Here is a 52,033-nt window from a genome sequence, read left to right on the forward strand (position 1 = left end):
CGGATGGCGGTGTTGAGTTCGGCGGCCTGGTCGCGGGTGTCCACCACCACGGCCACCCGGCGGCCGGCGGCATATGACGCGGCGGCGGTGGCGGCCAGCGTGTCCTGCCGCGCGGCGGCGTCGAGGAACAGCTGGATCTGGCCGCGGGCGAGGAGGGCGTCGAAGACGGCGCCGGGGTCGGAGCCGGTGCGCATGGCCAGGGTCAGCGCGGCGTAGGTGGTGTCGGGTGTGGTGCGGCCCTGCTCGTCGGTTTGGGTGAAGCGGTGCACCGCGTCGAGGGTCAGGGTTGCCGCGGGGTCGACCCTGTCGATGGCGAGGTCCAGGATGCCGCCGCGGCCGACCGCGGAGAGCTGGTGCCGGTCGCCGAGCAGCGCCACGCGGACCTGGCACTCGTCGGCGACGGTGAGCAGGGCGCGGGCGGTGTCCTGGTCGAGCATGCCGGCCTCGTCGACCACCAGCAGGTCCCCCGGCCGCAGCCGCGCTCCCTCCGTCGGGCCGGCATAGGCACGGCCGGTGGCTGGGTCGCTCTCCCCGGGCGCGAGCCGGATCCAGGCGCCGTCGGCGTTCCAGCGCCAGCCGTGCCCGAAGGCCAGGGACGCCGCCGACCCGGCGGCCGCACCCAGCTCACCGGCGGCCACCTTGGCCGCCTTGCGGGTGGGGGTGACCACCATGAGCCGGCGGCCCCGCGCCTCGAGCAGGCCCCGGGTGGCGGCCAGTGTGGTGGTCTTGCCCGCGCCGGCGGCGCCCTCCACCACTATGAGCGGTCGGTCGCCCGCCATGGCGGCGACCGCTCCTGCCTGGCCGGCATCCAGCCGCCCGGCACAAGCCTCGGGTCCAAGGGGCAGTGTCAGGTCGAGATGAGGCCCGTCGGTCGCGGCGCGGGCGGCGAGGCGGGTGGTCAGGTCGGCCTCGACCTCGAGGACCGTCTGCGAGGTCCACGCGCGGATGTGCTCCGGCACGCCGTCGCGGTCCAGCAACGGCAGGCATTGCTGCAGGGCGCGGGCGGTGAGGTCTTCGGCCAGCTCGATGCGCACCGGCGCGTCGGCCACGACGCCTGCGGCGGCGATCAGCCGTTCGGCCTCGCCGCGGATGTCGGCGGCGTTCCACGCCGACCGCCCGGCCGCCAGCCGGGTCAGCGCGCGCTGTACCAGCGCGTCGCGATCGAGGGCCCCGATCGGGGTGGGGGCCAGGTCGACCGGGCCGGCCGGGGCGCGGTAGCCGAGGGCGGACAGGTCGGCCCGCCAGCGTTCCTCCAGCCCGACCCCGGGCTGGGCAGTGACCTTGTCCGGGCGGCCGTCGGCCCATGCCCGGGCGTCCCACGCGCGGCGCAACGCCGGGCCGGGGGATTCGCCGGGGTGCGCGGCGGTCCAAACACGCTCGTAGCGGTCCACATTCCGGGCGATCTGCGCGTGCCGCGCGCTGAACGGGCCCACGTAGTCGGTGAGCTCCCGTAGTTCTCCAGTACCGTCCTTCCGGTAGCCGTGCGCGGCGAAGGCGGCGTTCAATGCCGGGTCACACGCCATCGCCGCATGCCCGATCCCGTTGATCGCGCCCAGGAAGTCGCGAACCCCGACGGTGTGCAGACCGCGCCATTTCCCGGCCGCGAACACCCGGGACAGCAGCTGCAAGTGCAGATGCCAGTGCGGGTCGTTCGCCCGGGAGGTGTAGTGCCGCACCGTCGCCGCCTCCAGTACCTCGACCGGGACCTGCACCTGACCGCCGCGCGGCCCGATCCTGGTGGTGGCGTGCTCCGAGAGCCAGGCGATGATCTGCCCTGCGGCGCGGTCCTGCGCCGCCTCGTACGCCCTCGCGATCTCCGGGTGCAAGGCGGCGGCCAGCGACCAGCTCTTCGGGCCGTTCACCACCACCTCGGCGAACCGAACGGCGTGTTCGTCGCCGCGCAGCTGCCCCCGCGGCTCGCCCGTGGCCGGGTCGCGGCCGGCGACCCAGGTCTCGTAGCTGTCGCCGGCCAGCGGCCCCAGCTCGGTCACGCGACCGTCGGTGGCGGTGAAGCGGCGGGCGATCCCGGTGCCCTCGGTGAGGTAGTAGTCATCCGCCCGGCCGCGGTCGGCCTCCACGTAGTGCCGGGCAGCCGCCGGCGCGCCGGCGTAGATCTTCATTCCGCCGTGCATTCTCAACGCCACCCAACAATGGCCAACAAGTCACCCCTAGAAACGGCGATGGGCCCCGCGAAGCGGGGCCCGAGCTACCTCCGAAGGTAGCATTCGTGCCGCTGCTTTGGGTGGTGTTCGAGGCGGCGGGACGCGTCTTCTTCAGATGTTAGCGAGGCGTGTCGATCTTCGTCCCATTTGAGGTGCTGATAGCCGTTGATAGTCCGAGTTGAAAAGAGAGGTTAAGCCCGGGCTTGCTGAAGCTGCGCCACGGTTGGACTGTCGGCGCCTCCTGCGAGCTCGGCGAATGACCGACGCGGACGAGGGCGGCGGCGACGCCGTACGCGAGACGTTCGACGCTGCTGCCGACGCGTTCGGGAGCGTGGTCGGCGCCATGGCGGGTTTGGTGAGTGGCGACCCTGGCGCAGCCCTCCTCGGGGCGATAGCTGGGCCCTGTGCAGCCGAGGCGCGGCGGCCGTGCGTTTCACCGTGGCCACCCCTCGTCGCCAAGGCCAGCACGGGTCTCGGCGGCGCCACTTGCAGAGCCGCGAAACGACAGTCGGACTCATGTCGTCGACCGTCGCCAAGACTTGCCGCCAACCGGGCCTCGCGCGGCAGAGCAGCGAACGTACGCGACTACTGTGCCCACCATGGATGGGGTCATGAAGGCTGACTCCAAACTCGGAATCAGCCTGGAGCGCGCCTCAGCTCAGGTTCCTGACGACGGTCGCTATCACGTCGTTGTGGATGGCGAGATCGTCTTCTCCTCGCGCGTAGAGGTCGCTGCTGTGGCTGAGTACGAGGAGGTTCGTGATGCTCGCAGAGGACCAGCGCGTGAACGGCAACGGCGTGAGCAAGCTGTCGCGGATCTCCGGGCGCACCGAGCCTCCAGTTGGTCTGCAAAGCAGACTCGGGATGCGAAGAAGGGTGGCCGCGGAGTTGGCAGATAACCCGCGGTGGATGGCAACCCGACGGCGCTGGCCGCTCGTCTCCAGTTGGCGCTCAAGGCCGCGTCTGGCACTGGGGCCGGACTTCCCCCGGCCCATGAGCAGCCACTCATTCAGCAACGACTCATGAGATCGCCTGTCGCGCCTGAGATGCTGGCTCGGCTGGGACCGCTCGATGTTGCCGAGAGCGTCGCGGCCGCGAGGCTGCGCTGCCACCAGGCGTGGTACCGCAGCGAGGTCTTGCAGCTTTCCCGCTTCGGGCGACTGCCGTTGCCCAGTGGCCGGCCGGTGGGCAGCGTGCTGCATCCCGAGGACGCCGTCCGCGGCGCCAACTTCACCTCGCCGGCGGCCCGGTCGCTGTACCAGCGTCGTCGTGCCGAAGGGTGGGGCGTCGACCCGCAGAGGTGCACGACAGTGATGACGTCAAGCCAGGCGCTGACGATCAACCTTATGGCTCCGTTGTTCAACGACTTGCGATGGGCGGGAGCCGTATTCGGCCAGATTCTCGGAATTGCCGGCTGCGTTGTTGACGATATCTGGCTGGAGTATGCGCCGGCGCGCCGCAGTCTCTTTCTGCAGGACTCCACTCGTATGGATGTGCTCGTCGCGCTGCGCTATGGAGCCGAGAGCCGCTACGTCGCTATCGAAGTGAAGCTGGTCGATCGGTTTATAAGTCGGGTCTTGCCAATCGGTGAGGCCTATCAGCAACTCTTCTCCGATATCCCCTTGTGGCGGTCGAACATCCATGAGCATCTTGATCGATCGACCAATCAACTCCTGCGCGTGCATGCTCTCGCTGCGGCGATCGGCCGTGTCCGGGGCGCGACCAAGCTAGCAGGTCTTCTGCTGCTGACACATCCGCTACTCGGTGACGCGACATCGGTGGCGCGGGCCTACCGACAGCAGCTCAATGACGCCAGCGACCTGACCCATGCCACGCTCGCGGCCCTTTTGGCGGTCATGCACGACACCGCCGGAAGCATCGAGGACCGACAGTACTGCGTGGCCCTCCGAGAGCGGTACATCGATCTGGAACCGAGTGAAGCCGTCTGGGTCGCGTCTCAAGCCGACCGATCGTCAGGGAGAACTGTCCTCAGTTGAGTCCGCTTGGGCATAGAGCGCGTCGTAGGTCTGCGTGAACAACGCCTCCCCGCCGATGACCAATCGGTAGAGACGCTGCCAGTCTGCCCTCGTGATCACCTGACGGTGAGCGGCCGGGACCCGGAACGCCGTGTTCATCCGCCGCCACGCTGGGATCAGTCCAGCGACGGCAGTCGGATCGATGCCGGCGCTCAGCATGTGAGTTTGCACGTCACGGGGGAGTTGGGATCCCCTGCCGCGGCAGGCCAGCTCGATCGCGTCCAGGGCCGCGCCGAGTGTGCGCGTCTGACGCTGCCAATTGTGGTTCCCGCTGGTGACGGGCGTGATGACTGCTGCGTGCAGGAGATGCTCGACGGCCGCGCACATCCCAATAACGGGGCCCGAAAAATCGGCGGCAGGATCGAGCTGGTGGCCGACCAGATCGGCCGTCGCCATCATCACCTGGACGTCCTCGCTGAGGACGTGCCAGCGCTCCTCGCCAACGAGCGTGGCGAGCCGCTCGCGACTCGGTCCAATCTCGGCGAGATGGCTGCGACCCCAGGCAGTCAACGACGACCGTGCCGCGTCGATGACGCCTTCGGTCCGCTCGGCGTCGCCCTGGTCAGCGTCCGACCCGCTCAGTGCCGCGCCGACAGACTGATACTCGATCAACTTGAGAACGACCGTGACGACCGACTCAAGGGCGGCGTCCACGACCTCGGACGGCGCTGCCGGGTTGAGTGCCACCGACATTAAGGTGCCGCCGGCGCCATCTGTGAAGACGTCAGGCTCGATGGCATTGCTGCTTGTCGTGTAAATCAGCACCACCCCGACTGGCGGCTGCACGCCGAAGTTCTGCAGGTATCCAAGGATCTTGTAGAGCTCTTCCGAAGGCAGCCGCTGGCGCTGTCGCAGCTTCGGGTCGATCACCGCATACCGGCGGTTACCCGCGGTCGGGTGTGCTCGCACCACGATGTCCGGGATGCCGCCCAAGCGCCGGCCATTCTCGCGCCTCCACGTCGCGGCGTGGCCGGCGTCGACCGACGACAGGCTGCGCTGGAAGAAGAGGTCGAGGCGGCCGGCGAAGACCTCGAATTGGTAGGCCGCGCCCGTACGGCGCCAGGCCGAACCGATCCTCGGTTCCGGCAGGTTGAGAGCCCGAGCCAGCGCTCGTCCGAGTGCCCCGAGGCACCAGAGTTCATACAGCTTGCTGTCGAAGCTGTCGCCGTACACCGACAGGTCTACCGCCCCGGGGTCGACGGTGGGGACGCCTGCCAAGCACTCATCGATCCACTCGACGAGCTGCCGGTATGGGCCAGGATGGGCGATCTCCCGTCGCTGGAGTCGGCGGCGGACTTGGCTGATTAGCCGCTCAATGGCTACGCGGGTACGGATGGTCTGCGCGTCCTGCCGGCAGTCCGCCAGCGCCGGTATCCGCTGCGCGCGCTCCAGTCGCTCGCGTAGTCGGCGTACTGCTCGATACTCGACCGCCTCGACCGATGCCGTACTGGCCCGGAAGCTGTCCCGTAGTTCGCGGGTGAGCCATTGTGTGGCGTAGCTGGCCAACGTGTTTTCGGGCGTCCGGGAGCCGCGCCGCACCTCGCTGACGGGGAACGACAGGTCCTGATCGCCGCCGCGTTGCCGGGTGACCCAGCGATTGATGTCCAGGGCCCCGCCGAGCGAGCCGACCTGTTCGGTGCTGACGAGCTGGTAGCGGAAGGTTGGCCGCCTGGCCATGTTCTCGAGGAACGTCAGTAGCCGGCGCCCTGCCGCGAGCGCCACGCGCAGCCGCAAGCCGGCGAGAAGTTCTTCCAGCTCGGAAGCGGCGGCCGTCCGGGAGGCCGCCGAACGTTCGGACAGGTCCTGATCGCCGCTTGAGAAGTAGACGCCGAGCAGCGGCAACGAGGCCTCGACCGCCGCCTGACGTCCGAGCTCGCTCAGAGCGCCGCCGGGCGCTTCCTCGATCAGGCGTGCATCGGTCTCCGGAGGCTCACCGAACCACTCGGCGTCTGGTGCAGTCATACGCCGTGGGGGTTGACGAGGTGCTGTAGAGCCGCTTGCGCTTTGGGCAGGGCCGCGAACAGCTCGCTGGCGCGCTGCAACTGCAGGTCATCGAGCTGCCCCATCTGCGGCACCACCCGGTCGGCGATCGCCCAGTCGAGCGCCTCGGCGGGCGCGATGCCACTCGCCGTCTGCAGCAGGATGACGCGAAAGACATCGACCAGCTGGGCGGTTCCGATCGGCCAACCGGCGACCGATTCGCTCGTCCGCCGCAGATCCGCCACAATCCGCTGCAGCAGCGCGATCTCTGCGCCGATGCGCCCACGGACCGCCTCCAGCGAGTCCACAGCCAAGGCAGCGCCATAGGTCGAGCTGAGCCAGTCGTACGCCGTCTGCAGGCTGCTCTCAGTCTCCTCGTTCGTTCCAGCGTGGGAAAGTTCAGCAACCGGCGTTCCCACAGTGATGAACTGGAACCGTCGAGTCAGGCCCTGTGAGATCGGGTTGACGAAACTGGTGTCGAGGTCATTCATGGCCGCGATGATCCGGAAGCGGGCAGGCACCCACAGCTGTTGTCGGCCCTCCGTCTCGAACCAGAGGTCGATCGGGCTGCGCTCCAGGTTGGCGGGGTCGCACGACGACAGCACCGTGTAGAGAGAACCGATTGCCTTGTCGATGTCAGCGCGGTTGAACTCGTCGATCAGCAGCCACGTTCCTTGCCAGCGCCGTGCCTGCTCGCCCGACGACGTGTCGTCGCCTTGGTCTTCGGCGGTCACCTCATCGCGAACCTGGATTGCACATTTCAGCGCGGCATCGGCGACCTTGCCGTAGGAAGGCTGGAGCGACCCGTCTGCGGCCGGCCGGAGGCCGCCAACTACGTGAAAAGGGGACCACTCACTCGTCGCTGTCGATGCCAATAGGCGTACGTCGAAGGCATCTGCCAGGATGCGGGCCAACGTGGTCTTCCCAGTTCCGGGAGGCCCTTGCAGCACGAGATGTCCGACCAGGAGCGCCGTCACGCAACGGGTTACCAGCGCCTCGGCGTCCGGCAGCGTGATGCGGCTCGTGGCCAGGTCGGCAAGAACGCGCTGGCGGAGGCGTTGTACGTCAGCGTCGCGCAGCGGATGCGCGCAGAAGTCACGCGTCCACCGGAGATCGTCGTCTGCCTCCACGCCGCTCGCGGACACCGGCTCGGCAGTTCCCGTTGAGGTCGGCGAGGTGGATGGCAGGGCGAGAACGGCTTCCCGGTCGCTAATCGGCGGGAGGGCCTCAAGGATGTCTTCGTTCGACGGTTGGTCGGTCCACAGCATCGACTGCATGGCACTCGGTACGGCGTACCTAGGCATGGCTCTCGGATAGAAGTCCTGCAAGTCTGTGCTCGCCAGCGGGTACTCGTCGTCAAACCAGTCGAGGTAGTCGTCGAGGGTGGCGAGGTCCTGGTCGCGCCCAAGCCAGACGGCCAAGCTGAGCCGGTTGATGCGCTTGACGTTGTTCCGTGTCAGCGCGGGGCCGGCAGTGGGGCGAAGTGCCGTACCGATCCGGACCCGCTTTCCACGGGCATCCTGGCCCCACGCGATGTCGAAAAGCTCTTGCCCAAGCCGGTCCTGGGTACGGAGCCGTTGCAGAGTGGAACCGGGATAGTCATAGCGAATGAAGGATGGTTGGTCCTGCCATACGGCCAGGTAGGGGCTTGCGGACTCCTCGCGCAGGCGGAACGACTCCAAAACAGGCCGTTCCTGCGTGGTACCGAACCGCGGGATGGTCGGCAGCGGCCCCAAGTCATGGAAAAGTTCATCCGCGCCGGGCCCAGCAGCATGAAGAAGGGCTGGGATCGTGACGACAGTCAGCGGATGGCTACCAGCTAGGTCGTCGGCTGCGACGGCCAGGAGCTGGGGTGAGGGGTACGGCACACAGGAACCGTACTGGCTCGCAGTGACACCTCAGCCCGCGCTGTTGTCGCTGTCCGCCTCCAGCACGCTCATGACGTGCTTGCAGAAGTCGGGGTTCAGTTCCAGCCCCACCGCGTCGCGCCCTTTCTCGAGTGCTACCGACATCGTCGTGCCGCCCCCAAGGAAGGGATCGAGCACCGTCCCGCCCTCGGGACAGCCGATGTCGATGCACCGCCGGACCAGCTCACGTGGGTATGGCGCGTAATGAGTTCCGCGGGCCAGGGAGTTGCGCTCAGGCTCGATGAACCAGACGTCTTCCTCCCCGGCAAGCGCCTCGCGGTCGAAGTAGTACTTGGTCGACTGCGTAAACATGAAAATGTGTTCGTACTTGCGCCATGGGCGGTCTTTGGCGGTCGGCTCGGGAATGCTGGTGTTACGCATCCAAATAATGTCGCTTCGCAGCGTCCAGCCCGCAGCCTGCATCGCCAGCGCGACGCGCCAGGGGATGCCGATGAGGGACTTTCGCGGCAACCCGAGACCTGGCCCGTCGACCGCACGCAGCACCGACATGCGACGGCTCCGGTGTTTCGCATCCGTGCCGTGCGGCCGGCCCTTGGCGTTGTAGTAGGTGTCGCCCAGATTCAGAAATAGGGTGCCGGTCGGCTTGAGTGCCTGCCGCAAGCCATCCATTGCGCGGACGATATTGTCGACGTAGCCCTGAATGCTGACTTCCATGCCGATTTGACCCTCGACATCGTAGTCGCGCTGCCAGTAGTATGGCGGACTTGTCACGACACAATCGATCGAGTTCTGTTCAAGCAATGCCGCCTCTTCGCGGCAATCGCCTTGGATCAGGGTCCAGGAGTGGCCCGAGCGCTTGCCCGCGGCCACAACGTTCGGACCCTCGGTAGATCGAGCCGGCTCACTCAACGGTCCTCCAACCCTTACTTGGCTATGCATGGACAAGTGTAAGAGATCTCCGTCGGTTGGGGAAGGCGGCGCGCCAGAGCGTCTCTGCCCGCATCGGTCACTACCGTGGAGACGTGGAGGACGCCCGGTACCTTGCCGGACCGCACGAGATTGCAACTGTGCTTGGAGTTCAAGCCAACACCGTGAACGTCTGGCAACAGCGAGAACTGGATCACGCCTTCCCCGAACCGGTCGTGGCGCTGGCCGGTGGCAAGATCTGGGACATTCGCGACGTGATCGCCTGGGCCGATGCCACCCGTAGGACGGTCCACGAGCGCACATACACCGCTCCGGGGTGGCGTCCGACGAGGGACACGTAGCGGTCGGTCTCTCACGTCCGGGCACGCTACGGCCCCCTACCGACAAAGCAGTGGGACTGCTGCTTGCTCTGTGCCGACCACGGCCCGCCTCGAACGTGTGACGGCGCATGCGCCCGGGCTCGCCGCGGGGTTTCCGTCGGTGGCACCCTGTAGACACGTGGGTGTGGACGTCCTTGTGGATGAACGAGTGAATGAAGGAGGGGTGACCATGTCGATCGCAGAGAGCAGCGCGTCTGTCGAGGTCAGTGAACTCACCCCCCAGGAGGCCGCCGCGGCCTTCGACCGAGTCGCCCGCACTGCCTTGGACTTGAGCGGGGAAGAGTTCCTCGCGGCCCTCGACGAGGGCAAGTACGACGACGTCGACCCCGATGCCAACCCGGGGCTGCTCGACGTGCTCATGGCGCTGCCTCTCGTACGCTGACGCCTCGTGCCGGGAGCGTCGCCGTATCAAGCGGTCGCAGCGTTCCTGGCACCTCTCGAACGAGCGGTGGCCTGCCTCGGCACGGGCAAGATCGTCGTCTCACCCGGCGGTCGCGCGACCACGGACAAGACCCACGTCTGGACCCTGAACGGCGGCGACGGCCTCGTACTGCGCGGAGACGCGGCCGGCAGCCGGTTTCTGGCGTCCATGCACTACCGGATCATCCCGACCGACCCCGAGAAGTACGACGTTCATGAGGGGCGCTGGCGGGTCACCACGTCGGCCTACCTCTATGAGTTCCGGGCGCCCGACAACGCGAAGGTGTGGGCGATGCACTGGCATCCGGCCGGCAAGAGCCACGCGACCTTCCCGCACCTCCACCTCTACACCGTCCGCCCTGACGGGCACTTCCCCACTCCGCGGCAGACCCTCGAGTCTGCGGTGCAGTGGTGCATCGAGATGGGCGCGGAGCCGCAGAACGCCCAGTGGCGGACCGTGCTGGCCGAGTCCGAGGGAATCCACCAGCTGTACCGATCCTGGTCCGAGGACCCGTCACCGCCGACAGGTGGCCGGTGACGCCGGGCCCCACCGCGTCGAGGCAGAATGCGGGCGGTCAGCCGGGACCCCACCCCGCTTCCCCACAACCAGCTCCCCTCCGACTGCGCAGCGCCGGGGGAAGGGTGGGCCGTAGGCCCATCCCGCAGGGACGCGCAGCGCCCTTCCGGCGGCCGGCGCAGTCGGAGAGGCTCCTGCGGGTGTGGGGGCGGGTGCCGTCGTCGGGGCAGTGTCCGAGGCGACTGCCGCAGCGGCCCCAGTCCGCACCCAGTCCGCAGATGGTCCGCAAAACGCTCAGAAACGGCCAACACCGCCCGACAGGGACCAACGGTAAATGCGCTGGTCAGCCACCGTTTTCAGTCACAGCCCACCGCGCCAAACCACTCCGCGGTCGATTTTGCAAGGCGGGGGTTAGGGGTTCGATTCCCCTCGTCTCCACAGCCCGGCCCGTCCCGGCCGCGGGTGCCCTCCCCCGGCGCCCGTCGGTGGCGGAGTGGGAGAGTGGTGCCCGTGACTGACCAGACCTCCGCCGCACGGCGTGCCGTCCTGCACACCAACCACGGCGACATCACCGTCGACCTGTTCCCCGACCACGCGCCGAAGACGGTCGCGAACTTCGCCGACCTCGCCGAGGGCGCCCGCGAGTGGACCCACCCGGAGACCCGGGAGAAGACCACCGCCAAGCTCTACGACGGGACGATCTTCCACCGGGTCATCGGTGGCTTCATGATCCAGGGCGGCGACCCGCTCGGGCAGGGCATCGGCGGCCCCGGTTACAAGTTCGGCGACGAGTTCCACCCCGACCTGTCCTTCGACCGCCCCTACCTGCTGGCCATGGCCAACGCCGGCCCGGGCACCAACGGATCGCAGTTCTTCATCACCGTCGGCAAGACCCCGCACCTGAACCGGAAGCACACGATCTTCGGCGAGGTCGCCGACGACGCCGGTCGCCAGGTCGTGGACGCCATCGCCGCGGTCCCCACCGCGCGCGGCGACCGTCCCCTGGAGGACGTGGTGATCACCTCGGTCGAGGTGCAGCGCAGCTGACCACCCCCGACGCTCCCGGGGGCGCCGGCGCGGGAGATCCGCAGCCGGCGCCCCCGCCGGCGACCTGCTACCGGCACCCCGGCCGGCCGACCGGGATCTCCTGCGTCCGCTGCGGGCGGCCGATCTGTCCCGACTGCATGCAGCCTGCCTCGGTCGGCTTCCAGTGCCCGGAATGCGTGGCCGCCGGGAACGCCGGTGTCCGCCGGCCCCGCCGCGGCAGCGCGGTGCGCAGCGCCGGGCGCCGGTTCGGCCCGATCACCCTGATCCTCATCGCGCTCAACGTCGCCGTCGCCCTGGCCACCGCGGTCTCCGCGGTCGTGGTCGGGGTCGACCCGTTGCGCAGCTTCGCCTCGCCGCTGCAGAACGCCTTCGCGGTCAGCCCGGCCGCGGTCGACGCCGGCGAGTGGTGGCGGGTGGCCACCGCCGCGTTCACCCACGTCAGCCCGATCCACCTGGGCCTGAACATGCTGGCGCTGCTGCTGTTCGGCTCCGAGCTGGAGCGGCAGCTGGGCCGCGCCCGCTACCTCACGATCTACCTCGTCTCCGCCCTCGGCGGGGCGGTGGCCCTGCAGCTGCTCGGCGCCTACTTCCAGGGCGCGGTGGGCGCCTCGGCGGCCATCTACGGCCTGCTGGGCGCGTTCGGCGTCGTCCTGGTCCAGCAGCGGCAGGACCTGCGCGGCCTGCTGACCCTGCTGGTGATCAACCTGGCGATCAGCTTCCTGCCCGGGATCTCACTCCTCGGGCACCTCGGGGGCCTGGTCGTCGGCGCAGCGGTGGCCGCCGTCCTGGTGCTCGGCCGGCGTCGCCGGCCGGTCGCCGTCGGCGGCACGGTGGTCCTGGTCCTCGTGCTGCTAGCCCTGCTGTTCGGTGGCCTGCGCTAGCCGATCGTGGCCGGGCCGGTCCGGTGGAGTGCCGCCGCGACGAGCTCCGGATCGGTGCCCAGGTCGCGCCGGCCCAGCACCAGCAGGACGGCGTCGTCCCGGCTGTCCTCGAGTTCCAGCGTGCGGGTGCGGGTTCCCAGCCGGCGGGTGGCCCGCACCCGGACGCGCAACGCCGGCCACGGGACGGTGCGGCTGCCCCCGACCGTCCGCACCGTCACGCCGACGGCGTCGGTGCGCAGCCGGGGCCGTAGCACCAGGTCCCGGGCCACCACGACCAGCAGCACCCCGGCCGCCACGCCGACCAGCAGCCGGCCCACCGGGTCCACCAGCACCGCGGTGAGCGCCAGGACGGCGGCGGCCGCTGCTGCCACGGCGGTCTCGCCGCTCCGGGTGGACCACTGCACGCCATCCAGCTTGTCAGCCGCGCCGGACCGTCGGACCGGCGTCCTACGATCGCGGCTGGGACGTGCTCGGCGTTCCGCGAGCGGCCCCGCACCGGGGCTGCCGAGGCGGGAGGAGTGGTCCATGCGGGACGCGGTCATCTGTGCGGCGGTGCGCACGCCGGTCGGCAGGCGTGGCGGAGGGCTGTCCGGGGTGCACCCGGCCGACCTGTCGGCGGGCGTGCTGCGCGCGCTCGTCGAGCGCACCGGGCTCGACCCGGCCACGGTGGACGACGTCTTCTGGGGCTGCGTCAGCCAGGTGGGCGAGCAGACCTACAACATCGGCCGGGTGGCGGCGCTGGCGGCCGGCTGGCCCGAGTCGGTGCCGGGCACGACGATCGACCGCCAGTGCGGCTCCTCGCAGCAGGCGGTGGCCTTCGCCGCCGCCACGGTGGTCAGCGGTCAGGCCGACGTGGTCGTGGCCGGCGGGGTCGAGTCGATGAGCCGGGTGCCGATGGGCAGCTCGGTGGGCGACGGGACGACCGGCAGCCCGCTGGGGCCGGAGTTCCTGGCCCGCTACGACGGCGTCGCCCCCAACCAGGGCGTCGGCGCCGAGATGATCGCCGCCCGCTGGGGGTTCTCCCGGGCCCAGCTCGACGAGTTCGCGCTGCGCTCGCACGACCTGGCGGCCAAGGCCCGGGCCGGCGGCGCGTTCGACGAGCAGATCGTCCCGGTCACCGTCCCCGACGGGACCGTGGTGCGCGCCGACGAGGGCATCCGGCCCGGCGGCACGCTGGAGAAGCTGGCCGGTCTGAAGACGCCGTTCCAGTCCGACGGTGTGGTCAGCGCCGGCAACGCCAGCCAGATCTCCGACGGCGCGGCCGCCCTGCTGGTCACCACCTCGGAGCAGGCCCGCCGGCTCGGGCTGACGCCGCTCGTGCGGGTGCACACCACGGTGGTGGCCGGCGACGACCCGGTCATCATGCTCACCGCACCCATCCCGGCGACCCGCAAGGTGCTGGACCGGTCCGGCCTGACCCTGGCCGACATCGGGGTCTTCGAGGTCAACGAGGCCTTCGCGCCGGTACCGCTGGCCTGGCTGGCCGAGACGGGGGCGGACACCGAGCGGGTCAACCCCCTCGGTGGTGCCATCGCCCTGGGGCACCCGCTGGGTGCCTCCGGTGCCCGGATCATGACCACGCTCGTGCACCACATGCAGGCGACCGGCACGCGGTACGGCCTGCAGACGATGTGCGAGGGCGGCGGAATGGCGAACGCCACCGTGCTGGAGCTGATCGGCGGCTGACCGTTCCGCCGCGGCGGACCCCGTGTCCCCGCACCGTGTCCCCGCGCCGTGTCCCCGCACCGTGTCCCCGCAGCCCCCGGTCGCCGTGTCGACCGGGGGCTGCGGCGTCCCGGGACGGTCATCCTCCTGCGTCGAGTCGACTTCTCCACAAGTGTGTGCACAGCTGGGGATGGACTTGCACGCGTGTAGTTACCGCTGTGCCGTTTCTGCCCCACTGGTCACACGGCCGGTGTCCGTGCAGGTCAGGCACGTGCTCGCGGGTCGCCGCCGCCCACATCCGGTGGACAGGTCCGTGGACGGGGCGGGTGGCACGCTGTGGATTCCGACGTTCGCTGTGCACAGACTTCGCCGGTGAGCGCGGACCGGCGCCGCACCGCACCGTCTGTCCACACAGTGACGGGATGTCCACACAGAGGCATCGGAAGGCATCGGATCGTCCCGGTCGCGGGGCCGGGAAACGCAGAGGCCCTCGTCCCGAATCGGGACGAGGGCCTTCGCGGAGGGTGGCAGGGGGCGGGTCAGCGCCAGCGCATCGACATCACCAGGCCGGCCACCATGGCACCGAACCCGATGGCGAAGTTCCACGAGTTCAGCGAGGCCATGAACGGGATCTGCTCGCCGGCCACGTAGAAGACGACGATCCACAGCAGGCCCAGCACCATGAGCCCGACCATCACCCCGGCGTACCAGCGCGGGCTCGGCTCGGCGGCCTTGGCGCGGGCTGCCCGGCTGGGCAGGACGCCCTCGGGCGGGGTGTACACGGACTTCTTGCGCACCTTGGACTTGGGCACCCTGCCGACTCCTCCTCCGGCCGGCGGCCTGGCGCCCCGGCGACTCTGCCGTCCAGCCTAAGCTGCGAGGGGGCAGCGAGGTCCCCAGCGGGCCGTCCCCGGCAGGTCGCGTCGCCGACGCGGACACCCTCGCCGTCCCCAGCGAGGAGGTGCACGATGTCCCGTCGACCCGGCAGCCGCGGGCTGTGGACGGCCCTGGTGCCGGTGGTCGCGCTGCTCGCCGGCCTGCTGTTCGCCACCTCCGGCAAGACGGCCCTGGGTACCGACCTGCGGGCCGGGGACAGCATCGAGCTCTCCAGCCTCATCGAGCAGCGCAACGAGGCCGTCGCCCGGCAGCAGCAGGAGCTGGCCCGGTTGCAGGAGCGGATCCAGCGGCTCACCGACCAGGCCGCGTTGCGCAACGGTGCGGTCGCCGAGGCCCAGGTCGGCCAGGCCGGCCTGGTCTCCGCCGGCCTCACCGCGCTCAGCGGCCCGGGCGTCCGGATCACCCTGGACGACGCGCCGCGGTCGCCGGGCGGGGTCCTCCCGGTCGGCGCCACCGGCGACGACGTGGTCATCCACCAGTCCGACGTCCAGGCGGTGGTGAACGCCCTCTGGGCGGCCGGCGCGGACGGCGTGGCCATCATGGGCCAGCGGCTGATCGCCACCAGCGCCGTGCGCTGCGTGGGCAACACCCTGTTGCTGCAGGGCCGCACGTACTCCCCGCCCTTCGTCGTCACCGCGGTCGGGGACGCCGATGAGATGCAGGAGGAGCTGGCCGCCGCCGACGGGGTGGAGCTGCTCCAGCAGGCGGTCGACGACTTCGGGCTGACGTTCGACGTGCAGGAGGCCAGATCGATCGATCTGGCCGCCTACGATGGCGGCCTGGACATGCAGTACGCCGACGCCGGCTGATCTCCGGCCGCCGACTCGGAGGACCCGTGGGCAGCGCAGTACAGACCGGATGGCCGGCGTCCAGCGGACCGGTCCGGTACGGCCGGCCGCGGCGGCAGCGCGGTGACCTCGCGCGCACCGTCGCCCGTGGCATCGGGCAGACCCTGGTCACCGCCGGGCTGGTGGTCCTGCTGTTCGTCGTCTACCAGCTCTGGGTCACCGACCTGCTCACCGCCCAGCGGCAGGGCGAGCTGAGCGACGAGCTCGCGGAGCAGTGGGGTGACCCCACCGTCGCGGCACCCGGTGGCACCTTCCTCGGCGGGCCGATCGACGTGGCGATCGGGGACCCGTTCGCCGTGCTGCACGTGCCCCGGCTCGGCGAGGACTGGTCCCGGGTGGTCGTCGAGGGCACCGGGACCCAGGAGCTGGAAGAGGGTCCCGGTCACTACGTGGACACCGCGATGCCCGGTGAGCAGGGCAACCTGTCGATCGCCGGGCACCGGGTCGGCCGCGGCTCACCCTTCCTCGACCTCGACCAGATGCGACCGGGCGACCCGATCGTCGTCGAGACCGCGGAGGGCTGGTTCACCTACCGCGTGCTGGGCGACCCGGCGACCGGCGAGTTCGCCGACCCCAGCGGGATCCCCGGCCAGCACATCGTGTCGCCGGCGGAGGTCGCCGTCATCGCCCCCACCCCGAACGCCGCCCCCGGCACGCCCCCGACCGGCGCGTACCTCACGCTGACCACCTGCCACCCGAAGTACTCGGCCCAGCAGCGGTTGATCATCCACGCCGAGCTGGCCGACGCCCAGAGCCGGGCCGACGCGCCCGACGGCCCGGCCGCCCTGCGCGCGGACTGAGCTGGGAGGCTGGCGGGCGGAATCGGCCGAGGGAAGGAATGGCGCACGTGTACACCTGGATCTGGCGGCACCTGCCCGGCGGGACCGCCAGCAGGGCGCTGCAGTCGCTGCTGCTGGCCCTGATCGTGGGTGCGCTGCTGCTGTTCGTCGTCTTCCCGTGGGTGGAGCCGATGCTGCCCTTCACCGACGTGACGGTGGACCAGTGAGCGCAGGTCGCACCGCCGCCCCCGCCGTCCGGCCGGTGCTGGTCGTCGACAACTTCGACAGCTTCGTCTACAACCTCGTGCAGTACCTGGGCCAGCTGGGCGTGCCCAGCGTGGTCCGGCGCAACGACGCCGTCACGACCGCCGAGCTCGCCGACCTGGACGTGGCCGGCGTGCTGCTGTCCCCCGGGCCGGGCACGCCGGTCGATGCGGGGGTGACCGTTCCGATGGTCCGGGCGGCCGCCGCGGCCGGCCTGCCGGTGCTCGGGGTGTGCCTCGGGCACCAGGCCATCGCCGAGGCCTTCGGTGGGGTCGTCGTCCGGGCACCGGAGCTGCTGCACGGCAAGACCAGCGAGGTGCTGCACGACGGCGCGGGCGTGCTGGCCGGCCTGCCGTCGCCCTTCACCGCTACCCGGTACCACTCCCTCGCCGTGGAGTCGGCCTCGGTGCCCGACGAGCTCGAGGTCACCGGCCGCACGCCGTCGGGCATCGTGATGGCGCTGCGGCACCGCGAGCTGCCGATCGAGGGCGTGCAGTTCCACCCCGAGTCGGTGCTCACCGAGGGCGGGCACCGGCTGCTGGCCACCTGGCTGGCCACCTGCGGCGTGGTGCCCGACCCGGAGCTCGTCGAGGCCGCCGAGGCCACCGCGCGCCGGCTGACGGTCGCCACCGTCTGAGCGCACACCCCCCGATCGTCAGTCGGCCGGGGGGACCACCGGCGGGATCACGGGCGGCACCGGGTCGGGGTCGGGGTCCGGATCCGGTGCCGGACCCGTGGGCGCCGAGCTCTGTGTGGGCGTCGTCGGCTCCACCGGCTCCGGCACGGCCACCAGCACGGTGAGCTCGTCGTTGGCCGCCAGCTGGGCGTTGGGCCCGGGCTCGGTGCCGAACACGGTGCCCTCGGGGACGTCGCTGCGCTCGCCGGTGGCCACCGTGACGTTGGTGAAGCCGGCCTCCTCGAGCTGGTCGACGGCCTGCTGCTGGGGCAGCCCGGTGACGTCGGGTACCGGTGCGGTGCCCTGGGACACCTGCAGGGTGATCACCGCGTCGGGGGCCACCGCGGCGCCCTCCGTCGGGTCGATGGCGATGACCTGCCCCTCGGGGGCGAGGTCGGGGACGTTGTCGATGGTCACGTTGGTGAAGCCGGCGGTGGTGAGGTTCCCCCGGGCGCTCTGCACCGGGAGGCCCACCACACCGGGGACGGTGATCGTGTCCGGACCGGAGCCGACCACCAGGGCCACGGACGTCTCCGGGTCCACCTGGGTGCCCGGCCTGGGGTCGGAGCTGAGCACCCGGCCCTCGTCCTCGGCGCTGCTGGCCCCGGTGGTGACGGTCCCGACGCGCAGGTCGGCCGCGGTGAGCGCCGTCCGGGCGTCGGCCTCCAGCTCGCCGACCAGCTGCGGCACCTCGACCCGGGTGACCGGTGGGGGGGCCTCCTCGCCGCTGTTGAGGGCGACGACCAGCGCGATGACGCCCACCAGGACCAGGACACCGGCGACGACCGCGGCGACGACGTTCCGCCGCTTGCGCCGGTCGGCGTCCTCGTCGTCCCAGTCGCCGTAGTCGGCCACGCCACCGGCGATGATCGTGGTCTTCTCGGCATCGCTCATCACCGGTGTCGCCTCGACCCGCTGCCCGGCGACGGCGCGCAGCAGGTCCGCGCGCATGTCGGCGGCCGACTGGTACCGGTTGGCCGGGTTCTTGCTCATCGCCTTGAGCAGGACGGAGTCCAGCTCCGGTGGGATGCCGGGGTTGATCGACGACGGCGTCCGCGGGTCCTCGCGCACGTGCTGGTAGGCGACCGCGACGGGGGAGTCGCCGGTGAACGGCGGGGTGCCGGTGGCGAGCTCGTAGAGCAGGCAGCCGGCCGAGTAGACGTCGGAACGGGCGTCGACGCCCTCACCGCGGGCCTGCTCGGGGGAGAGGTACTGGGCGGTGCCGATGACCGCGGCGGTGGAGGTCATCGTCGCCGCGGAGTCGGACACCGCGCGGGCGATGCCGAAGTCCATCACCTTGACGGTGCCCTGCGGCGTGATCATCACGTTCCCGGGCTTCACGTCCCGGTGCACGATGCCGTTGCGGTGGCTGAAGTCCAGCGCCGCGCAGATGTCCGCGGTGAGCGACATGGCTCGCTCGGGGGAGAGCCGGCCCTCCCGGCGGAGGACGTCGCGCAGGGTCTCGCCCTCGACGTACTCCATGACGATGTAGGGCGTGGCGCCGGTGGCGGTGCGGTCCTCACCGGTGTCGTAGACGGCCACGATGGCCGGGTGGTTCAGCGAGGCGGCGGCCTGCGCCTCTCGCCGGAAACGCACCTGGGACGACGGGTCGCGGGCGAGGTCGTTGCGCAGCACCTTGACCGCCACCTCGCGCCCCAGCCGCAGATCGCGGCCACGGTGCACCTCCGCCATGCCGCCGCGGCCGAGCACCCCGCCGATCTCGTAGCGCTCACCGAGCACCTGGGGGGTGGTCATCGGGGGTCCTCTCGGGCGGTGTGGTGCGACGCCGGGAGCGCCTGGGGAAGGCCGGGGAGCGGCCCGGCGGGCAGCCTAACCGCCGGGAATCCCCGGTCAGCGGCGACGCGAGCAGCGCGTGACTGATGGGTCACGGGATGTCTCCCTCGTCGAAACGGGCGCCCTCCGCCGTCGTCGTCGGCGCGGGAGGCTCCGTCGTGGTCGGCGCGGGAGCCTCCGTCGTGGTCGGCGCGGGAGCCTCCGTCGTGGTGGGAGCCGGGGCCCGGGTCGTGGTGGGAGCCGGGGCCCGGGTCGTGGTGGGAGCGGGAGCCCGGGTGGTGGTGGTGGTGGGCGCGGGCGCCGGCGGCTCCGCGGGCTCCTCCAGCGGCCAGCCGTCCTCGGCCACGAAGAGGGTCACCTCGCTCTCCGCGGGCACCTCCTGGTTGGCGGGGTTGCTCCCGGCGACCGTTCCCTCGCCCAGCTCCACGCCCAGCTGGCCGAGTAGCGCCGTGCTCGCCTCCTCGGTCACCACGTCCAGGCCGGCGCCCTCGAGCAGCTCCTCGATCTCGTCGGCGGGGCGGCCGATGTAGTCGTCGGTGGCGACCAGGACACCCGCCGCGGGCGGGGCGTCGGTGACCGGCGCCGAACTCGTCGTCGCGCTCGGGGTGGCGGTGGTGCCGCGGCCGGCGTCGCCCGCGCCGCGGGTCAGCACGTAGGCCCCCGCGCCGAGCAGCAGCAGCAGGGCCAGCCCGGCGACCAGCCACGGCCACCGCGGGCGGCTCCTCGGTGAGGGCTCGTCCGGGTGGAGCCGGTCGTAGCGGTCGTCTTCGCCCGTCGCCGGGCCCTGCAGCGGCGGCATGGTGCGCGGCGCGGTACGGGGTCCCATCGATCGGGGACCCATGGAGCGGGGGCCCATGGTGCGGGGCCCGCCGGTCGGGGGGTCGGCTGCCGGCAGCACCGTGGTCGGGTCACCGGCGCCGGGAACCACCTGCGTGGCGGCGGTGGCCGGCGCCCAGCCACCGGCCGCGACGGTGCGGACGGCGGCGGCGAAGTCCGCGCCGTCGGCGAACCGGTCGGCCGGGTCCTTGGCGAGCGCACGCTCGACGAGCTGCCGGACCGGCGGGGGCACGTCCGGCGGCAGCGGCGGGGGCGGCCGGTTGATCTGGGCCAGGGCGATGGCTACCTGGGACTCACCGTCGAAGGGCCGGCTGCCCGCCAGGCACTCGTAGGCCAGCACGCCGAGGGAGTAGACGTCGGAGGCGGCGGTGACCGGCAGCCCCTGGGCCTGCTCGGGGGAGAGGTACTGGGCCGTGCCGACCACCATGCCGGTGCGGGTCAGCGGCGCCGCGTCGCGGGCGCGGGCGATGCCGAAGTCGGTCAGCTTCACCACGCCGTCGGGCCGCACGATGAGGTTGCCCGGCTTGATGTCGCGGTGGACCATCCCGGCCGCGTGCGCGGCGGACAGCCCGTCGCCGGCCTGCCGCAGGACGTCGAGCGTCTGCTGGGTGGGCAGCCGGCCGCGCTCGGCGAGCACGGTCACCAGGGGATGGCCCTCGACGAACTCCATCACCAGGTAGGCGACGCGCTGGCCGGGGTACGGCCCGTCGGTCGTCACCGTCTCGCCGTAGTCGTAGACCGAGGCGATGTTGGGGTGGGACAGCGCCGCGGTGTGCCGGGCCTCGTTCCGGAACCGGATCAGGAAGTTCGGGTCGCTGGTGTACTCGCTGCGCAGCACCTTGGCCGCCACGATGCGCCCGAGGGTCCGGTCGCGGGCCTGCCACACCTCGCCCATGCCGCCGCTGGCGATGGGCGCGACGATCTCGTAGCGCTCCGCGAGCACGCTGCCGACGTGGAGGGCCATCAGCCGCCGCCCTGCGCCGCGAGGTGGGCCTCGATGACCTGCCGGGCGATGGGTGCGGAGGTGTCGCCGCCGGTCCCGCCGCCGTTGGCGACGAAGACCGCCACCGCGATGGTGGGGTCCTCGGCGGGGGCGAAGCCGATGAACCAGTTGTGGTCGTCCACGCCCTCGGAGACCTGCGCCGTCCCGGTCTTGCCGGCGACCTGGACGCCGCTGATCCCGGCCCGCCGGCCGCTGCCCTCCGCCACGACGCTGGTCATCATCTCGGTGAGCTGCCCGGCCACGTCGGAGGAGATCGGCTCGGCCAGCTGCTCGGGCTCGGTCTGGTCGATCACGCGGAGGTCCGGGGCCTGGACGGAGTCGACCAGGTACGGGCGCATCAGCGTGCCGTCGTTCGCCACCGTCGCGGCGATCATCGCCGCCTGCATGGGGGTCATCGCCACGTTGAACTGGCCGATCGACGTCTGCCCCAGCTGGGCGTCGTTCTCGATGTCGCCGATCGTGCTGCCGGCGACGTCGAGCGGGATCTCCAGGCCCTCGTCGTCCATGCCGAAGGCCTCGGCCATGTCCCGGATGCGCTCCTCACCGAGATCGATGCCGAGCTGGGCGAACGCGGTGTTGCAGGAGACGGTGAGCGCGTCGATCAGCGACTGGTCCGCGCCGCCGTTGCAGCTGGAGTTCCCGTAGTTCCTCAGCGTGGTGCTGGTCCCGGGCAGGGTCAGCACGTCGGGGGCCGGGATGGTGGTCGCGGGGGTGTAGTCGCCGGTGGCCAGGGCAGCGGCGGCGACGATCACCTTGAAGATGGAGCCCGCCTGGTACCGGTCGCTGATCGCGTGGTTGCGCAGCTCCGCCTCACCGAGCTGGGAGCGGTACTCGCGGATCGCGGCGGGATCGTGGCTGGACAGCTTCTCCGGGTCGTAGCTGGGGGTGCTGGCCAGGGCCAGCACGGCGCCGGTGCGCGGATCGAGCGCGACGACGGCGCCGGTGACGCCGGCCAGGCCCTCCATGGCGGCCTGCTGGGCCGCGGGCTCCAGGGTCAGCTGGATGTTGCCGCCGGCCGGATCGCGGCCGGTGAACAGGTCGCCGAGCCGGAACAGGGTCAGCCGGGGGTCGGACCCGCTGAGGATGGCGTTCGCCTCCCGCTCCAGGCCGGTGTTGCCGTAGACCAGCGGCGAGTAGTAGCCGGTCACGGGGGCGTAGAGCTCGCCCTGCGGGTACTGGCGCAGGTACCGGAGGCGGCCGTCGGTCGGCACCGACAGGGCGATCTCGTTGCCGTCGACGACGATCGAGCCGCGCTCGCGGTCGAACTGGTCGGCCAGCACCCGGGTGTTGCGGGGGTTGTCCCGCAGGTCGCCGGCCCGGACCACCTGGATGATGTTCACGTTGACGATGAGCAGCGTGAACAGCACGAGGACGCTGATCGCGACCCGGCGCAGCGGTGCGTTCACGGGCGGACCACCTCCGTGGGCGCGTCGACCAGCTTGGGCGGGGGTGCGGGCGGCGGGGCCGAGGGGCGCCGGGCGGCGTCGCTGATCCGCACCAGCAGCGCGACGAGGCCGAAGTTCGCGACCAGCGACGACCCGCCGTAGGCCAGGAACGGCGTGGTGAGCCCGGTGAGGGGCAGCAGGCCGGTGACGCCGCCGAGGACGACGAAGACCTGCCAGGCGACGGCGAAGGACAGCCCGGCGGCGAGCAGCTTGCCGAAGCCGTCCCGCACGATCAGCGAGGTGCGCAGGCCGCGCTCGACCAGGATCAGGTACAGCACGATGACCGCGACCAGGCCGAAGAGACCGAGCTCCTCACCGATGGCCGCGGCGATGAAGTCGCTCTTGGCGACCGGCACCTGGTCGGGCCGTCCGCCGCCCAGGCCGGCGCCGAACAGGCCACCGGTGCCCAGGCCGAACAGCGACTGGACGATCTGGTAGCCGCCCTCGTCGGCGTAGGCGAACGGGTCCAGCCAGGTGTCGACCCGGACCCGCACGTGGCCGAACAGCTGGTAGGCCAGGAAGGCGCCGCCGGCGAACAGCAGCAGGCCGATGACCAGCCAGCTGGCCCGCTCGGTGGCCACGTAGAGCATCACCACGAAGATCCCGAACAGCAGCAGCGAGCTGCCCAGGTCGCGCTCGAAGACCAGGACCAGGATCGAGACGACCCAGGCGGCGAGCACCGGGCCGAGGTCGCGGCCGCGAGGGAGCTCGAGCCGCAGCACCCGGCGGCTGGCCAGTGCCAGCACGTCGCGCTTCTCGACCAGGTAGGCGGCGAAGAAGACGATCAGGCAGATCTTGGCGAACTCACCGGGCTGGATCGAGAAGCCGCCGACCCGGATCCACAGCTTCGCCCCGTTGACCTCCGAGATCGAGGAGGGCAGCGCCGCCGGGATGGCCAGCAGCACCAGCCCGAGCAGCGCCAGGGTGTAGGCCAGCCGGGCCAGCATCCGGTGGTCGCGGACGATCAGCAGGACGGCGACGAACAGCGCCAGGCCGATGGTGGCCCACAGCAGCTGGACGGGGGCGTCCTCGCCGGTGGACTCACCGCCCACCTGGGACGCGGCGATGTCCAGCCGGTGGATCATCGTCAGCCCCAGCCCGACCAGCACCGCCACGCAGGGCAGCAGCAGCGGATCGGCATAGGCCGCCCAGCGGCGGACGACGAGGTGCGCCACCACCCACAGGGCGGTGTACCAGAGGCTGAAGGTGGCGATCTCCGGGCTCAGCGAGCCGGTGACGGTGATGTCGACGATGCACTGGGCGGTGATCGTCAGGACCACCGCGAAACCCAGCAGGGCCAGCTCGGTGTTCCGCCGGGTGGGCGTGGATGTGCCGGCGGCGCTCGCCCGGGGGTCGGTGCCGGGGCCGCTCATGTCGCGCTGCCCGTCCGCGGGCCGGCGAGCCGGCGCACTAGTCGTCCGCCCGGCAGTCCACCCCCGGCTCGCCCGTCCGGGAGGGCGAGCCGGTCGTGGAGGGGCTGCTGCTCGGAGCGGGCTCCGTGGTGGTGGGCTCCGCCGGGGGCGTGGTGTCCTCGCCGGCCGGGCCGGAGGTGACCGACGCCGTCCGGGGGGAACCGGTGCGGCACAGCGGCAGCCGCTGGTCGCGGAGGTCGGCCAGGATCCGCTGGGCGTCGTCCCGGTCGCCGGCGGTGATGCCGGCCCGCACCCGGCTGCGCGCGGCCTGGGTCAGGTCGGAGGACGCCATTCCCGTGGCGGAGTCCAGCCGGTACAGGTCGACGCCGACGACGGAGGCGTCCAGGCCCTGGAAGACGGCGACCTCCTGGCCGTCGGCGGTGTCGTGGACGCCGACGAACCACTGCCGCATGACGAAGACGTAGCCACCGGCCGCGACCGCACCGAGCACCAGGACGGTGGCCAGCGCGATCAGGGCGGTGCGCAGCGGACGGCGGCGCCGGGCCGGGGCGGTACTGCCGGCGGCCGCCGAGGCCGGCGGAGCTGCGGGCGGGTCGGCGAGGGCGGCCCGGCCGGCGGCCGACCGCGGGTCGACCTCCCGCTGGCCGCGGTTGTCACCGGCGGCTCCGTCGATCACGGGCTCGATCAACGCGGTGCGCCCGTCGTCCTCGACGACGTCGGCCACGATGCAGGTGATGTTGTCCGGGCCGCCGCTGCGCAGCGCGAGCTCGATCAGCCGGTCGGCGCAGGCCTGCGGGTCGGGGTCCTGCAGCGCCTGCGCCATCGTCTCGTGGCTGACCACGCCGGACAGGCCGTCGGAGCAGAGCAGGTAGCGGTCGCCGGCGCGGGCGTCGCGCATCGACAGGTCGGGCTCGACGTCCTGGCCGTTGAGCGCGCGCAGCAGCAGGGAGCGCTGCGGGTGGCTGTTGGCCTCCTCGGCGGTGATCCGGCCGTCGTCGATGAGCGTCTGGACGAACGTGTCGTCGTGGGTGATCTGGCCCAGCACACCGTCGCGCAGGAGGTACGCGCGGGAGTCGCCGACGTGGCACAGGCCCAGCCGGCCACCGGCGAACAGGACGGCGGTGAGCGTCGTCCCCATGCCCTCCAGCTGCGGCGACTCCCGGATCACCTCGCGCAGGTGCTCGCTGCCGTCGAACACGGCCTGGCGCAGCGACTGCAGCAGGTCACCGGAGGGGGCGTCGTCGTCGAGGTGCTCGAGGGCGGCGATGACCACCTTGCTGGCGACGTCGCCGGCCGCGTGCCCGCCCATGCCGTCGGCGACGGCCAGCAGCCGGGGCCCGGCGTAGACGGAATCCTGATTGGTGCCGCGGATGAGCCCGCGGTCGGAGCGCGCGGCGTACCGCAGGACCAGGCTCATGAACGCAGCTCCAGCACGGTCTGGCCGATCCGGATCGGCTGGCCCGGCGCCACCAGCAGCGGGCCCTGCACGCGCTGCTGGTCGAGGTAGGTGCCATTGGTGGACCCGAGGTCCTCGACGTACCACTGACCGCCGCGATTGGTGAGCCGCGCGTGCCGGGAGCTGGCGAAGTCGTCGGTGAGGACCAGGGTGGAGTCGTCGGCGCGGCCGATGAGGATGGCCTGCTCGCCGAGGGTGATGCGGGTGCCCGACAGCGGGCCGGCGGTGACGACGAGGTGGCGGGGGCCGCGGCCACCGCGCTTGCGGGCAGCCGCCGCGCGCGGCGGGACGGAGGCGACCCGGCCGGCACGACCGCCGAAGAGGTCGGCCCGGACCACCCGGAAGGCGGCGAAGATGAACAGCCAGAGCAGGAGCAGGAAGCCGAATCGGAAGGCCTGCAGCACGATCTCCGCGGTCATGGGGTGGACCCCCTCACGAGCCGTCCTGCCGGTAGACCAGCACCGAGTGTCCGATGCGGATCACGTCGCCGTCGGCGAGCTCCTGCCGGCCGACCCGCCGGCCGTTGACGAGGGTTCCGTTGGTGGAGCCGAGGTCCTCGACCGCGACGGTGCCACCGTCGAGCTGGACGTCGACGTGCTTGCGGCTGACCCCGGTGTCGGGCAGCCGGATGTCGGCGTCGGTGCCCCGCCCCAGCACGTTGCTGCCCTGCTCCAGGACATGCCGCGTGCCGGGGCCGTCGACCACCAGCACGTGACTGAGGCCCGGCCGCTGGCCGGGGTGCCCCACCACCGGTGCACCCCCGCCGGTGTCGGTGGCCGAGCCGGGGTGCCCGCCGGACAGCGGCGGGAGCGGGGGAACCCCGGGCGGCGCCGGGACCGAGGTGGAGGGACGTGGCGGGTGGGTGCCGTCGCCGACGTGGGAGGCGACCTCGAAGACGCCGGTGTGCAGGTTCTCGTCGCGCTCGAGCCGGACCTCGATGTCGCCGAAGGTCTGGTAGCCCTCCGACTCGACGTGCTCGGCGACCATGTCCGCGAGCTCGGAGGCGAGCTGCTCCGACCAGTCGGAGAGGTTCTCGAAGTCGACCTTGCCGAGGGTCACGACGTAGACGTTGGGCGCGAGCACCCGGCCACCGCCGAGGATCGAGCGTTGCTCGGTGGCCTCGCGCTGGAGGGCGTGCGCGATCTCGGCGGGGTGCACCTTGCCCTTGAACATGCGGGCGAAGGCGAGCCCGACCATGCCCTCGAGGCGTCGCTCGAAGCGCTGCAGAACACCCACAGTCGCTCCCTTGCGCTCGGCTGGCCTCCTACTGTCCTGAGCGCGATCGTAACCGGGCCGGGGACACCGGACCGGTCGGCGAGCGCAGGACACCCCGGACGATCTCGTCCCCGAGGAGCACGACGAGGTCCTGTCTACCAGGGCGGACCGACGTCGGCGGGCCGCCGCGCCCGGGGGGTCTCGCGGGAGCACGCGGCGGGGCTGCTACTGTCCTTCCTCGCCAGGGCAAGTGGCGGAATGGCAGACGCGCACGGTTCAGGTCCGTGTGTCCGAGAGGACGTGGGGGTTCAACTCCCCCCTTGCCCACCCCAGCACCACCTGCAGCAGTACCACCGACAGGGCCCCCTCGGGGGCCCTGTCGTCGTTCCGGCCCGGCGGTGCCGCTCGCGCCCGTGCGCCCGACGCTCAGTGCCGCCGGCCCCTGCCGGCCGACTGCGGACGCGCCGGCCCGGTGCCCGGGTGGCCGGTGTGCTCCCGGCCGGAGGTGCCACCCAGCGGCAGCGACTGGAAGAGCAGCACCGCTCCCCACGGGCCGATGACCCAGATCGGCCACGGGTAGATCCACTCGGTGCTGGCCACCGAGGTGAACAGCCAGATGCTGATCACGATGGCCGCCGTCGTCGCCCAGCTCGCCCATGCCGCCCGGAGGCCACCGCCACCGTGCCAGGGGGAACAGGACGACGTGCCGTGCGTCCCGGATTGGACCGGCGTCCGGCCGGGGTCGTGCGCGCCGCTCGGGCCGGCCGGCCGGACGGCAGCGGAGGGGGCGGTGGCCGGCAGGTCACTGGTGAGCTCGCCGAGCTGGCCGTAGGTGCGGGCCGCGTAGGCCCGGGTGAGGCGCTCGTCGTACTCCGCGACGGTCAGGCGCCCGGCGGACATGTGCGCGCCGAGCACCTCCGCGACGGCGGCCCGGTCGGCGTCGGAGGCGCGCAGGTGCGGTTCGGGCATTCCGGACTCCTCGTGTCGGGTGCGGTGCCCAGTCTGGTGGGCCGGGGCCCGGCCGGGCCACTGACGTCTGTCACCAGTTCGACGGGCCCGGAGCAGCGGACGGCGCCCACCTGCCTCCGTGCGCAGCACCTGGTCGGAGTTCCATCCGAGTTCCACGTGGAACAGCTCGCCGCCCCCGGCACCGACGATCCGGCGTCCGTCGGCCGTATGTGGTGAGCTGGCCGCTGCCCGCCCCGGCCAGGAGGAATCGCATGCCGCTCGATCACCAGCTCCGGCAGTTCGCCGACGCCGCCCAGGCCGGCGGCGAGCCGTCCGTCACCGCAGACCCCGTCGCCGACCGGGCGCGCTTCCGGGAGCTCGCGCTCGCCCGGCAGGCCGGCCTCGACCCCGAGCCGGTCCTCGACGTGGAGGACCGGAGCATCTCCGGTCCGGACGGCGAGCTGCCGGTGCGCCTGTACCGCGCCGGGTGGCGAGGGCCGGCGGAGGCGCGGCCGGTGGTGGTCTGGCTGCACGGCGGCGGCTGGCGGGTCGGCGACCTGGACACCGCCGACCCGGTCTGCCGGCGGGTGGCCAACGCGCTGCGTGCGGTCGTCGTCTCGGTCGACTACCGGCTCGCGCCGGAGCACCCCCATCCCGCGCCCCTGGAGGACGCGATGACCGCGCTCCGCTGGGCGGCGGAGCGCTGGCCGGACGCCCCGCTGGTCGTGGGCGGCGACAGCGCCGGAGGCGGGCTGGCGGCGAGCGCCGCGCTGCGGGCCCGCGACGGGGGTGGGCCGCGGCTGGCGGCGCAGTTGCTGGTCTACCCGGCGCTCGACCCGGCCCAGGGCCTGCCCTCGAACACGGAGAACGCCGCGGGGCCCTTCGTCACCACCGCCGACATGGCCGCCTTCTACGCCGCGTACCTGCCCGGCAGCGTCCAGGACGCCGATCCGGTCGTCGCGCCGCTGGGCCGGGACCTGGCCGGTCTGCCCCCGGCGGTCGTGACGACGGCGGAGTACGACCCGCTGCGCGACGAGGGCGACGGGTACGCCACGCAGTTGGCGGCGGCCGGCGTGCCCACCACGCACCTGCCCGGGCCCGGGTTGGCGCACGGCTGGTTCTCCATGGGTGGGGTGTCGGCGGCGGCCGCGAGCCGCCGGGACGAGGTGCTCAGCGCCCTCGCCGACCTGCTCGCCGGGCCGGCGGGCGCCCGGCGAGCCGATCCGGACGGGCGGTGGCCGGCCACCGAGCCACGCGGCACCTGGGTCCAGCGCGGAGCGGCTCGGCTCGCCGTCGACCTGCGCGGTGGCGGGCTCCGCCGGCTCGTCGTCGGCAGCTGGGACGTGCTCGACGGCTATCCCGCCGGCACGGTGCCGGCCGGTCGACGTGGTGGCGTCCTGCTGCCCTGGCCCAACCGGCTGCGCGGTGGCGCGTGGCGGTGGCGGGGGCGCGACCTCCAGCTCGACGTGGTCAGCCCCGCGTCCCCCAACGCCATCCACGGGCTGGTCTCGGCCCAGCCGTGGGACGTGCTGGACCAGCGGTCGGGCGGCGTCTCGGTCGGCACGGTGCTCGAGCCGCGCGCGGGCTACCCCTTCCGCCTGGCGGCGGCGATCGACTACGAGCTCACCCCGGACCAGCTCGCCGTCACCGTGCGGGTGCGCAACGCCGGGGACGACGACGCCCCGTTCGGCGTCGGCATGCACCCCTATCTGCACGTGGGCGCCGACGACGACGGCGGCATCAGCGCGGGCGAGCTCACCGTGCCCGCTCGCACCGCCCTGGAGCTGGACGGTGGCCTGCCCACGGGTGGCCGGCGGGGCTTCGACGGAGCCATCGGACGGATCGGGGACCGCGCCCTGGACGACGCGGTGACCGACCTGGTGCGCGACGACGACGGCTGGGCGCGGGTGCGGGTCGGGGGCCCGGCGGGGAGCCTGGAGCTCGCGGTCGACCGGTCCTGGCCGTGGCTCCAGGTCTACTCGGGCGACACCCTGCCCCCCGGGCAGCGGCGGCGCAGCCTCGCCGTGGAACCGATGACGTGCCCGCCGAACGCCCTCGCCGACGGCGCGGACCTGGTCGTCCTGCCACCCGGAGGCACGTGGTCGGGCACGTGGACGCTGCGGTGGACACCGCGGGCCGGCGGTTCCGGCTCGTGACCAGCGAGGATGAGGCGGTGCGCACCATTGAGCTCCGTCCGGGTGAGGACACCATCCGGCTCGGTCAGCTGCTGAAGCTGGTCGACGCCGTGCCCACCGGCGCGCAGGTGAAGGACGTGCTGGCCGGCGGCGACGTCGCGGTGAACGGGGAACCCGAGGAGCGCCGCGGGCGTCAGCTGCACCGGGGCGACGTGGTGTCGGTCGCCGGCATGGCGGACGTCCGGATCGGCTGATCCGAGCGGGATGTCGCTCTGGGTGGCCAGCGACGAACCGAGCGTCAGGCCGCGCCGAGCGGCAATGAGTTCACCTGCCTGTCACAGACTTCATGTGCATGACGTGGGTGTGCGGGGCAGTGCGGAAGAGCCCGGGCGGCGGTGGTGCGGAACCCGCCGCCCGGGGATCTACTCCTCCCCGTCGGGTAGCACCAGTTCGACGATCAGCGCCCGGTGGTCACTGCGCGGCACCGGGAGCAGCGTCAGCGATGCCACGCCCACCCGTGGGTCGACGAGCACGTGGTCCAGGGTCAGCCGGGGCTGGGGCAGCCGTTGCGGCGTCCAGGTGGCCGACAGCGCCCGCCCGGCCGCCAGTGCCGCATCGCGGTAGCCGGAGGCGACCACCCGGCGCAGCGCCGCATGGTCCAGCGTCGCGTTGAAGTCACCGGCCAGCATCCGCAGCACCCCTGGGCCGGGCGCGGGGAGGTCCGCCAGGTCCGCCGCCCACTGCCGCACCGACCGCGGCGACGTCGACGGCGGCATCGTGTGCACCGCGGTCACCTCGACGTCCGGTGCGCCGGGTACCGCGATCCGCGCCGCCGGCTGCTCGAAGTGACCGGGCACGGCGAACCGCTCCAGCAACGGCCATCGCGACCACAGCGCACCCCCGGCCGCCGGCGGCGCCCCGTCCCGCGCCCCGAGCACGTGCGCGTGCGGCAGATGGTCACCGATCCCCGCGGCGCGCAGGGCCATCGCCGCCGGCGGGGTCACCTCCTGCAGCACCAGCACGTCCACCCGGTGCGCCGCCACCAGTGCCACCACGGCCTGCGGATCGGCCTGCCCCAGTCGCAGGCTCACCGTGGCCACCCGCAGCCGCCGGGCCCCCTCCTCCCACGGCGTCGGCCGGCGCCCTGCCCGGGCCAGCACGGCGCCGGCGAGCACGATCCCCGCCGTCGCCGCCACCGCGGCGGCAGCCCGTGACCGGGCGCGCACCGCCACGGCCAGCGGCACGGCGCTCGTCGCCGCGGCGTACGGGGTGAACGCCAGCGCCGGCACCAGCGGGTACCCCCGCTCCGTGCCGGTGGCCCGCAGCAGCGCCCACACCGCCCAGGGTGTCGTGACCGCCGCCGCCCACCGGTGCCGCTGACGCTGGGTCCGGCCGGGGGTCATCCCGCGCACGGTAACCGCCGGCCCCGCCGCTGGTGCACTGTTCACCCTGGTGCGGTAGTACTCGGCCGGTCCGGCGCGGGCCGCAGGCACTGGCGACGGTGGAGCAGAGGAGTGGTGTCGGTGGCACGGGAACAGCTGGAGATCGAGCGGAAGTTCGACGTCGAGGAGGCGTTCGTGCTGCCCGACCTCTCCGGCGTGCCCGGCGTCTCCTCGGCCGGCGAGCCGGTCGAGCACACCCTCGAGGCCATCTACCACGACACCGCCGACCTGCGGCTCGCCCGCGCGAAGGTCACCCTGCGCCGGCGCACCGGCGGCACCGACGCCGGCTGGCACGTCAAGCTGCCCGCCGCCGCGGGCGCCCGCCGGGAGCTGCACAGCCCGCTGGGCCGCGCCAGGAAGACCGTGCCCACGGCCGTGCTGGCCCCCGCACTCGGCATCGTGCGGCACGCGCCGGTCACCCAGGTGGCCGGCCTGCGCACCCGCCGGCTGGTCACCGAGCTGTACGGCGAGGACGGCCGCGTCCTCGCCGAGGTCGCCGACGACCACGTCACCGGCACCGCGTTCCCCGCCGAACCCGGGGAGGCCGCCGTCGTCAGCTCGTGGCGGGAGGTCGAGGTCGAGCTCGTCGACGGCGACGAGCAGGTGCTGTCCGCCGTCGGCGAGGCGCTGGTCGCCGCGGGCGCGCAGCCTTCCCCGTCGGCCTCCAAGCTGATCCGGGTCCTCGGGAACCGGCTCCCCGCCGTTGATCCGGCGGCCGGCCGGCCGGCCGCTGCCGTCGCTCCGGAGCCGCACGAGGCAGCGGACGGCTCCGGCGGTGAGGGCAGGAGGTCCGGGAAGGGCGGCAAGAAGGCGCGTCGCCGCCACGCCGCGGCCCGGGCGGCGGCCCCCTCGACCGCCGCGGACCTCGTCCGCGCCGCGCTGGCCGATCTGGTGGCCGGCCTGCAGGACGCCGATCTGATGGTGCGCACCGACACCCCCGACGGGATCCACCAGGTCCGGGTCTCCTGCCGGCGGCTGCGCAGCGTCCTGGCCGCGTTCCGGCCCGTCCTCGACCGGGAGCGCACCGATCCGCTGCGGGCTGAGCTGCAGTGGGCCGGTGGCGAGCTGTCCGGCAGCCGGGACGCCGAGGTCGCTCTCGGCCACCTGCGGGAGCTGGTCGCCGCCCAGCCACCGGAGCTCGTGCTGGGCCCGGTGGCCGCGCGCCTGCAGCAGGAGGAGCTGCGCGACGGGCTCGCGAGCGGCGACGAGGCCCGCACGCTGCTCGGCACCCGCCGCTACCTGGACCTGCTCGACGCCCTCGCCGACCTGGTCGCCGACCCGCCGTTCACCGAGCGGGCCGCGCAGCCCGCCGCCCCGGTCGTCCGGGCCGTGCTGGCGCGCACCGTCACGCGGTTGACGAACGCCGTCGACCTCGCCGACGGGGCCGTCGATCCGGAAGCGCTGCACGGCGTCCGGAAGGCCGCCAAGCGGCTGCGGTACACCGCCGACGTGGCCGTCCCGGTGCTCGGCGACCCCGCCCGCGACCTGGTCGACGGCCTCAAGGACGTCCAGGAGGTCCTCGGCCGGCGCCAGGACACCTTCGTCACCCGCGAGCTGTGCACCCGGCTGGGTGCGCAGTCCTTCGCCGCCGGGGGTAACCCCTGGACGTTCGGGCGGCTGCACGGCCTGGAGCAGTCCCGCGGGGAGCAGGCCGCACGCGAGTTCTGGACGCAGTGGCCCCGGCTGCGCCCCGTCCTGAGGGCCGCCACCCGGTGACCGCCGGTCACCCGGCCGGCACCGGAGCGTGCCGGTGTCGCTGATCGCCCTGGTCGGCTTCGGCACCGTCGTCCTGCTCGCGATGTCCCTGCTGCACGGCTACGTGTGGTGGCGCTACGTCCGCAGCACCACCCGCCCCGGGCGGGTGCGGCGCCGGCTGACGGTGCTCACCGTCGTCCTGGCGCTGCTACCGGGCTCCGCCGTCCTGTTCGGCGACGAGCTGCCGCAGCCGGCCGGCACGCTCCTGGCCTGGGTCGGTTTCACGTGGCTCGGACTGCTGTTCTACCTGTTCCTGACGAGCCTCCTCACTGAGCCGGTGCGGGTGATCGCGAGGCTGCGCCGGCGGCCGGACGGACGGACGGAACCCGCCGAGTCCGGCCCGAGTGGGGCCCGGAGGGTCCCGCGCAGCGACGGCTCAGCGGCTCCGCGAGACGGGGGGACGGCACCTGGCCGCGATGCGATCCGTCAGGATCGCCATGTCACAGCTCGCCGCCTCTTCCTCGCCCGCTCCCTGGCGGTCGGGGCCGGGGCCCTCGCGGTCGGGACGGCGGGCACCGGCGCCGTCATCGCCAACTCCGCGCCCGTCGTCCGGCGGGTGCCCATCCGCATCCCCGGCCTGGACCCCGGCCTGGCCGGCCTGCGGATCGTCACCTTCTCCGACGGCCACCTCTCCGCCACCTACGGTGGGCGGCGGTTCGAGCGGCTGGTCGAGACGGTGAACGCGCAGCGCCCGGACGTCGTGGCCATCGTCGGCGACCTGGTGGACGGCGACGTGCGCGAACTCCGGGAGGACGCCGCCCCGCTGGCCGACCTGGTCAGCGAGCAGGGCGCCTACTTCGTCACCGGCAACCACGAGTACTTCGTCGACACCGAGGCCTGGATGCGCCACCTGCCGACCCTCGGCGTCGACGTCCTCCGCAACGAGCGCGTGGTCGTCCGCGGGCGCGGCGACGCGACCCTCGACCTGGCCGGCATCGACGACCGCACCGCGGCCGCGTCCGGCCTGCCCGGCCACGGCGCCGACCTGGACGCCGCGCTCGATGGCCGGGACGACGACGTCCCGCTGATCCTGCTCGCACACCAGCCGGTCATGGTCGGGCAGGCGCGCGCCGCGGGGGTCGACCTGCAGCTGTCCGGGCACACCCACGGCGGCCAGCTGTGGCCCTTCGACTACGCGATCCGGCTCGACCAGCCGGTGGTCGAGGGCTGGTCGCAGCAGGGGCCCACCCAGCTCTACGTCACCGCCGGCGCCGGCTACTGGGGTCCGCCGATGCGGGTCGGTGCCCGGCCGGAGGTCACCGTGATCGAGCTGCAGCCGGGGGAGCCGGCCGCGCCGCCGCGTTAGGACGGCGGACGCGGATGTCGGATCCGCACCACGGGGTCAGGGTGGTGCGGCACGGCAGTCACGAGCCCCCGCGCCTCGCGGCTGCCGCGAGGCGTTGGTACACATGCGACGTGGCCGCGACGTGGCCGCGCATGCCCGCGGGGGTGGCGATGGAGCCGGAACTCGGCGTGCGGCTGGCGGCCCAGCGCCTCACGGCGCTGCTCGTCGCGCCGCCCTACCGCCGCCGCTGGCAGATCCACAGCACGGTGCGGCGCGCCGAGCTGTCCCGTGCGGCGGTCGCCGCCGTCCTCGCCGAGCATCTGTACGAGACCGGCGAGGTGGGCGACGGGCACCGCGCCCGCAGCCTGGAGAACCGGGTCGGCCGGGCGCTCAACGGTCGCCGGATGTCCGACCGCACCCTCGAGCTGTTCATCACGGCGTTCGGTCTGAGCTCCGAGCACGCCGAGGAGCTCCGGGACCTGCTCCGGGGGCGCAGCGGCCGCAGCCAGCTGGTGGTCGCCGGCGCGCTGTCCGCGGAGCGGGAGATGCCCCCGCGGACCTGGCGGTCGCTGCAGCTGGCCGAGGAGCACACCGTCGGCCCCGATCGCGCGCCGCGGCAGCACGTCACGCGGCAGCTGCTGGAGGCCGTGGCGGAGACACGGCGGTACTACTACGCCTTCGACACCGCCCACGCCGCCGTCACGGTGCTCACCGGCGGCGCGCCGACGGGGGCCTTCCGGGTGCCCGGCACGCCCATCCACGTGGTGGAGATCGAGCTGTTCCGGCCGCTGCTGCCCGGCCAGACCCTCCACCTGGAGTACCGCACGGTGTTCAGCTACCCGGAACCGCCGGAGCCGGTGTTCCGCCGGGGCATCTCCGAGTCGGTGCGGCATGTCGCCGTCACCGTCCGCTTCGACCCCGCCGCCACGCCACGCCGGGTGCGGCGCGGCCGGTGGGAGTCGGCCGCGGCCACCGAGCCCGCCGAGGTGGGCCCGGTCGAACTGGTCGGCGGGCAGGCGTCGCTGGAGCTGGTCCCCGACGGCCGGTGCGTCATCGGCTACACCTGGGAGTGGTGATGGGGTAGCTCACCGGCCGCTCTGGCCGGGTGGTCACGTCGCGGGGGCCGGAGGCTCCCCGACGTGGACACGGGAAGCGGCTCAGCGCACGAGGGGACGGCCGTGACCGCGGTGTCGTCCGGAGGACGACGGTGTGCACAGCCTTCAGCCGGTGAAGGCCGCCGTCTCCGCCAGCCGGCTGGGTGGGACGGTCTTCAGCCGGGCGACCGCCTTCTCCAGGGGCACCAGGCCGATCTCGGTGCCGTGCAGGGCCACCATCTGCCCGGTGTGCCCCTCGTGCGCGGCGATCGTGGCGTGCAGCCCGAACCGGGTGGCCAGCACCCGGTCGAACGACGTCGGCGTGCCGCCGCGCTGCACGTGGCCGAGCACGGTGGTGCGCACTTCCTTGCCGGTGCGCCGCTCCAGCTCGTCGCCCAGTTGCTGGGCCACCCCGGTGAACCGCCGGTGGCCGAACTCGTCGAGGCCGCCGTCGCGCAGCTGCATGCTCCCCGGCTTGGGCATCGCGCCCTCGGAGACCACCACGATCACGTGCGAGTCGCCGCGCTCGAACCGGTTGGTGACCAGCTCGCAGACCTCGGTCACGTCGAACGGCTGCTCGGGGACCAGGGTCAGGTGCGCCCCGGAGGCCAGCCCGGCGTGCAGGGCGATCCAGCCGGCGTGCCGGCCCATCACCTCGACCAGCAGCACCCGCTGGTGCGACTCGGCCGTCGTGTGCAGCCGGTCGATCATCTCGGTGGCGATGCTGACCGCGGTGTCGAAGCCGAAGGTCAGGTCGGTGCCGTCGATGTCGTTGTCGATGGTCTTCGGGATGCCGACCACCGGCACCCCCTCCCGGGACAGCAGTGCGGCCGCCGTCAGCGTGCCCTCACCGCCGATGGGCACCAGGACGTCGACGGCGTGGGCGGCCAGCACCTCGCGCATCCGCTCCAGCCCGCCGTGCAGCCGCTCGGGAGCGACCCGGGCCGAGCCCAGCGTCGTCCCGCCGCGGGTCAGCAGGCCGTCCACCCGGGCGATGTCCAGCGGCATCGACTCGTCCTCCAGCAGGCCGCGCCAGCCGTTGCGGAAGCCGACGACGTCGCTGCCGTAGTGGGTCACCGCGGTCCGCACGACCGATCGGATCACCGCGTTCAGGCCGGGGCAGTCGCCTCCGCCGGTCAGGACTCCGATGCGCACGGGCACTCCTTCGTTGGGGGTGGGCGGTGCAACTGAAACGGTACGTCATGACGTCTAGACGTCTCGTCGTGCAGTACCTTTCAGGGCGTGTCGAGTTCCGAGGCGGGGCCGAAGTACCTCGCCGTCCGCGAGGCGTTGCGCCGGCGGGCCTCCGCACTGCCCGAGCACACTGTGCTCCCCCCGGAACCGGTGCTCTGCGCCGAGTACGGGGTCAGCCGGATCACCCTGCGCCGGGCGGTCGACGGGCTGGTCGCCGACGGCCACCTGGTGCGCGAGCAGGGGCGCGGGACCTTCGTGAGCCGACCGGGCATCCGGCACGAGTACCGCGAGAGCTTCGTGCACCGGATCGCCGGCTTCCACTCGGTCATGACCGAGCAGGGTGCCCAGGTCGGCACCACGGTGCTGACCCAGCGCATCGTCCCGGCGGCGCCGCCGATCGCCGCCGAGCTGTCGGTCGGCACCGCCGAGGACGTCGTCGAACTGGTCCGGCTGCGCAGCGTCGACGGGCTGCCCAACCACGTCGTCCGCAGCTTCCTGCCGGCCACGACCTACCCCAGGGCCGCGACCGAGGACTTCGGTCACGGCTCCCTCTACGAGTTCCTGCGCCGCGAGTACGCGGCCGACCTGGCGCACGCCCGGATCGTCGTCGACGTCGGGACGGCGGGCACCGACGAGGCCGACCTGCTCCAGATCATCGCCGGCTCGCCGCTGCTGGTCGTGCGCACCACGGTCCGCGACAGCGCCGGACACCCCCTGGTGCACTCCTTCTCCCGGCTGCGCCCCGATGTGAGCCAGGTGGAGTTCGAGGTCTCGGTCGGCGGCCGGTGAGCCGGCTCTAGTTCGTCAGGCGCTGCCGGGCGGCGGCGAGCAGCACCCGGTCCAGGCCGTGCCCGATGTGCCGGGCGAGGTCGGCCACGACGGCGCGCACCGCGGGATCGAGGTCGCGGCGCCCGGCCCAGCTGACCATCAGCGCGCCGGTGGAGGCGTGCTGGCCGAGCAGCACCGGGACGGCGAGCGACGTCTCGTGGCCGGCGTCCGGCAGCTCCCGGGCGGTCGGGAACAGGGTTTCGCCCTCCTCCCGGGTCGGGACCGCCACCAGCCGCCGCTCGCGGACGGCGGTGGCCAGCGGGTGGTCGTCGTCCAGGCAGAGCGTCGCCGAGGGCTCCGGGTACCAGCGGTAGGACGAGGTGTTCCAGGCCCGCACCACCGTGCTGCCCGCCTCGGTCACCGCGAGCACCGCCGCGGCCGCGCCGAGCGGGGAGCGCACCAGGCGGTCGACCATGCGCAGCACGTCGGCGAGCGTCTGCGCCCCGAGCAGCCCGGAGCTCAGCCGGGCGACCACCCGGGCCCGGTCGGCCTCCGCCTCGGCCTCCTCGAAGGCCACCTGTGCCGCGGCGGCGGCCGTGCGGGCGGCCGCCTCGTCACGCTCCGCCGCGGCCCGGGCCTCCCGCTCGGCCAGCCCGAGGGCCTGGGCCTGCAGCAGCCGGGAGCACTCGTCGGCCAGCGCGACCAGCTCGCCGATCTCGGCCGGGGTCCAGTCGCGCGGAACGTCATCGCCGGCCACCAGCACCCCGATCGGCCGGCCCTGGACGTCGACCAGGGGCGCACCGGCGTACGCCACCACCCCCAGTTCCCGCACCGCGATGGCGTCGCGCAGCCTCGGGTGCTGCCGCGCGTCGGGGAGCACCAGGACGTCGCCCGAGACGACCACCTCCTGGCTCAGCGAGTGGCTCAGCGGCATCGAGCGGCGGGTGTTCCACGGCTCGTCGAGCCCGACCGCGCCGGGAAACACCTGCCCACCCTTCGAGACCAGCACCACCATGGCCCGCGACACCGACAGCCGGTCGGCCAGCACGGCGGCCAGCCGGTCGAAGTCCTCGTCCGGACGGGCGGGGAGGGCCGACCAGGTCGGCAGCTCGAACTGCACCTGGGCGGGCATGGTCCTCCTCGACCGTTCGGGCACCGGGGCGCCGCGACGAGAACCCGGAGCGGGCCCGGAGTGGGCCCGCCGCCGTGCTCACCTCTTCGAGGCAGGTCGATGCTGTCAGACTCGGGGACGGCGCGCCGGTGACCGATGACCCCGGCGTGGAGCAACTCCAGGAGGACCGGGTGACCGCCGTCCGGAATGTGCTGCGGACCGGCAGCGTGCACAGCCACTTCCAGCCCATCGTCGAGATCGACACCGGCTCGGTCGTCGCCTACGAGGCGCTGGCCCGCGGCCCGGAAGGGCCCTTCCGATCGCCCGACGCGCTCTTCGCCGCGGCGCGTGCGGCCGGGCTGCTCGCCGAGCTGGACGCCGCCTGCCGCGCGGCGGCGTTGCGCGGTGCCGTGCAGCAGGGGCTCCTCGCCCCGCTCACCGTCTTCGTCAACGTCGAGCCCGAGGTCCTGGACGACGCCCCGCTGGCCGAGCTGGCCCGCAGCGTCGCCGGCGTGCCCGGGAACCTGCGCGTCGTTCTGGAGATCACCGAGCGCGCCCTGGCCGCCCGCCCGGCGGAGCTGCTGCGCACCGTCGACCGGGTCCGCGAGTTCGGCTGGGCCATCGCCCTGGACGACGTGGGGGCCGACTCGCTCTCCCTGGCCTTCATGCCGCTGCTGCGCCCCGACGTGGTCAAGCTCGACCTGCGGCTGGTGCAGGAGCGTCCCGGCCCGGCGATCGCCGAGATCATGAACGCGGTCAACGCCTACGCCGAGGCCAGCGGCGCGCTGGTGCTGGCCGAGGGGATCGAGGACGCCGCCCACCTGCGGATGGCCCGGGCGCTGGGCGCGACCCTCGGCCAGGGCTGGTTGTTCGGCCGGCCGGCGGCCGTCCCCGCACCCGGTCACCGGACCGCCGCGTTGCCGCTGCCCGCGCCCTCGCCGGTGCCCGCCGGGATCGACCAGGCCTCGCCGTTCCAGTGCCTGCCGGCGGGCGTGCCACTGCGACGGTCACCCAAGTCGCTGCTCATCGAGGTCAGCAAGCAGCTGGAGCGGCAGGCGATGCGCATCGGGGACACCTGCGTCCTCGCCGCTGCCTTCCAGGAGGCCCGGCACCTCACCCCCGCGACGGCGCAGCGCTACCGCGACCTGGTGTCCCGGGTGGGCTTCGTCTGCGCGCTCGGCGAGGGGCTGCCCGTCGAGCCGCTGCCCGGCCTGCGCGGAGCGGACCTCGCCGCCGCCGACCCGGTGCGCGGGGAGTGGGACGTCGTCGTCCTCAGCCCGCACTTCAGCGCCGCGCTGCTCGCCCGCGACCTGCAGGACGGCGGGCCGGACCTGGACCGCACCTTCGAGTTCGGCCTCACCTACGACCGGGACACCGTCGTCCGTGCCGCGCGGTCGCTGCTCGGGCGCGTCGCCCCGCGGCAGGTGCCGGCCGTCGTCGACCGGTACGTCGGCGGGCGGCACCACCTCACCGGCCGGCTCGCCGAGCGGGTCGCCGCGCGCTGAGTCCGCCGGCCGCCCTACAGCTGCACGGACTCGCCCGGCGCCAGCCGGGCGAACGGCGTCGGCGTGCCGGGGCCGCGCTCGCCGAGCAGGCCGCCGACGATGCCGAGCCCGATGTCGCTGAGCAGCGCGTCGTGCACGGCGAGGGCGCGGCCGGCGCGCACCTCCCGCAGGTAGTCGATCACCTCGGCGGTCTTCGACCAGGGGGCCGACAGCGGCACGAGCAGGGTCGGCACCTCGACGCCGGGCGCGGTCAGCGCGTCACCGGGGTGGAAGACCAGGCCGTCGACGAGGAAGCCCACGTTGGGGATCCGTGGCACGTCGGGGTGGATGACCGCGTGCCACTCGCCGTGCACCTGGACGTCGAAGCCGGCCACCTGCACCGCATCGCCGGCGCCGACGACGTGCACCCGGGGGCCGGCGCCCGCCAGCTGGCGGGCCACCGAGGCGTTCGTCCAGACCTCGAGGGCCGGGTCGGCGTCCAGCGCCGCGCGGGTCCGGGCGGGGTCGAAGTGATCGGCGTGCTCGTGGGTGATGAGCACCGCCGAGGCGCCGGCCCAGGCCGATTCCTCGGTGAACGCGCCCGGGTCGACGACCAGCCGGCGGTCGTCGTCGGACAGCACGACACAGGCATGGCCGAGCTTGGTGAGCTGCACGGGAGCCTCCTCCGGGGACGGGCGCAGTTGCGCCGCCGAGCGTGCCACGGCGGCCCGGGGTGCCTCCTTGGGGGGAGCCCGGGCCGTCCTCGCTCGCCCCGGTGGCTCCGGATGCCGACTACTGGGAGGTGACCACCGCCACCGCTGCCAGGGAGACCGCCCTCGTGGACACCACCACCGTCGCTGCCGCCCGGAGCCGGGCGCACGGACCCACCGCCGCCCTCTGGCACGCCGTCGAGGTGCACCGTGACCCCTCCGAGGTGGACGGCGCCTGCGAGCTGACCTGCTGCGGCGTCCTGGCCCGGGTGACCACCGAGCGCAGCTGGCCGGTCGCCGACGCCGACGTCTGCCCCGACTGCCGCTCGCTCACCCGCTGAGCCCCCCCGATCCGCCGGTGCTGCGCGCCGGCTCCCCGGCGAGTTGCCGTGGCTCCTCTGCCCCCGGCGCCACGGCAACTCGCCGTCCTGGGGCGGGCCCCTCGCCCGCCCACGGTCCTCCGTGGATCAGCCGTGCTCGGCCAGCTCCGCCTGCAACCGGGCGATCAGGTCCGAGCGGCTGTTCGCCCCCAGCCGCTGCCGCATCCGGGACACGTGGTGCTCCACGGTCTTCGCCGAGATGAACAGCCGCGCGCCGATCTCCCGGTAGGTCTGCCCGGCGACCACCAGCGCGGCGACGTCCCGCTCCCGCTGGCTCAGGTGCGCGTCCTCCGGCCCGGCGGGAACCGCGTGCTCGGGCACCGCGGACCGCGCGGTCCGCTCGCCACCCTCCTCGCTCTCGGCCAGCGAGCGGGCGCACTGCAGCAGGGTCAGCCGGTCCCTGGGATCGGTGGCCCGCGCCGCCGCCTGCCCGGCCAGCCGTGAGCCGTCCCAGGCCAGCCCGACGGCGGCCAGGTCGGTCGCGGCGGTGACCGCCGTCGCGGCGTCGACATCGCCGGTGAGCACCCGCAGCCACGACCGACCGGCCTGCGCCACCGTGGCGGCGTAGGGGCTGGTGCGGGCGGCGGCGGCCAGCGCCGCCGCGTGCGGCTCGAGGGCGGCCGGATCGTCGGTGAGGATGGCGGCCTGCACCCCGCTCCAGTGCAGCGGCGTGGCCCACAGCTGGGGGTTCCCGAGCCGGGCGAGCAGCGCCCGGGCCTCGGCCAGGTGCGGCGCGAGCCGGCCGGCGTCCTTCATCCGGGAGCCGGCGATGACCAGCTCGCCCAGCGGCAGCAGCGCGAACAGGTCGACCGGGTGCCGCAGCAGGGCCTCGCGGGCCGGTTCCCAGGCCGCCAGAAGCGCCGGGGAGTCGCTGCTGCGGCGCGCCAGCCCCACCTCCAGCGCCCGGAGGAACAGCTCGTCGCGCGGTTCCAGCCGGTCGGTGCCGTGCGCCCGGTCCATCAGCTCGCGGGCGCCGCCGATCCGGCCCCGCAGCATCGCCGTCCAGGCCAGCAGCAGCAGGTGCCGCGGCCGGGCCGGCGGCCCGCCGACCTCGGCGTCCAGCGCCCGGTGCAGCACCGACTCGGCCACCCCCAGCTCCCCGCTGTGCAGCGCCACCAGCGCGGCGAGGGCCGCCGGGGTGTCCAGCAGCAGCGCGGTCCGCCCGACCGGCTCGACCAGTGCGGCCGCCCGGGTCAGCACCGACAGCGACGCGGCGATGTCGTCGGCCGCCGAGGCGCCGCAGCGCAGCGAGCGCAGCACGCCCTGGGCCATCAGCCACTCACCGCCGGAGAGGGTGGTCGGCGCGCTCCCGGCGGGGTCGTCCCTGGCGGCCTGCAGCACGGCGACGGCCTCGGCGTGCGCACCGGTGGCGAGCAGCGCCAGCGCGGTCGAGCCGGCGCGCTCGGGCCCGGCGAGGCCGAACAGCTCGGCGCTGCGGGCCAGCAGCCCGCGCTGGGCCAGCACGGTCGCGGCCACCCCGGCAGCGCGGCCGCGGTCGGGGGCCTCCTCGTCGGTGAGCCCGGTGTCGGCCCACTGCAGCGCGCCGTCCAGGTCGCCGGTGAGCGCGGCGGTGGCGGCCCGGCGGGCGGCCACCCGGCGGGCCAGCGGCCCGGCGTCGGCGGCCTCGGCGAGCAGCTCTCCGGCCAGCCCGGGGGCGACGGTCAGCGCGGCGGTGCCGTGCTTCTCCAGCAGCCGGGCGGCCCGCGGCTCCCGCACCCGGTCGGCGGCCAGCGCCCGGGCCAGGTCCAGCGGGTCCTCGCCGCGGTCGAGCAGCAGGCCCAGCAGCCGCCGGCGGGTGCCGCGGGTGACGTCGGCCGGCGTGACCTGCAGGAGGGCGTCGGAGACCAGCGGAACGACGGCACCCGCGGCCAGCAGCAGCCCACCGGCCCGCGCGCGGGTGACCAGCTCGCCGGCCCGGCCGGCCGGCAGCTCCAGCAGATCGGCCAGCACTTCGGTGTCCAGGGGGGAGCCGGCGGCCAGGGCGTGCAGCAGCGCGCGCTCCTCGTCGTCGAGCGCGGCGAGGTCTGCCCGCACCTGCTCGAGGACCTCGCCGGGAACCTCGAGCCGGCGCGGCGCGACCGGGTCGATCGGCCCGGTCAGGGGGGCGGTGGCCGGCGCGACCACGTTCCGGGCCAGGCAGCTCAGCAGGGCGGCGACGAGGGCGGGGAGGCCGCCGGTCTGGTGCAGCACGAAGTCGACCAGCCGCGGGGTCACCGTGACGCCGAGCTCGGCGGTCGCCCAGGTCTGCACGCCCTCACGGGTCAGGTGCCCGAGCACCACCATGTGCCGGTCGCCGGCCATCTCCGAGACCAGGTCGGCCAGCACGGGCGGGCGGGGCCACGGGCGGTAGGCCAGCGTCACCCGCGCCCGGGGGTGGGCGAGCAGCTGCCGGACCCGCTCGGCGCCCGCCGGGGTGAGCCGCTGGGCGTCGTCCACGATCACGGCCAGGTCGCCGGTCAGGTCGGCCGCGGCGGGTGCGCTGCGGGCGTCCGCGACGGGGATACCGGCCTCCCGGTAGGCCGAGGCGAGCCGGGTCAGCAGCAGCGACTTGCCCGTGCCACCCGGCCCCTGCACGGCGACCGCGGACAGCTGGGAACCGCCGCCGCGGGCGTCCTGGAGGAGCTGCCCGGCGCCGGCCGGGAGGGGCGTCGTCCAGGCAGCGGCGCGCAGGCCGGGGGCGGCGGTCATGCCGTCTGCCCGCCGGGTGCGGTGCCGGTCGGGATGCTCGGCAGCGCCCGGGGGCCCGGCGTCGGCGCGAGCGTGGGAACCGGTGTCGGTGTGGGATCCGGCGCGGGCGTGGGGTCCGGTGTCGGTTCGGGGACCGGTGTCGGCGTCGGCTCGGGGTCCGGCGTCGGGGTCGGCTCGGGGTCCGGCGTCGGGGTGGGGTCCGGGGTCGGTTCGGGGACCGGTGTCGGCGTCGGCTCGGGGTCCGGCGTCGGGGTGGGGTCCGGTGCCGGGCTCTCCGGGAGGCCGCCGGTGCCGGGCCCGGTCGTGGACCCGGGTGTGGTGGTGCCCGGCGCGGGCGGGCCGCCCGGGGCGGTGGTGCCACCGGGGCCGGCCGCCGCCGTAGTGCTCCCGGCCGGTGCGGACGTGCCGGGCGCGGACGTCCCGCGTGCCGTTCCGGCCGCGGCCCGGCGGACCGCGGCCGGCGTGGCCCCGGCCGTCACCCGGGCGCGGGTGATGCGCTGCGCCTCCCCCGTGTCGGTCACGTTCCGCTCCAGCGCCGCCGGGGCGAGGTCACCGGGTCGGGGGCTGCCCGGCTCCGCCACGCCTCCCGGCGTGCCCGCGCGCTGCGGAGTGCCGCCCGGGGCCGGCTCACCCGCGGCGTCGGCTGCGGACCCGCTGAGGGAGGACCCGCCGTCCACCGGGTCGAGCACCGCGACCACCGAGGCCGAGGCGGCCCACAGTCCGAGCACGGCCGTGGTCAGCACCGCCGCCCGCTGCAGGTTCCGCCGGGGCGGGTGCACCCGGCCGGCCGCCGTGGGCCGGGGCCGCCGGGGCCGGCGACCGCCGGCGCCGCCGGCCCCGGCCGGCATCGTGGTGGGCCCCGCAGCGGGGAGCGGCTCGGCCGGGTGGTGCTGCACCGCCAGCCGCGCCGCGCCGCAGGCCGCCGTCAGCGCGGGCTCCGGGTCCGCGACCAGCGGCCGGCCCAGCTCGGCGGAGAGCGTCTCGGCGACCAGCGGCACCCGGGTGCTGCCCCCGGCGAGCACGACGGCGTCCAGGTCGTCGACGGTCAGGCCGGCCGCAGCCACCGCCCGCCGGACGCCGTCGACGGACGCCTCGACCGCGCCGGCCACCAGGTCCTCGACGTCCTCCCGGACGACCCGGACCGCGTGCGGAACCCCGTCGACCTGCAGGTCGACCCGGACGTCGGTGTCGGTGGACAGCGCCTCCTTGGCGGCCACGCAGGCGTGGCGCAGCGCGGCCCGCTCGCCGAGGTCGGTGGGAGCGGTGCCGCCGGGCAGCGACGCGACGACGTGGCCGACCACGGCGTCGTCGAGGTCGCGCCCACCCCAGGCCAGCGGTGCGGGCGGCGCGGTGAGCTGCTCGACGACCCCGTCCGGCGTCGTGCGCAGCACCGCGGTGTCCAGGAACCCGGCGCCCAGGTCGTAGACGGCGACCGTGGACCCGGCGGACAGCGCACCGGCGGCGATCCGGGCCCGGACCACGGCGACCGCCCCCGAGACGACCGAGGAGCGGGTCAGCCCCGCGGATCGCAGCGCGGCCGCGAGCACGTCGCGGCGGTGGTCGCCCCAGGAGGGCGGCACGGTGAGGACGGTCCAGGTGGCGGGCCGCCCCTCGCGGCGGGTGGCGACCTCGTGCGCGCGGGCGGCGATCGCCGCCACGGCGGCGGCGGGGGAGACGGCGCGGCCGGCCCCGGTCAGCGGGGTGGGGGACCCGACGCGCTGCAGGACGTGCTCGACCAGCTCCCCTCCGGGCCCGGAACCGGGGGGCGGGAGCACCGACAGCCGGCCGGCGTCCAGGGCGACGGCGGCCGAGCCCACCGGGCCGGCCGGGCCCAGGCGCAGCAGCTCGGGCGGGCCCTGCGGCCCGTCCTCCAGCCGGCAGACCGCGGCCACCACGGTCGAGTCCCCGACGTCGATCCCGAGCCCGTACGTCCCGTCGTGCATCCAGCATCCCCCCGCTGTGCCGGGTGCCGGGCTGCTGTGCCCGGCCAGGGCAAGGTAACTGTCCGCGCACGCGTTGTGTGACTCCTGAGACGAATGGGGTGCCCCAACATCTCTGGGCCCCCGACACCCCGGTGCCCCTAACGCACGGTCAGGGGGAACCCCCCAATGGGTGTCCGGAAGAAGGGGGCTCCGCCCCGATGAACCGGAGCGGCGGACGCCGAAGACTTCGGTCCAGCAGCCGGACGACGGGCGGACGGCGCAAGACCTCAGGAGTCGATCCCCATGGCCACCCTCGCGAGCTCTCTCCTCGACTTCATCCTCGACCTGCTCCGCGACCCGCAGACGGCCGCCGACTTCCAGGCCGACCCGCAGGGCGCGCTGGCCGCCGCCGGCCTCGACGACGTCTGCCCCACCGACGTGCAGAACCTCATCCCGGTGCTGGAGGACTTCGCGCCGATGGGTGGCGGGGCCGCGGGCCTGGCGCACATCGCGCCGGCCGCCCAGGCCGCCGCCGCCCCGGTGGCCGCCGCGGCCGCTGCACCGACCTTCGCCGCCGCGCAGCCCACCGTCGTCTCGCCGGCCGCCTCCGGCCCCGACTCGGACTCGGACTCGGTGATCGAGCAGCTGCGCTACATCCAGCAGACGTTCACCTACAACGCGAACACCACGATCGACGTCCGGGACAGCGTCTGGTCCGGCAAGGACGTCTACCAGATCTTCGGCGACGACGCGGTGCTCGCCACCGGCGGCAGCGTCGCGGCCGGCGAGGAGGTCGAGGACGTCTCGGTCGACCACAGCGTGGAGATCGAGGACTCGTTCAACATCGACGACTCGTTCAACCCCGAGAACTCCAACAACACCGTCGAGGGCGACGGGAACGCGGTCGGCCGCGGCAACGACGTCGACAACGTCGACGAGTCGATCGACGTGGACGACAGCACCGGCGTCAACATCGGCGAGGACAACGAGGTCGGGGACGTGGCCTCCGGTGTCGGCAACGCCGTCGGCAACGAGGTGGACCTCGACGTGGAGAGCACCACCACGACCACCGAGGACTCCTACAACACCGAGGACTCCCACAACGAGGACAACTCCCGCACGGACAACTCGGACAACTCCCGCACGGACAACTCGGACAACTCCCGCACGGACAACTCCGACGACTCCACGACGACGACCACGACGACGACCACCGACGTGGACGTCGAGCTCGAGGACTCGTTCAACGACACCTCCACCGACGTGGAGCTCGACGTCGACGAATCGTTCAACGACGTGGACAGCTCCACCGAGGTCGACGTGGAGGAGACCACCACCACCGAGACCACCACCGAGATCGACACCACGGTGACCGGCAACGAGCTCATCCTCGCCGGCGACGACCAGACCTTCGAGGACTGATCGACCAGGGCAGTTGCCCCGGGGCCCGTTCCCCGGTGGACTGACCGCGAGCACTACCCGGCCCGGCCCGGCCGCCCCGGAGGGGGCGGCCGGGCCGGGCACTCGGCTGCACAGGGGAAGGAACGACGGGGCGATGGGCGCGGCGACACCGATCGAGCTGCTCGACCGCGCCCTCGAGCTGACCGGCGACCGGCAGGACCTGCACCGGCGGCTGACCGTCGTGCGCGAGCGGGTGCAGGACCCCGCCGTCCGGGTGCTGGTGGTGGGCGAGCCGAAGCAGGGCAAGAGCACGCTGCTCAACGCCCTGGTCGGGGCTCCGGTGTGCGTGGTCGGGCACGCCGACGAGACGCTGGTGCCGGTGGTGGTGCGGCACGGAGCGGCCGCCGCGGCCGCCCTGGTGTACGCCGCCGGACCGGGTGACGGACCGGTCCCGACCGGCGGTGCGCCCACCACCCGGGTACCCGTCCCGGTCGGCTCCCTCCCGGCGGAGCTGACCCGCGCGGCCGGCGGCGACGACGGCCGGCAGCTGGTCGCCGCGGAGGTCGAGCTCCCGCGCCGGCTGCTCGAGGGTGGCCTGCAGCTGGTCGACACGGCGGGGGTGGGCGGCGTGGGCTCGACGGCCGCGCTGCGGACGATCGACCTGCTGCCCGCCGCGACCGCCGTCCTCGTCGTCTCCGACGCCTCCCAGGAGTACACCGCCCCGGAGATGGCCTTCCTCCGGCAGGCCGCCGCCCTGTGCCCGCACGTGGTGGGCGTGCTCACGAAGGTGGACGCCTCCCCGGAGTGGCGCACGATCGTCGACCTGGACCGCGGGCACCTGGAGAACGCCGGCCTGGACCTGCCGGTCTTCCCGGTCTCGGCGTCGCTGGAGATCCTCGCCGTCCAGCAGCAGGACCGGGAGCTGCACCAGGAGTCGGGGATGGGGGCCGTGGCCGCGCACCTGCGCCGCGGTGTGCTGGACCGGGCCGAGACGCTGGCCCGGCGGTCCACGGTGCACGACCTGACCTCGGTCACCGACCAGCTGGCGCTGTCGCTGCGCACCGAGCTGGCCGGCCTGCAGGACCCGGCCCACAACGAGGCACTGGTCGCCCGGCTGGAGGAGGCCCGGACACGGGTGGAGGAGCTCCGCCGGCAGTCGTCGCGCTGGCAGCAGGTGCTCGCCGACGGCGTCACCGACCTGATGGCCGACATCGACCACGACCTGCGTGACCGCGCGCGGGTGATCACCCGCGAGGCCGACGTGGCGATCGACGCCCACGACCCCGGTGCGCTCTGGGACGACCTGACCGACTGGCTGGACGAGCGGATCGGCGGCGCGGTGGCCGACAGCTACGTGTGGGCCAGCCAGCGGTCGGAGTTCCTGGCCGTCGAGGTCGTCGACCAGTTCGCCCGGGACGGCGGGGTCGCCCTGCCCGACCTGCCCATCGGGGACGGCGCGGAGGTGCTCGGGTCGCTCGTCGAGCTCGACGACATCGACCGCGGGGTGCTGACCGTGCCGCAGCGGGTGCTGATCGGCATGAAGGGGTCCTACAGCGGCGTGCTGATGACCGGCCTGATCACGAGCATGGCCGGCCTGGGGCTGATCAACCCGATCTCGCTGGCCGTGGGTGCGGTGATCGGTACCAGGGCCTACCGCGACGACAAGCAGACCCGCCGGCAGCGCCGGCAGGCCGAGGCCAAGGCGGCCGTGCGCCGCCACCTCGACGAGGTCGTGTTCCAGGTCGGCAAGCAGCTGAAGGACCGGCTGCGGGGAGTGCAGCGCACCCTGCGGGATCTGGTCACCGACACCGTCGACGAGATGTCCCGGACCCTGGCCGATGCGGTCCGGGCTGCCCAGCAGTCGGTGAAGGTCGCCGCCGCGGAGCGCGACGCCCGGGTGCGCGAGGTCCGGCGCCGGCTGGCGCTGGTCGAGCGGCTCGCCGCCGACGTCGCCCGGCTCTCCCCCGGGACGGCGTCGTGACCTCGGCTGCGGGCGGCCGGCACCGGCCCGTCGGGGGGCGCGACAGCGGATCGCAGCTGCTCGACGACGTGCGCGCCCTGCTGGACGCGGCGGCCGCCGTGCACCACGACCGCCCTGCGGCCGTGGCGCGGCTGGCGGCGCAGCGCCGGCGGCTGGACGAGCCGCTGCGGGTGGCGCTGACCGGGCGGGTCAAGGCCGGGAAGTCCACCCTGCTCAACGCCCTGGTGGGGGAGCGCCTGGCGCCCACCGACGCCGGGGAGTGCACCCGGGTGGTCACCTGGTTCCGCAACGGGCCGACGCCCCAGGCCGTCCTGCACCGCACCGACGGCGCCCGGCAGTCGCTGCCGGTGCGGCGGGTGGGTGGCGGGCTGCAGCTGGACCTGGCCGGGACACCCGCCGGGGACGTGGCCCGCCTGGTTGTGGACTGGCCGTCGTCCGGGCTGCAGCCGGCGATGCTGATCGACACCCCCGGCATCGCCTCCCTGTCCGCCGACGCGAGCGCCCGGACCCAGGCGTTCATCGAGGCCGACGACCAGCTCTCCGGTGCCGACGCGATCGTGTTCCTCACCCGCCAGGTGCAGCCGGCGGACCTGGCCTTCCTGGCCGCCTTCCAGCAGGCCACCGGCGGAGCGGGCCTGCACACGACCACGATCACCGTGCTGTCCCGCGCCGACGAGCTCGGCTCCGGCCGGCTGGACGCCCTGCTGGCCGCCGACGACGTGGCCCGGCGCACCGCCGAGCTGCCCGCCGTGGCGGCGCTGAGCCAGACGGTCCTGCCGGTGGCCGGGCTGGTCGCGTTCGGTGGTCGCACGCTGCGGCACGTGGATTTCGTCGCGCTGGCCACGCTGGCGCAGGCCGACCGGGCCGACGTCGAGGCGATGCTGCTGACCGCCGACCGGTTCGGCCGGCCCGAGGCGCCCGTTCCGGTGCCCCGGGCCGCGCGGGTCTCCCTGCTCGAACGGCTGGGGCTGTTCGGCGTCCGGCTGGCGGTGGCGCTGATCCGCACCGGCGTCGTCGGCACCGCTCCCGCGCTGGCCGACGAGCTGGTCGCGCGCAGCGGGCTGGCCGAGCTGCAGCGGCTGCTCGCGATCCAGTTCACCGAGCGGAGCGCCCAGCTCAAGGCCGGTGCCGCACTGCGCCTGCTGGAGCAGCTGCTGCGGGACGGACCCACCGACGGCGACCAGGAGCTGTGGCGGGACCTGGAGCGGGTGCGCTGTGGGTCGCTCGACCTGGTGGAGCTGGACCTGCTGGGCCGGTCCCGGGCGCCGGGCGGACCGTTCCCCGCCGACGTGCGGGCCGAGGCCGAACGGCTGCTGGGCGCATCGGGTTCCGGGCCGGCGGCCCGGCTGGGGCTGGCCGAGGAGACGTCCGTCGGGGACCTGCGGGCGGCCGCGGGGGCGGCGGTGGCCCGCTGGCGTGCGCGGTCGGCCGACCCGCTGGCGCCGCGGGCGGCGGTCGACGCCGCGGAGGCCGTCGTGCGGTCGTGCGAAGAGCTGGCCGCGGTGCTCGGCTCAGCCGGCCCGGGGACCACGGTCCCGGGCGAACCAGGCCCGGGAGGAGCGGGGCAGCACCAGGGTCAGCAGCCCGACGAGGACCAGCCCGCCCTGGCCGAGGAACGCGGCCCGGGCGATCGGCACCGCGCCGTCGACCAGCCCCCGGTCCACGTCGACGGCCAGCAGCGTCAGCACTCCCACCACGCACAGCGCCCAGCGGGCCGCGGACCGGCCGCGTAGCACCAGCACGAGGCAGCCGGCGACCAGCACCAGCAGCACCGCGCTGCCACCGGCGGCGGCGGTCAGCGTCGTCTCCACGCCCGAGGTGACCAGGTCCGCCGGCCGGCTCGGGTCGTCCTCGAGCGCGGCGGCCACCAGGCGGTCCCGGGCGGCCTCGACGTCGGCCGCGGCCGCAGCCAGGCCGAGCAGCCCGGCGAGGCAGCTACCCAGCCAGGCGACGGTGGACAGCCGCAGCAGGCCGGGCAACCGTGCCCGGGTGCGTGGGGCCGGCGGGCGCAGCGTGCTGGTGACCGGTGGCCGCGGCGGCGGTCGCCGTCCACCCGGCCGGTCAGCCACCGGAGCCCGGTCGTGCACTTCCCATCGGCGGTGTCCCCCTGCGGTCAGTGGCCGGTGAACTCCGCCGGCCGCTTGGCCAGGAACGCCTCCACCGCCTCGCGGTGGTCTGCCGTGCCGCCCAGCGAGGTCTGCAACCGGGCCTCGAGCGCCAGGGTGTCCTCGAGCGGGTCGGTGGCGGCCGTCGCCAGCACCGTCTTGATCGCCCGGTAGGCCAGCGTCGGGCCGGCCGCCAGCCGGGCGGCGAGGGCCTGCGCCTCCGGCAGCACCTGCTCGGGGGCGACCACGCGGTGCACCAGCCCCCACGTGGCGGCGGTCTCGGCGAGGAACGGGTCGGGCAGCAGCAGGATCTCCGCGGCCCGCGACCCGCCCACGCAGTGGACCAGCCGGGAGGCCAGCGCCGAGTCGCTGGACAGCCCTATCCCGGCGAACGCGGTGGTGAACTTGGCGCCGGCCGCGGCCACCCGGAGGTCACCGGCGAGCGCCAGGCCCAGCCCGGCGCCCGCGCACGCACCGTTGATCGCCACCACCAGCGGGACACGCAGGGCCGCCACGGCCAGCGCGAGCGGGTTGTACTCGTCCTCCACCACCGACAGCGACTGCTCGGCGTTGCCGCGCAGCGCCTCGACGTGCTCGGCGAGGTCCTGGCCGACGCAGAACGCGCGGCCGGTACCGGTCAACAGCACCGCCCGGACCGACTCGTCGGCGCGCACCGCCCGCACCAGCTCCAGCAGCTCGCCGCGCAGTGCGTGCGACAGCATCGGCCGCTGCATCGTGAGAGTCGCGACGCCGTCCGCGTCGGTCCGGGTCACGGTCGGTTCGGACACCGTCGTCCTCTCGGTCACAGGGAGTGGTCGCAGGAGCCGGTCGCGTGGCGGCGTTCCCCGGCGGCCACCTTCTCACGCACGCCGCTCGCGGTCGGGATCAGAGCAGCGCGTCGGCCACCCGGGCGACGACGTCCAGCGGTGCGGCGGGCGCGTCGCTGGTGGCCGGGGTGGGAGCCGGGCTGGTGGCCGGGGTGGTGGGAGGCGTCGTCGGGGGTGTGGTCGGTGCGGGGTCCGTCTCCACCACCGGCGGTGGCGGCGGTGGCGTCGTGGGGGGCGGTGGCGGCGGTGGCGGCGTCGTGGTGGGGGGCGGCGGTGGCGGCGGCGTGGTGGGGGGCGGTGGCTGCGGTGGCGGCGTCGTCGTGGGCGGCGGGG

At 73.9% G+C, this 52,033-nt stretch carries 45 protein-coding genes and 1 tRNA gene (1 of these 46 running past the window's edge); 24 read left to right on the forward strand and 22 right to left on the reverse strand.

Features of this window, described 5'->3' with window-relative positions; translation table 11 throughout:
- Both mobF and ACYVG5_RS09775 read right to left on the reverse strand, forming a co-directional pair.
- Positions 1 to 2,120, reverse strand: the 5' portion of a protein-coding gene (gene mobF / locus ACYVG5_RS09770) for a MobF family relaxase (RefSeq protein WP_222048418.1). 1,516 nt of this gene lie to the left of the window's left edge; 2,120 of the gene's 3,636 nt are visible here — the first part of the coding sequence; its start codon is at positions 2,118 to 2,120; its stop codon lies off the left edge, out of view.
- 695 nt (positions 2,121 to 2,815) lie between these two features.
- Positions 2,816 to 2,992: a hypothetical protein gene (locus ACYVG5_RS09775; protein WP_222048420.1), complete on the reverse strand. Its 177-nt coding sequence runs from the start codon at positions 2,990 to 2,992 to the stop codon at positions 2,816 to 2,818.
- A 192-nt stretch (positions 2,993 to 3,184) separates the two neighbouring features.
- Between ACYVG5_RS09775 and ACYVG5_RS09780 the strand changes: the two genes are divergently transcribed.
- Positions 3,185 to 4,159: a PGN_0703 family putative restriction endonuclease gene (locus ACYVG5_RS09780; RefSeq protein ID WP_460683140.1), complete on the forward strand. Its 975-nt coding sequence runs from the start codon at positions 3,185 to 3,187 to the stop codon at positions 4,157 to 4,159.
- Here the strand turns inward: ACYVG5_RS09780 and ACYVG5_RS09785 are convergent.
- From ACYVG5_RS09785 to ACYVG5_RS09795, 3 genes are read right to left on the reverse strand one after another with little or no spacing between them, the layout of a single operon-like run.
- A complete protein-coding gene (locus tag ACYVG5_RS09785; RefSeq protein WP_222048424.1) occupies positions 4,136 to 6,160 on the reverse strand; it encodes a hypothetical protein in 2,025 nt (674 codons plus the stop codon). The two genes, ACYVG5_RS09780 and ACYVG5_RS09785, sit on opposite strands and share 24 nt — an antisense overlap.
- Positions 6,157 to 8,046, reverse strand: a complete 1,890-nt coding sequence (locus ACYVG5_RS09790; protein WP_222048426.1) for an AAA family ATPase — start codon at positions 8,044 to 8,046, stop codon at positions 6,157 to 6,159. Before ACYVG5_RS09790 ends, ACYVG5_RS09785 begins: the two co-directional genes overlap by 4 nt.
- Before the next feature lie 30 nt (positions 8,047 to 8,076).
- Positions 8,077 to 8,916: a site-specific DNA-methyltransferase gene (locus tag ACYVG5_RS09795; protein WP_222048428.1), complete on the reverse strand. Its 840-nt coding sequence runs from the start codon at positions 8,914 to 8,916 to the stop codon at positions 8,077 to 8,079.
- Between the two features lie 152 nt (positions 8,917 to 9,068).
- On the opposite strand from ACYVG5_RS09795, the gene ACYVG5_RS09800 reads away from it, so the two are divergent.
- The 5 genes from ACYVG5_RS09800 to ACYVG5_RS09820 all read left to right on the forward strand — a co-directional run bounded on the left by ACYVG5_RS09800 (position 9,069) and on the right by ACYVG5_RS09820 (position 12,218).
- Positions 9,069 to 9,314 (forward strand): hypothetical protein, encoded by a 246-nt coding sequence (locus ACYVG5_RS09800; RefSeq protein WP_222048430.1) that lies wholly within the window; start codon positions 9,069 to 9,071, stop codon positions 9,312 to 9,314.
- Between the two features lie 208 nt (positions 9,315 to 9,522).
- On the forward strand, positions 9,523 to 9,735 hold the full coding sequence (locus ACYVG5_RS09805) for a hypothetical protein (protein WP_222048432.1): 213 nt from the start codon (positions 9,523 to 9,525) through the stop codon (positions 9,733 to 9,735).
- Positions 9,736 to 9,801: 66 nt separating this feature from the next.
- A complete protein-coding gene (locus tag ACYVG5_RS09810; RefSeq protein ID WP_460683141.1) occupies positions 9,802 to 10,311 on the forward strand; it encodes a hypothetical protein in 510 nt (169 codons plus the stop codon).
- Positions 10,312 to 10,800: 489 nt separating this feature from the next.
- Positions 10,801 to 11,337, forward strand: a complete 537-nt coding sequence (locus ACYVG5_RS09815; protein WP_222048435.1) for a peptidylprolyl isomerase — start codon at positions 10,801 to 10,803, stop codon at positions 11,335 to 11,337.
- A gap of 137 nt (positions 11,338 to 11,474) precedes the next feature.
- Positions 11,475 to 12,218, forward strand: coding sequence for a rhomboid family intramembrane serine protease (locus ACYVG5_RS09820; protein ID WP_222048436.1), 744 nt, complete (start codon positions 11,475 to 11,477; stop codon positions 12,216 to 12,218).
- Here ACYVG5_RS09820 and ACYVG5_RS09825 read toward each other — a convergent pair.
- On the reverse strand, positions 12,215 to 12,622 hold the full coding sequence (locus tag ACYVG5_RS09825; protein ID WP_460683142.1) for a PH domain-containing protein: 408 nt from the start codon (positions 12,620 to 12,622) through the stop codon (positions 12,215 to 12,217). The genes ACYVG5_RS09820 and ACYVG5_RS09825 overlap by 4 nt on opposite strands.
- Positions 12,623 to 12,743: 121 nt before the next feature.
- Between ACYVG5_RS09825 and ACYVG5_RS09830 the strand changes: the two genes are divergently transcribed.
- Positions 12,744 to 13,904, forward strand: coding sequence for a thiolase family protein (locus ACYVG5_RS09830; RefSeq protein ID WP_222048437.1), 1,161 nt, complete (start codon positions 12,744 to 12,746; stop codon positions 13,902 to 13,904).
- Between the two features lie 518 nt (positions 13,905 to 14,422).
- Here ACYVG5_RS09830 and crgA read toward each other — a convergent pair.
- Positions 14,423 to 14,695, reverse strand: a complete 273-nt coding sequence (gene crgA / locus ACYVG5_RS09835; RefSeq protein ID WP_222048438.1) for a cell division protein CrgA — start codon at positions 14,693 to 14,695, stop codon at positions 14,423 to 14,425.
- A gap of 156 nt (positions 14,696 to 14,851) precedes the next feature.
- On the opposite strand from crgA, the gene ACYVG5_RS09840 reads away from it, so the two are divergent.
- The 4 genes from ACYVG5_RS09840 to ACYVG5_RS09855 are packed head-to-tail and all read left to right on the forward strand — an operon-like array spanning position 14,852 to position 17,308.
- On the forward strand, positions 14,852 to 15,589 hold the full coding sequence (locus tag ACYVG5_RS09840; RefSeq protein ID WP_222048439.1) for a DUF881 domain-containing protein: 738 nt from the start codon (positions 14,852 to 14,854) through the stop codon (positions 15,587 to 15,589).
- Between the two features lie 26 nt (positions 15,590 to 15,615).
- The gene (locus ACYVG5_RS09845; RefSeq protein WP_222048441.1) at positions 15,616 to 16,428 is read left to right on the forward strand and encodes a class E sortase; all 813 of its coding nucleotides are present in this window, start codon (positions 15,616 to 15,618) and stop codon (positions 16,426 to 16,428) included.
- A 47-nt stretch (positions 16,429 to 16,475) separates the two neighbouring features.
- A complete protein-coding gene (locus tag ACYVG5_RS09850) occupies positions 16,476 to 16,634 on the forward strand; it encodes a hypothetical protein (protein ID WP_222048443.1) in 159 nt (52 codons plus the stop codon).
- The gene (locus ACYVG5_RS09855) at positions 16,631 to 17,308 is read left to right on the forward strand and encodes an aminodeoxychorismate/anthranilate synthase component II (protein ID WP_222048445.1); all 678 of its coding nucleotides are present in this window, start codon (positions 16,631 to 16,633) and stop codon (positions 17,306 to 17,308) included. Before ACYVG5_RS09850 ends, ACYVG5_RS09855 begins: the two co-directional genes overlap by 4 nt.
- Positions 17,309 to 17,326: 18 nt before the next feature.
- Here the strand turns inward: ACYVG5_RS09855 and pknB are convergent, their stop codons facing one another.
- The 7 genes from pknB to ACYVG5_RS09890 all read right to left on the reverse strand — a co-directional run bounded on the left by pknB (position 17,327) and on the right by ACYVG5_RS09890 (position 26,491).
- Complete coding sequence (pknB, locus tag ACYVG5_RS09860) at positions 17,327 to 19,102, reverse strand: Stk1 family PASTA domain-containing Ser/Thr kinase (protein ID WP_222048447.1); 1,776 nt, start codon at positions 19,100 to 19,102, stop codon at positions 17,327 to 17,329.
- Positions 19,103 to 19,232: 130 nt separating this feature from the next.
- A complete protein-coding gene (locus ACYVG5_RS09865; RefSeq protein WP_222048449.1) occupies positions 19,233 to 20,942 on the reverse strand; it encodes a protein kinase domain-containing protein in 1,710 nt (569 codons plus the stop codon).
- Positions 20,942 to 22,387, reverse strand: coding sequence for a peptidoglycan D,D-transpeptidase FtsI family protein (locus ACYVG5_RS09870; RefSeq protein WP_222048452.1), 1,446 nt, complete (start codon positions 22,385 to 22,387; stop codon positions 20,942 to 20,944). The genes ACYVG5_RS09865 and ACYVG5_RS09870 overlap by 1 nt, the downstream gene beginning before the upstream one ends.
- Positions 22,384 to 23,799, reverse strand: a complete 1,416-nt coding sequence (locus ACYVG5_RS09875; protein ID WP_222048454.1) for an FtsW/RodA/SpoVE family cell cycle protein — start codon at positions 23,797 to 23,799, stop codon at positions 22,384 to 22,386. Before ACYVG5_RS09875 ends, ACYVG5_RS09870 begins: the two co-directional genes overlap by 4 nt.
- Positions 23,800 to 23,836: 37 nt before the next feature.
- Positions 23,837 to 25,216: a PP2C family protein-serine/threonine phosphatase gene (locus ACYVG5_RS09880; protein ID WP_222048457.1), complete on the reverse strand. Its 1,380-nt coding sequence runs from the start codon at positions 25,214 to 25,216 to the stop codon at positions 23,837 to 23,839.
- Positions 25,213 to 25,674 (reverse strand): FHA domain-containing protein FhaB/FipA, encoded by a 462-nt coding sequence (locus ACYVG5_RS09885; protein WP_222048459.1) that lies wholly within the window; start codon positions 25,672 to 25,674, stop codon positions 25,213 to 25,215. The genes ACYVG5_RS09880 and ACYVG5_RS09885 overlap by 4 nt, the downstream gene beginning before the upstream one ends.
- Before the next feature lie 13 nt (positions 25,675 to 25,687).
- On the reverse strand, positions 25,688 to 26,491 hold the full coding sequence (locus tag ACYVG5_RS09890; RefSeq protein ID WP_222048461.1) for an FhaA domain-containing protein: 804 nt from the start codon (positions 26,489 to 26,491) through the stop codon (positions 25,688 to 25,690).
- 223 nt (positions 26,492 to 26,714) lie between these two features.
- Between ACYVG5_RS09890 and ACYVG5_RS09895 the strand changes: the two genes are divergently transcribed.
- A tRNA-Leu gene (locus ACYVG5_RS09895) sits at positions 26,715 to 26,797 on the forward strand.
- Between the two features lie 99 nt (positions 26,798 to 26,896).
- On the opposite strand, the gene ACYVG5_RS09900 is transcribed toward ACYVG5_RS09895, so the two are convergent.
- Positions 26,897 to 27,439, reverse strand: a complete 543-nt coding sequence (locus tag ACYVG5_RS09900) for a DUF1707 SHOCT-like domain-containing protein (RefSeq protein WP_222048463.1) — start codon at positions 27,437 to 27,439, stop codon at positions 26,897 to 26,899.
- A gap of 251 nt (positions 27,440 to 27,690) precedes the next feature.
- Between ACYVG5_RS09900 and ACYVG5_RS09905 the strand changes: the two genes are divergently transcribed.
- Together ACYVG5_RS09905 and ACYVG5_RS09910 are read left to right on the forward strand one after the other, a co-directional pair.
- Positions 27,691 to 29,574, forward strand: coding sequence for an aldose epimerase family protein (locus ACYVG5_RS09905; protein WP_222048467.1), 1,884 nt, complete (start codon positions 27,691 to 27,693; stop codon positions 29,572 to 29,574).
- On the forward strand, positions 29,571 to 29,807 hold the full coding sequence (locus tag ACYVG5_RS09910; RefSeq protein ID WP_460683143.1) for an RNA-binding S4 domain-containing protein: 237 nt from the start codon (positions 29,571 to 29,573) through the stop codon (positions 29,805 to 29,807). Before ACYVG5_RS09905 ends, ACYVG5_RS09910 begins: the two co-directional genes overlap by 4 nt.
- A gap of 168 nt (positions 29,808 to 29,975) precedes the next feature.
- On the opposite strand, the gene ACYVG5_RS09915 is transcribed toward ACYVG5_RS09910, so the two are convergent.
- Positions 29,976 to 30,956: an endonuclease/exonuclease/phosphatase family protein gene (locus tag ACYVG5_RS09915; protein ID WP_222048469.1), complete on the reverse strand. Its 981-nt coding sequence runs from the start codon at positions 30,954 to 30,956 to the stop codon at positions 29,976 to 29,978.
- A gap of 120 nt (positions 30,957 to 31,076) precedes the next feature.
- Here ACYVG5_RS09915 and ACYVG5_RS09920 point away from each other — a divergent pair, with 120 nt between their 5' ends.
- From ACYVG5_RS09920 to ACYVG5_RS09930, 3 genes are all read left to right on the forward strand, one after another.
- Positions 31,077 to 32,711 (forward strand): CYTH and CHAD domain-containing protein, encoded by a 1,635-nt coding sequence (locus ACYVG5_RS09920; RefSeq protein ID WP_222048471.1) that lies wholly within the window; start codon positions 31,077 to 31,079, stop codon positions 32,709 to 32,711.
- A 34-nt stretch (positions 32,712 to 32,745) separates the two neighbouring features.
- A complete protein-coding gene (locus tag ACYVG5_RS09925) occupies positions 32,746 to 34,056 on the forward strand; it encodes a metallophosphoesterase (protein WP_222048473.1) in 1,311 nt (436 codons plus the stop codon).
- Between the two features lie 110 nt (positions 34,057 to 34,166).
- Entirely contained in the window at positions 34,167 to 35,111 is a 945-nt protein-coding gene (locus tag ACYVG5_RS09930; protein WP_222048475.1) for a hypothetical protein, read from the forward strand.
- A 144-nt stretch (positions 35,112 to 35,255) separates the two neighbouring features.
- On the opposite strand, the gene ACYVG5_RS09935 is transcribed toward ACYVG5_RS09930, so the two are convergent.
- Positions 35,256 to 36,284, reverse strand: coding sequence for an ATP-dependent 6-phosphofructokinase (locus ACYVG5_RS09935; protein ID WP_222048477.1), 1,029 nt, complete (start codon positions 36,282 to 36,284; stop codon positions 35,256 to 35,258).
- An 87-nt stretch (positions 36,285 to 36,371) separates the two neighbouring features.
- On the opposite strand from ACYVG5_RS09935, the gene ACYVG5_RS09940 reads away from it, so the two are divergent.
- The gene (locus tag ACYVG5_RS09940) at positions 36,372 to 37,112 is read left to right on the forward strand and encodes a GntR family transcriptional regulator (RefSeq protein ID WP_222048479.1); all 741 of its coding nucleotides are present in this window, start codon (positions 36,372 to 36,374) and stop codon (positions 37,110 to 37,112) included.
- Between the two features lie 7 nt (positions 37,113 to 37,119).
- Here ACYVG5_RS09940 and ACYVG5_RS09945 read toward each other — a convergent pair whose 3' ends face one another.
- Complete coding sequence (locus ACYVG5_RS09945) at positions 37,120 to 38,223, reverse strand: GAF domain-containing protein (protein ID WP_222048481.1); 1,104 nt, start codon at positions 38,221 to 38,223, stop codon at positions 37,120 to 37,122.
- Between the two features lie 128 nt (positions 38,224 to 38,351).
- Between ACYVG5_RS09945 and ACYVG5_RS09950 the strand changes: the two genes are divergently transcribed.
- Positions 38,352 to 39,707: a sensor domain-containing phosphodiesterase gene (locus tag ACYVG5_RS09950; protein ID WP_460683144.1), complete on the forward strand. Its 1,356-nt coding sequence runs from the start codon at positions 38,352 to 38,354 to the stop codon at positions 39,705 to 39,707.
- Positions 39,708 to 39,721: 14 nt separating this feature from the next.
- Here ACYVG5_RS09950 and ACYVG5_RS09955 read toward each other — a convergent pair whose 3' ends face one another.
- Positions 39,722 to 40,360 carry an MBL fold metallo-hydrolase gene (locus ACYVG5_RS09955; RefSeq protein WP_222048483.1) on the reverse strand — a complete coding sequence of 213 codons (639 nt, stop codon included), beginning with the start codon at positions 40,358 to 40,360 and terminating at the stop codon, positions 39,722 to 39,724.
- A 101-nt stretch (positions 40,361 to 40,461) separates the two neighbouring features.
- Here ACYVG5_RS09955 and ACYVG5_RS09960 point away from each other — a divergent pair, with 101 nt between their 5' ends.
- Positions 40,462 to 40,737, forward strand: coding sequence for a hypothetical protein (locus tag ACYVG5_RS09960; protein ID WP_246630190.1), 276 nt, complete (start codon positions 40,462 to 40,464; stop codon positions 40,735 to 40,737).
- 126 nt (positions 40,738 to 40,863) lie between these two features.
- On the opposite strand, the gene ACYVG5_RS09965 is transcribed toward ACYVG5_RS09960, so the two are convergent.
- Positions 40,864 to 43,464: a helix-turn-helix transcriptional regulator gene (locus ACYVG5_RS09965; protein WP_460683145.1), complete on the reverse strand. Its 2,601-nt coding sequence runs from the start codon at positions 43,462 to 43,464 to the stop codon at positions 40,864 to 40,866.
- Entirely contained in the window at positions 43,461 to 45,407 is a 1,947-nt protein-coding gene (locus ACYVG5_RS09970) for an Hsp70 family protein (RefSeq protein WP_222048487.1), read from the reverse strand. The genes ACYVG5_RS09965 and ACYVG5_RS09970 overlap by 4 nt, the downstream gene beginning before the upstream one ends.
- A gap of 282 nt (positions 45,408 to 45,689) precedes the next feature.
- Between ACYVG5_RS09970 and ACYVG5_RS09975 the strand changes: the two genes are divergently transcribed.
- The 3 genes from ACYVG5_RS09975 (at position 45,690) to ACYVG5_RS09985 (ending at position 50,501) form a co-directional block, all read left to right on the forward strand.
- Positions 45,690 to 46,808, forward strand: a complete 1,119-nt coding sequence (locus ACYVG5_RS09975) for an IniB N-terminal domain-containing protein (RefSeq protein ID WP_222048489.1) — start codon at positions 45,690 to 45,692, stop codon at positions 46,806 to 46,808.
- Positions 46,809 to 46,941: 133 nt separating this feature from the next.
- Positions 46,942 to 48,768: a dynamin family protein gene (locus tag ACYVG5_RS09980; RefSeq protein WP_222048616.1), complete on the forward strand. Its 1,827-nt coding sequence runs from the start codon at positions 46,942 to 46,944 to the stop codon at positions 48,766 to 48,768.
- Positions 48,765 to 50,501: a dynamin family protein gene (locus ACYVG5_RS09985; RefSeq protein WP_222048491.1), complete on the forward strand. Its 1,737-nt coding sequence runs from the start codon at positions 48,765 to 48,767 to the stop codon at positions 50,499 to 50,501. Before ACYVG5_RS09980 ends, ACYVG5_RS09985 begins: the two co-directional genes overlap by 4 nt.
- Before the next feature lie 380 nt (positions 50,502 to 50,881).
- On the opposite strand, the gene ACYVG5_RS09990 is transcribed toward ACYVG5_RS09985, so the two are convergent.
- The gene (locus ACYVG5_RS09990) at positions 50,882 to 51,661 is read right to left on the reverse strand and encodes an enoyl-CoA hydratase-related protein (RefSeq protein ID WP_222048493.1); all 780 of its coding nucleotides are present in this window, start codon (positions 51,659 to 51,661) and stop codon (positions 50,882 to 50,884) included.
- A gap of 44 nt (positions 51,662 to 51,705) precedes the next feature.
- Between ACYVG5_RS09990 and ACYVG5_RS09995 the strand changes: the two genes are divergently transcribed.
- On the forward strand, positions 51,706 to 52,033 hold a 328-nt coding region (locus ACYVG5_RS09995), incomplete at its 3' end, for a hypothetical protein (RefSeq protein ID WP_460683146.1).

The sequence above is a fragment of the Modestobacter lapidis genome, from assembly GCF_054780755.1.

Bases quoted from the DNA above. Each gene is read 5' to 3' on its own strand.
- ACYVG5_RS09780 (WP_460683140.1), top strand. From the start codon at position 3,185: ATGAGATCGCCTGTCGCGCCTGAGATGCTGGCTCGGCTGGGACCGCTC.
- ACYVG5_RS09785 (WP_222048424.1), bottom strand. From the start codon at position 6,160: ATGACTGCACCAGACGCCGAGTGGTTCGGTGAGCCTCCGGAGACCGAT.
- ACYVG5_RS09805 (WP_222048432.1), top strand. From the start codon at position 9,523: ATGTCGATCGCAGAGAGCAGCGCGTCTGTCGAGGTCAGTGAACTCACC.
- ACYVG5_RS09820 (WP_222048436.1), top strand. From the start codon at position 11,475: ATGCAGCCTGCCTCGGTCGGCTTCCAGTGCCCGGAATGCGTGGCCGCC.
- ACYVG5_RS09830 (WP_222048437.1), top strand. From the start codon at position 12,744: ATGCGGGACGCGGTCATCTGTGCGGCGGTGCGCACGCCGGTCGGCAGG.
- ACYVG5_RS09840 (WP_222048439.1), top strand. From the start codon at position 14,852: ATGTCCCGTCGACCCGGCAGCCGCGGGCTGTGGACGGCCCTGGTGCCG.
- pknB (WP_222048447.1), bottom strand. From the start codon at position 19,102: ATGACCACCCCCCAGGTGCTCGGTGAGCGCTACGAGATCGGCGGGGTG.
- ACYVG5_RS09865 (WP_222048449.1), bottom strand. From the start codon at position 20,942: ATGGCCCTCCACGTCGGCAGCGTGCTCGCGGAGCGCTACGAGATCGTC.
- ACYVG5_RS09875 (WP_222048454.1), bottom strand. From the start codon at position 23,799: ATGAGCGGCCCCGGCACCGACCCCCGGGCGAGCGCCGCCGGCACATCC.
- ACYVG5_RS09880 (WP_222048457.1), bottom strand. From the start codon at position 25,216: ATGAGCCTGGTCCTGCGGTACGCCGCGCGCTCCGACCGCGGGCTCATC.
- ACYVG5_RS09885 (WP_222048459.1), bottom strand. From the start codon at position 25,674: ATGACCGCGGAGATCGTGCTGCAGGCCTTCCGATTCGGCTTCCTGCTC.
- ACYVG5_RS09900 (WP_222048463.1), bottom strand. From the start codon at position 27,439: ATGCCCGAACCGCACCTGCGCGCCTCCGACGCCGACCGGGCCGCCGTC.
- ACYVG5_RS09905 (WP_222048467.1), top strand. From the start codon at position 27,691: ATGCCGCTCGATCACCAGCTCCGGCAGTTCGCCGACGCCGCCCAGGCC.
- ACYVG5_RS09915 (WP_222048469.1), bottom strand. From the start codon at position 30,956: ATGACCCCCGGCCGGACCCAGCGTCAGCGGCACCGGTGGGCGGCGGCG.
- ACYVG5_RS09945 (WP_222048481.1), bottom strand. From the start codon at position 38,223: ATGCCCGCCCAGGTGCAGTTCGAGCTGCCGACCTGGTCGGCCCTCCCC.
- ACYVG5_RS09965 (WP_460683145.1), bottom strand. From the start codon at position 43,464: ATGACCGCCGCCCCCGGCCTGCGCGCCGCTGCCTGGACGACGCCCCTC.
- ACYVG5_RS09970 (WP_222048487.1), bottom strand. From the start codon at position 45,407: ATGCACGACGGGACGTACGGGCTCGGGATCGACGTCGGGGACTCGACC.
- ACYVG5_RS09975 (WP_222048489.1), top strand. From the start codon at position 45,690: ATGGCCACCCTCGCGAGCTCTCTCCTCGACTTCATCCTCGACCTGCTC.
- ACYVG5_RS09980 (WP_222048616.1), top strand. From the start codon at position 46,942: ATGGGCGCGGCGACACCGATCGAGCTGCTCGACCGCGCCCTCGAGCTG.